Genomic DNA, 57671 nt, shown 5'->3' with positions numbered 1-57671 from the left:
GTATAAATACCGATAAACATAGCCAGAAACGCACAAGCGAACGATGCCCAGGATAAAAAAGAGAAAGCGGCCGTATTTCTTCTTCTAATCATACGAATACACCTCGATTTGTAGGAAGGGCGCCGGACATGAGTCATGAAACTTCCTGTCGTTCGTAGTCGCTGCTGTTGCATCACGTCCTAGCACCTGATCCTAATCTTAGACGGTGAAGCCGCAAGCGAGAAGTACTAACTTTCCATAGTACCGGGCTTCTGCCTGCGGCCGGAACGAAGCGTCGGGTGCCGGGCAAGCGAAGCAAAAGCAAATTCGGGAGAAGTGGGTACAATAAAAAAAAGACCGCTATACGAGCGTTAGCAAGGAAGGGAGTTCTTGCCGTGTCCATTTCGCACGAATCCGGAGTCATCGACGCCATCCGGCAGCAGCATCGGAGAAGCTCCAAGGCGCTGATCGCCAAAAGGGCGATCCTTATTTTTCTCGGCGCGGCGTCCGTATCGGTAGGGCTTGAAATTTTTCTCGTCCCGAACAACATTATCGACGGCGGGGTCGTCGGCATCTCGATTATAAGCAAATATTTGACGGGATTGCCGCTTGGCCTGTTTCTGACTTTGCTGAACTTGCCGTTTCTGTTTATCGGCTACAAATCGATCGGGAAAACGTTCGCTTTATCGACCTTGTACGGAGTTCTTGTCATGTCGGCAGGGACAACGCTGCTGCATCCGGTGGAGCCGCTGACGATGGACCCGCTGCTGGCGGCCGTGTTCGGAGGGATCATCGTCGGAATCGGCGTCGGTCTCGTCATCCGGGCCGGCGGGTCGCTGGACGGTACGGAGATCGTAGCGATATTGCTATACAAACGATCGCCGTTTTCCGTTGGGCAAATCGTGATGTTTTTTAACTTTTTCATACTGGGCAGCGCCGGATTCGTCTTTGGCTGGGACCGTGCGATGTATTCGCTGATCGCGTACTATATCGCCTTTAAGATGATCGACATTGTGATGGCCGGTTTCGACGAATCGAAGTCGGTCTGGATCATCAGCGAGAAGTACCGGGAGCTGGGGGATGCGCTGCTCGACCGGCTCGGCCGCGGCGTTACGTACTTAAGAGGAGAAGGCGCCTATACCGGCGACGACAAGCAGGTCATCTTCTGCGTCGTTACAAGGCTGGAAGAGGCCAAGCTGAAGGCGGTCGTCGAGGAGATCGATCCGGGGGCATTTCTAGCCGTAGGCAATATTCACGACGTCATGGGCGGGCAGTTCAAGAAGAAGGACATTCACTAGCACAGGGCGGCAAAACCGGCGAACCATTTGACAATCGAGGGGCGGGGCTATAAAATTAAGGGATGAATGCGTTTCAAAAAAACGGCATATCGCTTAACGCCATGACGAAACGAGTAAGCCATCGCCCTTGATCCAGAGAGAAAGCTCCGGGTCGGACGCTCCCATGTGTCCGGCAGCGCGCTGCAAGAGCTTTCATGAAGAAGGATGGCCGAACGCTACTTCGGAGCGTGGACGAACTCCACCGGTACGGAACCGTTATTTTCCGGCACAAGGCGATTGCGGGCTGTTTGCGCTGCGGCCGATTCGAGCGGTGTTTCCGGCAGGGAGGCGTTATCCGCGAAGGACGGTCAGAAGCGGGCACTTGCAATAACCAGGGTGGTACCGCGAGAGAAGACCTCGTCCCTGAATTTTCAGGGGCGATTTTTGTTTTTTTACCCCCACTATCGAATATGGAGGCATGGAACCCGATGAAAGCAAGTGAAATACGCCGGAAGTGGCTGGAGTTTTTTGCGGAGAAAGGACATAAGATTGAGCCGAGCGCCTCGCTTGTGCCCCACAACGACCCTTCTCTGCTCTGGATCAATGCGGGGATGGCGCCGCTGAAGCCGTATTTCGACGGCAGGGTCGTACCGGAAAATCCGCGGATCGCCAACTCGCAAAAATGTATCCGCACCAACGATATCGAAAATGTCGGCAAGACGCGCCGCCACCATACGATGTTCGAGATGCTCGGCAATTTCTCGATCGGGGACTATTTCAAAGAAGAGACGATCACCTGGGCGTGGGAGTTTCTGACCGACAAGAAATGGATCGGCTTCGATCCGGACCGGTTGTCCGTAACCGTATATCCGGAAGATACGGAAGCCTACGAGTTCTGGAACAAAAAAATCGGCATTCCGGAAAACCGCATCTACAAGCTGGAGGAAAACTTCTGGGATATCGGCGAAGGCCCGTGCGGTCCTTGTACGGAAATCTTCTATGACCGCGGCGACAAATACGGCGACCTGAACGATCCCGAATGCTGGCCGGGCGGGGAGAACGAGCGTTTCCTCGAAGTGTGGAACCTCGTATTCTCGCAGTTCAACCATAATAAGGACGGCAGCTACACGCCGCTGCCGAACAAAAATATCGATACCGGAGCGGGACTCGAGCGGTTCGCCTCGATTTTGCAGGACGTCGACTCGAACTTCGATACCGACTTGTTCCAGCCGATTATCCAGAAGACGAGCGCCATCGCCGGCGTGACTTATCATACGAATGAAGAGCATGACATAGCGCTGAAGGTCATCGCCGACCATATCCGTACCGTCGTATTCTCCGTAGGGGACGGCGTGCTTCCTTCCAACGAAGGCCGGGGTTACATTATCCGCCGCTTGCTTCGCCGCGCCGTGCGCTACGGGAAGTCGCTCGGCATCGACAAGCCGTTCCTGTATGAGCTGACGCCGGTCGTCGGCGAGATTATGGGCGCTTATTATCCCGAGGTGGTCGAGAAGCGGGAATTTATCGAGAAAGTGATCCGGAACGAGGAGGAGCGCTTCCACGAGACGTTGTCCGACGGTCTCGATATGCTATCGTCGATTATCGCCGGGCTGAAGAAGGAAGGCGGTACGGTAGTCGGCGGCGAGGACGCGTTCCGTCTGTACGACACATACGGCTTCCCGTTTGACCTGACCGAGGATTTCGCGGCGGAGAACGGCTTTACCGTCGACCGGGCCGGATTCGACAGCGAGATGGAGGCTCAGCGCAGTCGTGCGCGTTCGGCACGTCAGGAGACGGACAGCATGAAGGTGCAGGGCGGTCCGCTCACCGATTTTACGGTTAAAACCGAGTTTGTTGGATATACTGATCTGGTAACAAGTGCTAAAATTATTGCAATTGTAAGCGGCGATTCGTTCGTCGACATGGTCGGCAGCGGCGAAGTATGCCAAGTGCTGCTCGACCGCACCCCGTTTTATGCGGAGAGCGGCGGACAAGTCAGCGACCGCGGTACGATTACCGGCGCCCAGCTCGAGGCTTCCGTCGAGGACGTATGGAAAGCTCCGCACGGCCAGACCGTCCATACGGTGAAAGTCGCGAACGGGACGCTTCGCAAGGGAGACACGGTGCAGGCCGCAGTCGAATCCGGCAAGCGCGACGATATCGTCAAAAATCATACGGCGACGCATCTGCTGCACAAGGCGCTCAAGGAAATCCTCGGCGACCATGTCAATCAGGCGGGCTCGCTGGTCGAGCCGGACCGTCTGCGCTTCGACTTCTCCCATTTCGGCAGCATCAGCGCCGAAGAGCTCACCCGCATCGAAGAACGGGTGAACGAGCAGATCTGGAGACAAACGTCCGTCGTTATCGAGTCCAAGCCGATTGCCGAAGCGAAAGCGATGGGCGCGATGGCGCTGTTCGGCGAGAAATACGGCGACGTCGTCCGCGTCGTGCAAGTCGGCGAATACAGCATCGAGCTGTGCGGGGGCTGCCACGTGCGGAATACGGCCGAGATCGGCCTGTTCAAGATCGTCAGCGAAAGCGGCATTGGCTCGGGTGTGCGCCGGATCGAAGCGGTAACCGGACGGAGCGCTTATCTGTACCTGGACGGCCAGCTTCAGCTGCTGCGGGAAGCCGCGGCGCTGCTGAAGTCGAATGTGCCGGACGTGCCGAAGCGGGTCGAAGCGATGCTCGGCCAGATCAAGGAGCTGGGCCGCGAGAACGAGTCGCTGCGCGGCAAGCTGAGCGCGATCGAAGCCGGTTCTTTGACAGACAGCGCCAAGCAGGTCGGAGGCGTGACGCTGCTCGCCGCCAAGGTGGATGCAGGCGACATGGACTCCTTGCGCACGATCGTTGACCAGATGAAGGTAAAGCTCGGCTCTGCGGTTATCATCGTCGGCGCAGTCAGCGACGACAAGGTGAATCTCGTAGCGGCCGTTACCCCGGATCTGGTGCAGCAGGGCTTCCATGCCGGCAAGCTGGTGAAGGAAGCGGCTTCCCGCTGCGGAGGCGGCGGAGGCGGTCGTCCGGACATGGCCCAGGCTGGAGGCAAAGACCCTTCCAAGCTGGACGAGGCGCTGCAGGCGGTCGAATCGCTTGTTGCCGAGCAGGCGGCAAAGTAACGGACGTACGCCCACAGCCGGAGTCAGATGCGAACAAGCTGTGAATTTTTAGCCGGTCCGACAGGAATTTTAAGTACGGCGGCGAATAAATAGATGTAGAGCGCATACTAAATATTTACAATAGGTATCCGAGTGATGCGTTTCAGCAATAAGGGGGGGTGTTCTGGTAATGAATCCGATGGACAAAACGATGAAGTTCGATGTCAAAGCCGAAGGCGTGGAAACATCGCCGAAGGAGGTCCTTCTGGCCGTGTATGACGCCTTGCAGGAGAAAGGGTACAATCCGATCAATCAAATCGTCGGTTATTTGTTATCCGGCGACCCTGCGTTCATACCCCGGCACAACAACGCAAGAAGCCTGATCCGCAAAAGGGAACGGGACGAACTGATCGAGGAGCTGGTCCGTTTCTATTTGCAGCACCATAAATGACCGTCGGCCGGTGGACATTTTCCATCGGCTTCCGTGCATATGTGCGGTGCGCGGTGTGCCCGGCTTATAGCGGGGCGCGAAGCTGCGCATCCCGGCCCGGAAGCCGGAATCCGGCCGATGCGACCGACGGGAGTACAGTATGGGCCGAATTATGGGACTCGATTACGGCGACAAGACGATCGGCGTTGCGGTAAGCGACGAATTCGGCTGGACGGCGCAAGGCGTCGAGGTGATCCGGCGGAAGAAGCCGGAGGACGATCTGAACCGGCTGCGGCAGTTGGCGGACGAATACGCCGTCTCCGGGTTCGTCGTAGGTCTGCCGAAAAACATGAACAACACGATCGGGCCGCGCGGAGAGCTGTGCATCGCTTTCTCCGAGGTTTTACAGGAAGCGTTCGGGCTTCCCGTCACGATGTGGGACGAACGGTTATCAACCGTATCGGCGCAGCGGACTTTGATCGAAGCCGACGTCAGCCGCAAGAAGCGCAAGCAAGTCATCGACAAGATGGCGGCAGCTATCATTTTGCAAAACTATTTGGACTCCAATTCGAAAAGGTGAGGTGTGCGTTATGGCCAAGGAAGAGCTGAACATGGAAGAACCGGAGATCATCTACATCCCCGACGAGGAAGGCAACGAAGAAGAATTCGAGGTGATCATGAAATTTGAGGTCGAGTCCGGCCAATTCCAAGGCAACAAGTACATGATGGTTGTACCTGTCGAATCGGATGATTCCGGAGAAGAGACGGATGAGGTGTACGCCTTCCGTTATGAAGAAGACGGCGACGATCTCCAGCTATACACGATCGACAACGAGCAGGAGTGGGACGAAGTGGAAGAAACGTTCAACACGCTGGTCGCCGAGATGGAGCAAGAGGAGCAGTCATGAACGCAGCAGACTATGGACAGCCGGAACAGCTTCGGCTGCTTCGCGATACGTACGGGGATGAGATCGTCCTGTTCGACGAGCAGGACGAATCGGTCGCCCACCGGATTGTAGCGGAGTTTCGGTATAACGGGACGGTGTATGCGGTCCTGCAGTCGGATGAGCTCCGCAAAGAGAAGGAAGTAGCCATATTTAAAGTTTCCGTGCCCGACGAGGGCGAGCCCGAGCTGGAGACGATCGAGGATGACGACGAATGGGAAACCGTATCGGAGCTGTATGACGAGATGACTTTCCCAAGCGGAGAACGGCCCTGATTCGGGCAAGCGGAAGACTGGAGATCCGGGCGGGTGACACCGCTCTTTTTTTTCGCGTAAAACATCAAATAGCCTGAAACGGGAAGACATATGGGAGAGGAACCTATTGAAACGAATTGCACTAATCATACTGGGCAGTATGCTGCTTGTGCTTATCCTGGCCGGGGCGGGAACGGCGCTGTATGTGTCCAATGCGCTCAAGCCGGTCGAAGCCGGGGATGAGGAAGTACGCATTCAGGTGGAAGCGGGACTCGGCTCCGGGCAGATCGCCAATCTGCTGGAACGCAGCGGGCTGATTCGGGACGCCAAAGTGTTTCGCTATTACTTGATCTACAAAAAAGAAGGCGGCCGGTTCCAGGCGGGGGAGTACGACATGAAGCCGGGGATGGCGCTGGACGATATTATCGCCAAGCTGAACGCCGGCGATACGGTCAAGGAAGAGCTGGTGCGGGTTACGATTCCCGAAGGGCTGACGGTGCCGCAGATCGCGGACAAGCTGGCCGTGCATCCGGGCTTCGACCGCCAAGCGTTTCTCGACCTGATGAGCGGCGCAGAGCTGAGCGCGGTCAAGCGGATCGCGGATATTCCGGAGGACGCCCGGATTCGTTACCGGCTGGAAGGTTATTTGTTCCCGGAAACGTATGAACTGAAAAAGGAATTGACGACAAAAGATATCGTGATGCGGCTCACATCGGAGCTGGAACGCAAGCTCGGCGATTTGCCGCCGGACTGGCCGGACAAGCTGAAGGAGCGCGGACTTACGTTCCATCAGCTAATGACCGTCGCCTCGATGATCGAACGCGAAGTCGTGCTGGAACAGGAAAGACCGATCGTCGCCAGCGTCATCTACAACCGGATGAAGATCGGGATGAAGCTGCAGATCGATGCGACCGTGCAGTATGCGCTCGATAAGACGAAGGAACGGCTGTTCGAGAAAGATCTGCTCGTAGACAGTCCTTATAACACTTATAAAATAACCGCTTTGCCGCCGGGGCCGATCGCAAGTCCGAGCCTGAGCTCGATTCGTGCGGCGCTTTATCCGGCAGATACGAAATATATGTTTTATGTCACGAAGTATGACGGCGCACAGGAGCATAACTTCGCTGAGACTTACGATCAGCATCTGAAAAACATAGCGGAGAGCAGGAAGAGGTGACCCTGAAGGTATGAGCGGTGAAAGGACTCAACGCCCGGAAAGGCGGACGGAAGCGGGTTTCCGCAAGCCGGAGCTGCTGGTGAGCGCGGGCTCGCCGGAGGAAATTGCAGCATTGATTGAGGCGGGGGCCGATGCGGTTCACATCGGGGATATGCGGTTCGGCATGCGGCTGGCGGGAGACATTCCCGAAGAGCGGATCGCGGATGCGATCCGGCTCGCCCACGACAAGGGAGCGAAGGCTTATGTCGTCTGCAACGGCATTTTGCACAACGATGTGCTGCCGGAGCTGCCCGGCTTTTTGAAATGTATTGCCGATGCCGGGGCGGACGGTCTCGTATTCGGGGACCCGGCCGTGCTGATCGCGAGGAGACAGGCGGGAGTCGACATTCCGCTGCATTGGAGCACGGAAATGACGACGACAAATTATAAAACCGCCAACTACTGGGTAACCAAAGGGGCGAGACGCGTCTTTTTGGCCCGCGAGCTCAACATGGACGAAGTGGTCGAGATGGCGCAGAAGGTGCAGGCCGAGGTGCAGGTTCAAGTGCACGGCATGACGAATATTTATCATTCCAAACGGACGCTGCTATCCAACTACTGGGAGCATCAGGGACACAGTCCGGAGGGCGAAGTGCTGGATGCGGAGCGCAATCTGTTTCTGATCGAGCACGAGCGCAAGGAAGAGAAATTTCCGGTGTACGAGGACCGGAGCGGTACGCATGTGATGAGCTCGGACGACTTGTGCATGCTGGAGAGCTTGCACGAGCTTATGGAGGCCGGCATCGACAGCTTCCGGATCGAGGGGCTGCTGAAGCCGCTCCCGTATAACGAAGCGGTCGTCCGTGCTTACCGGAAGGCGATCGACGCTTATGCGGCCGGCCCTGAAGGTTACGTCTTCCAGGAAGAGTGGCTGGACGAGGTGCGCGCGCTGCAGCATCCCGACCGGGAGCTTTCGTTCGGATTTTTCTATAAGGAGCAAGTCTATTGATCGATCAGGCAAGCCGAAAGCCGGCACGATACAAAAACGAGGTGGACGTCCAATGGAAGTAGTGCTGGAACCGAATGTTATAACAAAGCTGAAGCCGGGGCAAAAGCCGGAGCTGCTCGCGCCCGGCGGCAGCCTCGAGAAGCTCAAGTTCGCGATCCACTACGGCGCGGACGCCGTGTATATCGGGGGACAAAAGTACGGTCTGCGGTCCAACGCAGACAATTTTACGTTCGAGGAAATGCGCGAAGCCGTCGAATTTGCCGACCGTTACGGAGCAAAAGTATTCGTCGCCGCCAACATCTATGCGCATAACGAGGATATTGCGGGGATCGAGGATTATTTGCGGAATTTGCAGGAGGCCGGCATTGCCGCGATCATCGTCGCAGACCCGGCGATTATCGAGACGTGCAAGCGCGTGGCGCCGAAGCTGGAGATCCATCTCAGCACGCAGCAGTCGACCGTGAACTGGCAGGCGGTGCAGTTCTGGGTGGAGGAAGGCGTCCACCGGGTCGTGCTGGCCCGGGAGACGACGTTTGAAGAAATTCACGAAATTAAGCGCAATGTGGACGTCGAGATCGAGACGTTTATCCACGGGGCGATGTGCAGCTCGTATTCCGGACGGTGCGTGTTGTCCAATCATTTTACCGACCGGGATTCGAACCGCGGCGGCTGCTGCCAATCGTGCCGGTGGAAGTACGATTTGTTCGAGGAAGGCGACACGGAGATCGGACAGCTCGTCTCCGAGGAAGAGGCGATCGGCCGGTTCAAGGAAGGGATGACCGGCACCCCGCTGTTCCGGGGCGAAGATCCGTTCATGATGAGCGCCAAAGATTTGTGCATGATCGAGCATATCCCGGATATGATCCGCTCCGGCGTCGAGAGCTTTAAGATCGAAGGACGGATGAAGAGCATCCATTACGTAGCGACGGTCGTGAATGCGTACCGGCAGGCGATCGATGCGTATTATGCCGATCCGGACAACTACAAACTTCAGGAGCAATGGCTGCAGGAAATTTACAAAGCGGCGAATCGCCCGCTGAACACGGGATTTTTCTACGACGCTCCGGGGCACGAGGATCATATTTTCGGACCGGAAGACAAGCGGATCGACTACGATTTTGCCGGTCTGGTCGTCGAGTACGACGAAACGTCCGGAGTGGCGACCGTGCAGCAGCGCAATCATTTCAAGCCGGGACAGGACGTCGAATTTTTTGGCCCCGGGGGGACATTTTTCAAGATGAAGGTCGGCACCTTGACCGACGAGGAAGGCCGGGAACTCGATGCGGCCCGTCATCCGCTGCAGCGGGTGAAGTTCCAAGTCGACCAGCCGGTCAAGCCGATGGATATGATGCGCAAGCAGGTAGGGAAGAAGAAGTAGCTTCGGACCGGCGGGGTCAGCTTGAACCTGTCGAGCCTTTCAGGTTCCCGGGCTTACCGGGTATCGCCGGGCTTTGCCGGGGCAGGCGGTTCGATCTGACGTGCGGGAACATTTCCACAGTGTGCGGTATCCGAGCGGTAGTTGGCCGAATCGTACAGGCGCAGGCGTATAAGCCCCTCCGTAACCACGAACCAAGTGGGGACGAAGGGGCTTTGTTAACGCCAGAATGTTAAGTTTACTAAAGCGCCAGCATCCGCACAGGGGCAAACCGCCTTAGCCGAGTTCGTGCAATCCATGTAACACAAATAAAGGGAGCTTTCGCTCTCCGGATTAACTGGCAAGTACCCGCTTGATCAACTTAATGTCCGCGTCGTGCTCCTGGATTTGTTTTTGCAGCTCGGTTAGCGGGGATTGCAGCTCCGATGTGCTCGCGGCCTGTTCTTCGATGAAGCCTAGCTTGCGTTTCACATCGGCGATTTCCCGCTCGTTCACGGCAAGCTTCGCTTCTACGATATCGAATCTGCTGTTCATCTCGCTCTTGACGGACTGCAGCTCACTCTTTACGGACTGTAGCTCACTCTTGACGGACTGCAGCTCACTCTTCACGGTCTGCAGCTCATCCTTAATCGACTTGACGTCGTCCTTCATAGACATCATCTCGGCTAAAATCTTCTGAAGTAATTGCTCGCTCATCACTATACCCCCTGATCTACTAATCGGAGTCCAATCTACTACTGCTATTATACCAGATTTCCAGACTTTGGGAAGAGAAAGAAGTGATTTCATCGAAGCGCGCCGGATGCCGTTTGTCCGCCCGCCTCTTTGTCGATACTTGATCGTAACGACGAAGAGAGCGAAAGAAGGCGGATGTCGGGATGCACAATATGCGGCAGCAGCGGAGGATATGGTTCGGATTGCTCGCGATCACAGTTGTGATGGCTGCTTTGATCGGCCGGCTTGGCTGGATTCAGGTGATCGATGCGGGCAGTTTCTCGCGGCGTGAAATCGATCTGATCGGCAATTCGGTAGCCCAGCGCGAGTATGGAATCGAGCTGGACAGCGGGCGCGGGCATTTTGTCGACCGCAGCGGCCGGCCGCTGACCGGGGAACAGGTGAAGGCGCTCGTCGTATTTCCGGTGAAACGGACGGAAGAGGAGAACGAGGCGGCCCTGAACGGAATTCCTTCGATACTGGGTGCGGATCGCGAGGTATGGCGGGAATTTTACAGCCGGCCGGCGGTGCCGAAAATGTGGAGCGATCCGGTCACGGGGCAGCCTGTGCCGCTGTCGGACGGGCAAATAAACCGGATCGCGAAGCTGCCCGTTCCGGGCCTCGAAGTGATGCACACGGTCCGGCGTTACCCGGCGGATGCGGTGGCGAAACATCTGATCGGCTTTATCGGCGAAAATCCGGAGCGGATCGGAGCGCTGTATGCGAAGCAGCTATCGCGCGGCAGCTTGTCCTTGTCGAGCCGGATCGGCGCAGCGGGGCTGGAGAAGACGATGGAGACGTATCTCCAAGGCGCCGGCAAAACGTCGGTCAGCTTGTTCACGGACGGTTTAAACCGTCCGCTGGCCGGGCTTGACGTCAGGCTCATCCGCCCGAATAACCCGTATTATCCGCTGCAGATCGGTACGACGATCGACCGGGACGTGCAGGAGGGCGTTGAGCGTATTTTGGAGAAAGCGGGGATCGCCTCCGGCAGCGCGGTCGTGCTCGATGCGGACAACGCCGACGTTATTGCGATGGCAAGCCGTCCGGATTTCGATCCGTACCGGATCGTCAGCGGGGACGCCAGTTGGGGGAACAAGGCGCTGAAGGCGGTCACACCGGGCTCGGTGTTCAAAACGGTAGTGGCTGCCGCCGCACTGGAGGAAGGAGTCGTCCAGCCCGGAGAAACGTTCGAATGCAGCGGCTCTTTCGGCAAATACGGCTTGAAATGCTGGCTGCACGGCGGCCATGGCACCCTCACGTTCGAGGAGGCTTATGCGCAGTCATGCAATGTCGTGTTCGCCAAGGTGATGCAGCGGCTCAGCGGTGCGAAGCTGCAGGAAACGGCGCAGCGGCTCGGGCTGGAACTCCAGGTCGGCTGGCATACGGAAGGGAAGGGAGCGTCCGGCTGGAGTCAGTTCGACGGAGAAGAACGGGGACAAATATTCGACGGGCGCAAGCCGTCGGAAGATGAAGGGATACGCGTCCAGACGGCGATCGGGCAAAGGGACGTGCTCGTGTCCCCGCTGCAGGCGGCGAATCTGGTGGTTACCTTGCTTCATGGCGGTGAAGTTCAAAGCCCGAGAGTCGTCCGGGACATCCGCTTTCGGACAGGGACGGTTGTGCAATCATTTCCGGAGCGGAATGCGGAGGTGCCGGCGGACGGCATCTCGAAGCGGACAGCGGATAAGGTAACGTCCTGGATGCGGCAGGTCGTTCTGAGCGGCACGGGCACGCCGCTGAAGCAGGCGAAATGGAACGTGGCCGGCAAGTCGGGTACAGCCCAGACGACGGCGGCGGGACAAGCCGCGGTCCATCAATGGTTTGTCGGCTACGGGCCGATCGAGCGCCCGAAATATGCGGTGGCGGTTGTCGCTTTGAACGAGCCGGAGAACGGCGCAAACCGCGCGACCCGGGCGTTCCGGGAAATCATGGATCTGCTGGAGCGGCAATGAGAATCGGCGCTTGCCCGGGGGCAAACGAACAGGAGGGGATTCGGGCACCGGCATACGATATAGCGATATCCGTACCGGTACTGCCTTTTGCAGATGAATTCCGCGGCATATCGGATAGGCTCGTCTTCCGCTAACGAAGGCTTCGACGACATCGGACGTGACGATGGCTTCGTCAGAAACTTTTAGAGGAGGGATCATGATGGAACGAACACAACAAGAGGAGGGAACTGAAGCGATCCTTGCGGCGCCGGCGCCGGCCGAGGAGAACGCTGCCGAGACGGAGAATACGGCGGCGGTCGTTGCGGCGGCAGTTCAGCCGGCATCCGCCAGTGAAGAGGAAAAGGCTGTCATCTCGCGGCAAATAGCCAGCAAATGGGTAAAAAACTCTGTCCTTCAGCAAGATCCGAGGGTTTCGCAGCATATCCCCGAAACCCGTTTTTTTTCGCCTGCCAACGTGTCTGCGATGTTGTCCCGGTACGGCAAGGTTGTGCTAAAGCCGGTCGTCGGCACAGGCGGAGTCGGTGTCATAATGGTGATCAGGACGGGAGCCGGCTACACGATCCGGCATAAACGGAAAGTGACGAGATGCCGGAACTTCCGCAGCATGATGGCCGCGATCGGAGCGATCCGCAGGCGGCGTTCTTATCTGGTGCAGCGCGGAATCAGTCTCGCCAGCATCCGGGGACGGCCGATCGATTACCGGGTCAAGGTGGTAAAGCAGAATCACGTATGGGTGACCCGGGCAATGGTGGGGCGGCTCGCGAACCCCGGATTTTTCGTCACCAACTTGTGCCGCGGCGGAACCATGCTTTCGTCGACGGAAGGCATCCGGCGTTCATTGCCGAAAGCGGCCGTCCGCCGCAAAAAGCAGGAGATGCGCAATGTGACTCGGATCAGCACGCAACTGCTCGAGCGGCATTTTCCCGGCGTGGGACAGCTCGGCTTCGATTACGGGTTCGACCGTTCCGGCAAGCTATGGATATTCGAAGTGAATACAAGGCCGCATTAAGACAACGTTGCATGGCGGAAAGCCGGCACGGTTCCGCCGGAGGGACACGATCTGTGGGAAAGCCCGGAGGGTATGGCGCTCCAAATAAGGCTGTCCTAATAGTGCCCGTATGGGGTGGCATAGAACGTCCCGGCTTCCAAACGAAAGGACCTCAACTTCTACGGCAACGTGGAGGCTGAGGTCCTTTTCTCGAGGAAACGGTTCCGGGTAGGTAAGCTCACAAAATCGAAAGATGACTTTGGAAACAGCCGCTTTGTCCGGAAGTCGGATCAACAGTATCACTCCGCATAGTAATAAAACCTTCCCGGGTCAGCAGGAAGGCTTATAGCGGGAGAGCGGAGCGTTCGTCGCCCGTCGCCGTCGCGGACAGAGCGAGCCGCCTTGCTTCCCGGAACGGCATCAGAAAGCATCTCCGGGCGGCTTCCTCGCCGTAGACCTGACGGATCACGGCTTTGCCCGGCTTAATATTTACTTCAAGCAGCCATAGGCAGCCTGAGCGGTCTATCGCAAAATCAAGCCCCAGATCGGCTAACCTTCTGCCGTAGCGTTCCTCCAGGTAAGGCGGAATATAAACCGACAGCTCGCACAGCTTCTCCATCAGGGCATCCGCCTTGTCCGACGGAAATAGCCGGTTCAAGTAAGCTGCAACTTCGTGGGCGCGCCCGCCGCTTTTGAGATTGGACGTAATGCTGTTGGCCGATCCTTCGCGTATGGCCATGCCGGACGTCTCCCAGTGTCCTGTCCCGTCTTTCTGCATGAGTACACGGACGTCGAATACCCGCCCCTCCGGATTGCGGATATCGATCCAGCGCTGGAGCAAATACCCTCCTTTGCGCCTGGCCCGGCGCAGGGCGGCACGGATCGTGCCCGGACCGCCGCTTAAGGCGGGTTTGCGGTTTTCATGCAGACGATAAGCGGACCCGGTGCAGCATAATTTGAGAATGCCGATTCCGCCTTTGCCGTTGATCGGCTTGATCATGATCGCTTCATGCTCGCGGGCATAGGCGATCGCGTCGTCGACCGAGTCCATCGGTTTCGTAGGCAGCAGATGAGAAGCGAGAAGCGGGGATGCGAGCAGATGATTCTGGATGGTCCATTTGTTGCCGAGTCCGTGGCCCGTAAATTGGATACGGGTACGGTTCTTGACGCGGAATACTTGCTGGTTGGTCAAGGGAGTCGTGTAATACCCCAGATCGATAGCCACAGGCGGATGCGCGGCTGACTGCTTTCGCCAGGGCGACCGGCCTTGCCGGACGTAACCGGTGACCGTACCGCGCTCCACATGCACCCCTGCGGGAGTAAACAGGATAACGCCGGAAAATCCGGCAGCGAGCGCAGCGTCGGCATGCCGGGAAAACCGGCCCGGCGATCCGATTTTGTGAGTCATAAGGCCGAGCAGATGTGGATTCATCGCGTATCACCCGCTAACGTTTGCTTGATCCCAATCAGCATATGCCGGCGGCGATCCAAGGTGCGAATAACGGGCGGTACGGAAGGCTTTGAATCCAGGCGGTTTAAGTCCGGGCGTATTCGTGAACAATGGATTACCGTAACACCATTTTGTTGCCACGTGGAGGAGTCGACAGATGAGGATAAATCAATGGGCGCTGCCGGCGCTCGGGCTGCTTCTGCTAGCCGCAGGGGCAGGCTGTGCAGCGAAGCAGGCGGCCGGGAGGACTGACTCCGGCGAACCGGACAACGCTGTTCGCGCTGTGATTATAAACACCAAAGGCAAAACGATCGGCTCCGCGCTGCTCACGCCGGAGAAAGAGGGCGTGCGCATCCGTCTCGAGGTGAAAGGACTTGCCCCCGGACCGCACGGCTATCATATTCACGAGACGGGGCGCTGCGAAGCTCCGGGTTTTACCACCGCGGGAGCCCACTTTAATCCCGGAGGCAAAAAGCACGGTCTGCAAAATCCGGAAGGGCCGCACGCCGGCGATTTGCCGAACTTAAACGTAGCTTCCGACGGGACGGCGAAGGCCGATTGGATTGCAGGCGGGGTAACGCTGACGAAGGGCGAGCCGAATTCGCTGCTCAAAGAGGGCGGCACCTCAATCGTTATCCACGAAGCGCCGGACGACGGGGTAACGGACCCGTCGGGAAACTCGGGCGCACGCGTCGCATGCGGGATCATCTCCTGATTGTGCGAACGATCGTCGCAAACGGCTTTGGCCAAGTAGACCGCATATCAGCCGCTATTCCACTGCGATTTTTGGGCACTTAAGTGGGAGGCGCTGCCGATGCGGTCTTTTTTTGTTACACTAGCAATAGAGGCAACGCTATCAGCGATAGATGGAGAGGAAGCGAACGATGCGTTTATTGGGCGGAGTGGACATAGGCGGAACGAAATGTGCGGTCAGTATCGGCAGGGAGACGGAGGCGGGGATCGATATTTTAGGGAAAATCGGCTTTCCGACCCCGGCTTCCCCGGGCGAGACGATGGAACGATTGGGGGAGGAGATGGCGGAGCTGATCGACCGGACGGGCGGAGAGGGCCCGGAAGCGATCGGCATCAGCTGCGGAGGTCCGCTGGACAGCCGGGCGGGGCTTATCTTGTCGCCGCCCAATCTGCCGGGATGGGACCGGATCGACTGCGTCACTCCGCTGAGGGAGAGGTTTGACGCGCCCGTAGCGCTGCAGAACGACGCCAACGCCTGCGCGCTGGCTGAATGGAAATGGGGCGCGGGGCGAGGGATGAATCATATGATCTTCCTGACGTTCGGTACGGGGCTGGGTGCCGGGCTTATTCTCAATGGCCGCTTGTATGCGGGGGCGAACGATATGGCGGGCGAAGCGGGACATATCCGGCTTGCCCCGGACGGTCCGGTCGGCTACGGCAAGGCCGGCTCGTTCGAAGGCTTCTGCAGCGGCGGCGGCATTGCCCGGCTGGCGCGGGCGGAAGCGGAATCCGCGATCTCGCGGGGGCAGCCTCCGGCCTTCTGCCCTACGCTTCGCGGCCTTGACGGCATAACAGCCAAATCGGTCGGCGAAGCGGCGGTGCAAGGAGACCCGCTCGCGCTCCGCTTGTTCGAGACCGTCGGACGCAAGCTCGGCCGGGGACTGGCGGTGCTGGTCGATCTGCTTAATCCCGAAGCGATCGTGATCGGCAGCATTTACGCGCGTCAGCGGGCTCTGCTGGAGCCGTACGCGCTGGAGGAGCTGCGCAAGGAGGCGCTGCCTCTATCGCTTGAGGCTTGCCGGATCGTTCCGGCCGCGCTGGGGGAATCGGTCGGCGATTATGCCGGCTTGTCGGTCGCGCTGAACGCCCTGGAATCGTGAGGGGCCGGCTTCACTTGACGGAAGGCGAAATAATCGCTTTAATTGAAGTAACCGATTTCCCCGATTATTCCGATTATCCGTAGAAATTGAGGCGTGAATATGAAAAAGTCGTTAACGATCCACGATATTGCGAAAATGGCGGAAGTTTCTTCTGCAACCGTATCGCGAGTGCTCAGCAACAGCAGCTACCCGGTCAGTCCCGAGCTTCGCTCCAAAATATTGCGTATCGCCAAAGAAGCGAACTACGTCCCGAATATGCTCGGCAAACAGCTCAAGACGAAGACGAGCATGACGATCGGGGTTATTATTCCGACGATTACCAACACCTTTTATTCGTCCGTCATCTTGGGGGTGGAGGAGATCGCCCGCAAAAATAATTATCAGGTGCTGCTCTGCAACTCGTTCCAGGACCCGGTTCTCGAGGACAAGTATATCCAGGCAATGTTCGAGAAGCAGGTCCGCGGCCTCGTCATTTCTTCGATATCGAGCGACAAGAAGCAGCTGAAGCATTTTATCGATATGGGCTTAAATGTCGTCGCCCTCGACCAGAAGGTGGAGATGGAGGAAGTGTGCCAGGTCGACTTCGACTACCGCAAAGGCGGAGTCATGGCTACCCGTCACCTGATCTCCAAAGGGCATAAAAAGATCGCTTACGTGACGGCTCCGCTCGACCGGCCGAGCCGGGTCAGCATCTATGACGGCTACGCGTCCGCGATGAAGGAAGCCGGTCTGGAGCCGGTAGTTGTCGAGGCCGGCAACGAGACGTACAGTGGCACCTACGAATTCGAGAACGGCAAGGCGCTTACGCGCAAATTGCTGGCCGGCGGCGAACGCCCTAGCGCGGTATTCGCCTGTAACGATATGACGGCCTTCGGCGTCGTTAACGAGCTGAACGGCCAAGGCTTCAAAGTTCCGGACGATGTGTCCGTCATGGGGTTCGACGGCATCGATTTCGGGCAAATGATTACGCCGCCGCTCTCCACGGTGCTGCAGCCGACTTACGAGATGGGCCGGCTCGCTTGCAACATGCTGCTGGATATGCTGATCGACGGGAAAAAGCCGGACATCGGCATTATGCTGCAGCCGAAGCTGCTTGAACGCGAATCGGTAGCCGACCTGCGCGGCTGATTCTCGGGCTGGACCGCTGGAGGCGTATGGCGCCTAGCCTGCCAGGCCGGAGGAAGACGCAGGCGGCGAAACCGGCGGCAAGCCGACGAGAGAAAGACCGTTTGTAGCGATATCGCTCCAAACGGTCTTTTGTTGCAGGAAGAGCGCCACCGGACGCCAAGGATCGATATGGCCGTTAGCTTAAATTAACTTAACTTAACTTAAATTAACTTAAATTAACCGGATCATGGCGGTCTTTTTTAAGAGTGTAGAAAAGAGAAGTTTCATTAAGCCGAACACCTGCTGTTCGGCTCGGAGCAACTCCTGCGCATACGCGCGTACGCAGGAATGTGCTTGCGCTTCATTAACCTGCCCCAAGGGCCAAAGCCTGCTCAGATGAAGGAACTTTCTCAATAATAGACCAAATGACGCCGCCAAATTGCTCCTTTTACAGCAGTTACGCAGGAATCCGCATCATCCCCTGCCCCAAGAGTAAACTTCTTCTGTCGGTAAGAGCGGTTTGTACCCCTTATTTTCGAATAAATCGGGTTATACGTGAAAATAAGAGCGGTTACCAGCTGCTAAACTCCTCCATATGGCGATTTTCCGTCAAATTGCTCGAATTAAGAGGTACAAATCGCTCTTATCCGAAATAACCGGACGACTCCGACCCAATAGCAGATGCAAAGCGCTCTTATTCGCACGCACTCAGTAACATGCGGTCACGCCCTTCAACAATATGCCGCACCGTACCCAGTAATATGTCGTCCCGCCTTTCAGCATCAGCAACATGCGTCTCGTACCCGTGATACTAATGCCCACAGTTAAGAAACTGCCCCAAAATTGTTCGCATGTTAAGGAACGTCCCCCTTTCCAGACGAAAGGACCTCAAATTCCACGGTAACGTGGAGGCTGAGGTCCTATTCGAAAGGAAAGGAAAACCGGTTCCAAGCGGGGCTCGAATAATCGCAAAATGATGACTAGTGAGAAAGTCCCGTTTCACACAATTGCCGGAGGGTCACGTGGCGGGACACCTTGCCGTCGTACCTCCGGGGAACAGCTCGAAATCAGTCAAACATTCATAAATCGGATCCGGCGCTTTCCGCTGAATGATCTCGATGAGGCGGATAGCCGGAATTTCTTTTTGATCGCCGCTTAAAATCATTGTTGTTAATTGGGGAATACTAAGTTTAACCAGTTCGGTATATCCGTGACCGATCAGGCTGATCTGCTCCGGTACGGCGATGCCGTGCCGTTTCAGCCCCTGAAGCACGCCGAATTGGATGACGGTGTTCGTACAATACGCTGCCGTGTAGTCGATATCCAGCTCATGGAGCCGGCTGCACAGCTCGTCGCCATCTTCTTCCGCGCCGGATTGGATCAGCGCCTTATCGACTTCGATGCCGGCTTCCTCAAGCGCTTTGCTGTAGCCGGCAAGCTCCCGCTTGTTGATAAGCAGCCGGAGACTTCCGGAGTAAAAGGCGATTCTCCGGTGCCCGAGCTCGATCAGGTGGCGTACCGCCTCATAGCATACTTTGGAGTAATCGGTCGTGACTACGTTAATGTCGGTCCGGTCCGTGCTTCCGTAATAAATGTGAGGGACTTTCGTTTCCTCGAGAATTTCAATAATCGTATCGTCCAGTAAGCCCGACACCAGAATGCCTGCCGTGTCCTGGCTTCTGGCCAGCTCCTTAAGCCGCTGGTGATCGTTCGGGTCCGGCTTGATGCTCATGAACAGCATGGAGTAACCGTAGCGTGCAGCCGCTTCCTCCGTCACCCGCAAATGCTGGAAATAACGGGGGTCGTTAGCGTCGCGGCTATAAAAAACATAACAGATTTTAGGCTTGACATCCGTATCTTTGTAGCCCAGCTCCTTGGCTGCCTTCAGGATAAGCTCCTTCGTCTTCTCGGAGACGGTACTGTTCGGCGCGTTGTTCAAAACGAGCGAAACGGCAGTCCGGGAAACGCCTACATAATCGGCGATGTCTTTTTGGGTAACCATGCAGAATCCTCATTCCGTTTAAAATTCCAGGCTTTGGGTAAATAAATGATGTTATGTTATTTCATATTATCGGTCAACCGGCGTCCATAGTCAATCAAAAGTCGATAAAACCTGCTCCTGCCAACGGGTTTCAGCATGTTCGGTGAAAATGACGGCATAGCGAAAGGAGTTTTCCCGACGATTTTTAAAGAAGCCCCCTTTTAAAGAAATATAACATATGTTATAATCTGCTCATGAGAAATCGATTTCTAGGATTTCCAAAATATTCGATATTCAGCGGTATATAAAGGGTTCCAATTAAAATTGCTTAATAACTATGGCGCTTCCTGCATAAACTATGTTATGTTTTATGCAGGAAGCGCACACACCTCAGTAACAGGAACAGTCCTATAAGGATAGAAGCAATACGGCTGTTCTTGATTATATGGCCGGCATTATTATGCAGGTCATGCAGTATACAACAACATTTGGAGGGGTTTGAAGTGAACAAAAAATCGTTCGTTGTTTTGTCTTCTGTGCTAGCGCTTTCAATTGCCGGTTGCTCGTCCTCAACAGAAAACCCGGATAACGGCGGAGGTACAAGTCCGGCCAAGACGGTTTCGCTCAAAATCGGACTTCCCGGTGCCTACGACGTAACGAAAAAAGAAATTATCGACGGCTTTATCGCCAAAAATCCTAATATTAAAGTAGAAGTTCAGGATGCCCCGTGGGGAGACTTTGTCGCCAAAATCGCTACGCAAATTGCCGGCAACACGACTCCGGACGTATGGCTTCAAGAAAACGCGGTTATTCTGGGCTACGGCAAACGCGGAGTCGCTCAAGATCTTTCGGCGTACATTCAGCGCGACCTGAAAGAGGCCGACTACATTCCGGGATTGTTCGCGGCCAAGACGCCGGAAGGGAAAGTATGGGGCGTTCCGCACGGGATTAACCCGATCGCGCTTGCGTATAACAAGAAAGCGTTTACGGATGCGGGCGTTCAGCTGCCGACCGACAACTGGACCTATAACGATCTGATCGAGGCTTCCAAAAAGCTGACCAAAGCAGGCAGCGACGGCAAACCGGCTTCCTTCGGATTCATCGGATCGTCGAGCATTACGCAAGGCTGGTTCCCGTGGATCAAGCAGGCGGGAGGCCAAGCGCTCGATTCGACGCTTACGAAATCGATGTTTAACGATCCGAAGACGATAACCGGGCTGAAGCAGCTTGCCGACGGCATTAAGGAAGGATACTTTACGAACAACGATTTCCTGAAAGCCAATGGCGGCGAGGTGCAGACGTTTGCCACCGGCAAAGCGGCCATGTACTTCCTGCAGTACAGCAACCAGGTGACGATGAACAAAAGCTTCCCGGACGCCGATTGGGACGTAGTCAAAATCCCAAAAGGGGTAGACGGCAAACGTTACGTGCCGATGGTAACGAACTCGTGGCTGATCTCCTCCAAGGCGAAGCAGGAAGTGAAGGATGCAGCGTGGGAGTTCCTCAAGTACTACCTGGGCGAGGAAGCGCAGACGATTCTCGCCAACAGCGGCGCATCACTTCCGGTTAAGAAAACGGCCCTGCAGGCAGTGGAGAAAATCACCGGCAAACCAGCGAACAAAAAAGCGTTCACTGACGGCATCGCCGAAGGCGGCGTAACGCTTGACGAGAACGCCAGCTGGAACGAATGGCGCGGAGCGGCTCAGCCGATCATCAACGACATCGTCCTGAACTTCAACATCAGCGCCGAGGAAGGCGCCAAGCAAATTCACGAAAAAGTGCAAACCGTACTGGACAACAACAAGTAACTCGCGGTTATTCCGGGTACCGGGCGGCCGGAGGAAAAAGCGGGGCGGTGAATCGCCGGTCCGCTTTCCCGGGTCGTTTCGGCAAATACCCCAAGAGCCGCATTTGGTAGAAAGGTGGTGTTCGGATGCACAAGCAAGGTCACTGGGGATATTTGTTCACGCTTCCCTTTACGATTAATATTCTCGTATTCGTAGCGTTTCCGGTCGTATTCTCGGCTTACGTCTCGTTCGTCAAATGGGACTTGTTCAACCCGCCGGAATGGGTCGGGCTGCTAAACTGGCAGCAGCTGTTCGAGCAAAAGGTGTTCTGGATCTCGGTCCGCAACGTGTTTTATTTCGCGCTCGTCTTCGTTCCGCTGCAAACGATCGCCGCACTTATTATCGCCCACTTGCTCAACCAGGCGATTCGCGGTCAGACGCTGCTGAGGCTGTTTTATTTCCTGCCGGTCGTAACGCCTTGGATCGCAGGCGGGGTGTTGTGGGCGTGGCTGTTCAATACGAAGTACGGCCTGATAAACTGGCTGCTGGAGACGATCAATCTACCTGCGGTCAAGTGGCTGGACAGCAAGCACTGGTGGGTCGTCATCGGCAGCGTCGCGCTTGTCAACGTCTGGAAAGGGGTAGGCTCATCGATGATTTTGCTGCTGGCCGGCATGCAGAACATATCGAAGGAGATGAAGGAGGCGTCGCAAATCGACGGAGCTTCGAACTGGATGTACTTCTCGCGGATCGTTTTCCCGCTCGTTTCTCCGATGATTTATATGGTCATGATTTTGTCTACGATCGCCGCGTTTCAGGCGTTCGACGTATTCCTCAGCATGTTCGGCTCGCAGATGAGCAACGTGCCGGAGCGGAATATGGTGACCAATATGCTCATCTACCGGGATGCGTTCCAGCTGTTCAAAATGGGACCGGCTTCGGCAGCCGCCTGGGCGCTCTTCGTAATCATATTGGGCATCACGCTTTTCCAAAGATATTTTGAGAAAAGGTGGGTGCACTATGATTAATTTCAGCTCAATCGGCAGAATGTTCACTTATATCGTACTCGTAGTCGGCGCCCTGACGATGCTGTTTCCGTTTATCTGGATGTTGTCCACCTCGCTGAAGACGACAGGCGCGGTAGGCCAGCTGCCGCCTCAGCTGATTCCGAATCCGATCAGCTGGGAAAATTACAAAATCGTCTGGGAGAAAGTAAACTTCGGCCGGTACACATTCAACAGCATGCTGCTTGTTACGATCGAGATGATCGGTTCGCTGCTGTCGTGCGCGCTGATCGCATTCGGCCTCGCGATGTTCGATTTCAAGCTGCGCAAACCGCTTTATATCGCCATGCTGGCGACCTTGATGATCCCGTTCCAGGTCACGCTCATTCCGAGCTACTTTATCTGGAAGACGTTCGGCATGCTAGACTCGTATTATCCGCTTATCATCCCGAGTTTTCTCGGAGGAGCGTTCGGCATCTTTTTGCTTCATCAGTTTATTAAAGGACTTCCGAAGGAACTGTACGAAGCGGCGGTCGTCGACGGCTACAACCCGTTAGGCATTTTCTGGCGGATCTACATTCCGCTGTGCAAACCGGCGCTTGCCGCACTGGGCGTGTTTACGTTTATGGGCGCCTGGAACAATACGCTCGGCCCGCTCATTTATTTGCAGGATAAGAAGCTGTATACGCTGCCGGTCGGACTGCTTTATCTCAAAAACGATACCGAGGTCAGCACGGCTCTGCTGATGGCCGGCGCTGTTATCGTTACGATCCCGGTAGTTATCGTTTATTTGATCGCCCAGAAGCAGTTCGTTCAAGGGATCGCTTCCACGGGGCTTAAAGGTTAGTTTGGTGCCAAGCAACCTAGACGCAAGCGGGATTGAATCGCCGCTGTCCTCAGGCAAGCGGATTCCCCTTATTCGGACAGGGCGGTTCAATCCTCGGACATCGCAGCGCCAGTATTAAATTGGAGGCGGGATCCGTAATTTTCCCCGTTGGCAAATCGCAAAAGGTATGGTAAACTGAGGCAGTAATCGATTTCTATAAAGTTGTTTTTTTTCTTTGCCTTTCATTGATTTTACAGGTGGGTATGTAAATCGATATCTGTTCAGCATACAGGGGAGAGCCAGCGGTGACAGACAATCGATATCGGTCGGAACCGGCACAGGAATCGAGTGCTATAGGCCGAATTTCCACAAGGGAGAGAACACTTATGAAAAAGTACGCCATCGTCGGCGCCGGGGGAAGGGCGCTCGGTATGTTTGCCAAGCCGCTTGCGACTGAACTGAAGGGTGCGGCGGAGCTCGTCGGGGTATGCGACATCAATCCGATCCGGGCGAACATTTTAAGCGAGCAATCGGGTAACATTCCGGTATTCAGCGATTTCGATACGATGATTCGGGAAGTGAAGCCCGATGCCGTTATCGTGACGACGCCGGACAATCTGCACGATCATTACATTATCCGGGCTCTGGAGGCCGGGTGCGATGCGATCTCCGAGAAACCGATGACGACGGATGCGGAGAAGACGAGAGCGATCTTCGAGGCGGAGAAGCGGACGGGCCGCAAGGTCATCGTTACGTTCAACTGCCGGTTCATGCCCTACGTCGTTCGGATCAAGGAGCTCATCAAGGAAGGAACGATAGGCGACATTCTTCACGTCTCGCTGAACTGGTCGCTCGATACGAGCCACGGCGCTGATTATTTCCGGCGTTGGCACCGCCAGATGAAGAACAGCGGCGGTCTGCTTATTCACAAATCGACTCATCATTTCGATATGGTCAACTGGTGGCTGGACGACGAGCCCGAGACGGTGTATGCGAACGGCTCCCGGTTGTTCTACGGAGCAACCCGTGAGCAGCGCGGCCGCACGTGCTCGACCTGCGACCATACGAAAAGCTGCGATTTTTATTACGACGTCACGGCCAACTCTTTCACGAACTCGTTCTATAAAGAAGCGGAGAAGCATGACGGATATTTCCGCGATCAATGCGTATTCGGAGAAGATATCGACATCTATGACACGATGTCGCTGAACGTCAAATACAAGAAAAACACGCTGCTTACGTATTCGCTTAACGCCTACAGCCCGTATGAAGGCTGGAAAGCGACCTTCGTCGGAACGAAAGGGCGGATCGAAGCGGAAGACAGCCACAGCGGTCCGGGACACGACGAGCCGAACAATACGATCCGGATCTACAATCGCCGCAACGAACTGATGACGCTTCAAAGCCGTAAGGCGGGAGGCGCCCACGGCGGAGGCGACGCGCGGCTTCGCCGGATGATTTTTGTCGGAGACGTGGCGGACCCGCTCGGTCAAATGGCAGGATCGAGAGCCGGAGCGATGTCGCTTCTGATCGGAGCGGCGGCCAACTTGTCGATCGCGAGCGGAGAGCGGATCGTCATCGAAGATTTACTGAAAGAGTCAGAGACCGTGCGGGGCTGAACCTTTAGTCCGGTACGACAACTATAGAATCATGAGGAGGATGACACAATGAACATTCATATTTCGGATACCCCGGAACAGCTGGGCGCGGCTGCGGCTGTGCAGGCTGCGGACGCCATACGGCGCGCGATCACGGCGAACGGGAAGGCGCGCATCGTTTTGTCCACCGGAGCGTCCCAGTTCGGATTTTTCCAAGCGTTTATTAAAGAACAGCTCGAGTGGGACAAAATCGAAATGTTCCACCTGGACGAATATGTAGCATTGCCGGAGAGCCACATCGCCAGCTTCCGCAAATATTTGAAGGAGCGGTTCGCCGATCTGATCCCGCTCGGCCGCGCTTATTACGTGAACGGCGAAGGCGACGTAGCGGCGAATATCGCGGCGCTTACCGAAGAGATCCGCAAACAGCCGATCGACGTAGCGCTGATCGGGATCGGCGAGAACAGCCATATCGCCTTCAACGATCCTCCGGCCGATTTCGATACGAAGGAAGCGTACATGGTCGTCGACCTTGATGAAGCGTGCAAGCGGCAGCAGGTCGGAGAAGGCTGGTTCGCGACGGTGGATGACGTGCCGAAGCAGGCGATCACGATGACCGTGTATCAGATCATGCAGGCTAAAACGATTATTTCCTGTGTTCCGCACAAGGTGAAAGCCAATGCGATCAAGATGACGATGGACAACAACGTGACGAATACCGTCCCTTCCACGATGCTGAAGACACATGCCGACTGGACGTTGTATCTCGACAGCGAGTCGGCCTCGATGATTGATGCGGCGGCACTGAAAGCGTAAATAAAGCTCTACTTTTTACTTCTTAACTTATGGTATGACGAGCGGCGCCTTCGGGCGCCGTTTTCCGTGTGCGCCGAGCGGTCCGGACGCGGGCTGGCCTTGAGCGGTCCCGTTATGGATGGGAGAGCCGGCGGAAAATGGCCGGCGCAGCAACATTTAATGTTGACGCAAGCCGGCTTAAGAGCGTATGATGCGGGTGCAGAGCAACGTACAACCAACACGTGCACATACACCGAATATCGTCAGAGGGTGGGAATTAAAAATGAAACTTGCCGCATTTGGGGACAGCATAACTGCAGGACAATATGTAGCGGAGCAGGAGACGTACTTATATAAGCTGCAAGTCCGCTTCGGGTGCGAGACGATCAATGCGGGCGTACCCGGTAATACGACGGCGCAAGGGCTGGCCCGGTTCGAGCGGGACGTCTTGGCGCACCAGCATGACGTATGCATCGTGGCGTTCGGCATGAACGACCATGTTCACACGGCGCCGGGCACGGCGAAAGTTCCGCCCGAAGCGTATCGGGACAATCTGATTACGATCATCGAGCGGTTAAGATCGCATCGTGTGATCCCTGTTTTATGTACGATGAACCCGATTATCGAAGGAGACGCGGGGCGTTATTATTACCGGCGTCACCCGCAGGAATGGTACCGGAACCCGGAAGGGGCGCAGGCCTGGATCGATTCGTACAATCGGATTGTCCGCGAAGTCGCCGCTTCGCTGGAGGTGCCGCTCGCCGATGTCGCCGGACGCTGGGAACGTTATCTGGCGCAGGGCGGTTCATTGGGTGATCTGCTCCGCACGGAAGAGAACAGCGGGACGGACGACGGCGTTCATCCGACGCCGGCCGGGCTGGATCTGTTCGCCGAATGCATCGGCGAAGTGCTGGAGCCCTTGCATCTACGCTTAGGCGGCGACGCCTGATTATAGGAATCGCGGCCGGAAGCCCTTATCCCGCAGAAAATCGAACCCGCCTTGGACGGATACGGCCTGCGAATAACCGGAGGAGGGAATCGGATGGCGACGATCGTCGTTCATAAAAGAAGCGGCATCAGATATGTTCTGATCGGAACCGGATACGGAGCCTACAAATCACAGCTGCCCAGCGTATTTGGAGGAAGCGTGTTTCCCCGTGAGGAAACGGGCGAGATTCCGCTTGCCGCCGTAAGCGACAAGGCAGGGAACATCGAGTGGATTTTAACCGACGAACTGGTTGTTGCGGAAGTGGATGGACAGCCGCCTCATGTCTGGCTGGAGCAAGAGGCTGAACCGGTCACGGAACGGGAATCGGACGAAGGAGGCTTGCCCTCTCCTCCAAGCCGCGGTCAGACAGCGGGCGGGGAAGACCAGGCGCAGTCGTATGAGCTGTGTCCCGGCTGCGAACACCGGGTCGTATCGGATGCGAGGGAGTGCCCGTCGTGCGGGCTCGTCCTGATCGTTAGCGTGGATGAGAGTGAAGGCTCAACATAATAAGAGTCTCTGGTGAAGCTGTCGATTCATTGTGGACAACCTATTTGAGCAGAAGAAGGTAACTTTTCACTTGGAACGGCCTGCTAACACTTCTACACATTGAATCGACAGCCTCCCAAACCGCTCTTATTCGGTTCGGTTCTTCTCCAGCTAGATCGATCAAATGAAAAGACCGGACAGGGACAACGAAAGTCCCTTTCCGGTCTTTTACTGCGTTACTGCACGTTGATGAACGGTGTCGCGCCTCCGGTTACGTTCGGCAGCTTGCCGTCCCACTTTTCGATTGCTTTCAACTGGGCTTCGATCTGCCGCAATTCGATCAGCTCCTGAGTGACTTCCTGCTTCTGCAGACGCAGCGCTTCCGCTTGCGCCTGAGCGCGGGTAATCTCCTGCTCCTTCTCGATCTTGATCCGGTCGAGGTCCAACTTCGACTTGAGCGCCTGCTGCTCGGCGATCTGTTTCTGCTCGATCGCGCGGTTGAACTCTTCGGAGAACTTGAATTCGGTAATATTGATATCGTCGAGAACGACATTGTACAAGCTCAGCTTGGTCGCCAAAACTTCCTTCACCTTGGCGCTGACTTCCGAGCGTTTGGAGATCAGCTCTTCGGCTGTATATTGGGCGGTGACCGCCTTGAGCGATTCTCCGATCGCCGGGTCGACGATCCGGGCTCTGTACTCCATCCCTACATTTTGATACAAGTTATTAATTGTCGCCCCGTCCAGATGATAGTTCACGGCAAGCGTAGTCGTAACGGTCTGCAAGTCGCGGCTGGCCGATACTTGACTGGACTCGGCTTTCTGAACGCGAACCTCGATCGGCAGGACGGTCTGGATGAACGGAATTTTAAAATGCAACCCCTCTTCCAGCACTTTCGGCTGGACGGCACCCAACTGCAGCACGACGCCGCGATGTCCCGCTTGAACGATCGTGAAGGACTGGATGGCGAGAACGGCTACAAGGACTACAATAACAAGTCCGATAATCCCTTTCGATACGGTACTTGGATTCGGCGGACGGACAGCTCTCGGTTCTGACAATGTTTGGACCCCTTTCTGTATAAGAAGAATGGCATACCCTTTTCATACGAAAAAAAACGTTTTTGGTTTCAAGAAATATCGGTTTTTTAATAAAACTAAAAAGCACCGGCGGCTGTTGCCCGATGCTTGATTGCTGCAGCGATTGCAGCGTACGTTAGCTAGAGATTGTGAGCTTCCATCCAAGCCCGGAGAAATTTCAGCTTCCGGTCGAAATAGGAGTCGTCCTGCCAAGCACCCCATACCGCACTGTTCCCCGTATGAAGTCCCAGAAGCCAGATATGCCGGATCGCAACAAAAGCAGGGATCGCTTCGAGATCTTGCCGGTTCAAGGTCCGGCTGCTCAAGTAGGCGTTCAGAAAAGTGTTCCACTGCTTGTTGTTAAAGCTGTCGAGCTCGGCGGACTGAACCCTATCCCACCAAAAAACCGCCAGATCGTAGGAGCGCCAGCCCATACCGCAGCAGTCGAAATCAAAGTGCGTCAGTTCACCGTCCCCGGTTAAATGAACGTTGGAGCCGTGCAGGTCCCCGTGGCAAACTCCCCAGTCCAGCCCCTCGTCCTGCAGGCTGGCAACCCGCCGTTTGAGCTTGTCGGCCGCATCCAGAACAAACCGGCGGTCTTCCGGTCGGTGTGAAAGAAACGGCAGGAGCTGCTGAAGCGGTTCGTCGAGCAAATGGTGCAAATCCAGCTCGAATCTGCCGCTGCGTGGAGCAAAAAAACCGGCCGCCCGGTGCAGTTCCGCTATGGCGGCTCCGTACGCCACGCTCGCTTCTACATCCCGCTTTTCCTTGCCGGCGGCTTCGGTAAACAACGCCATGTAGCGTTTGCCTTCGGGCGCATCCAACCCGGTCAGCCATTCCCCGTCCCGTCTCGGCAGCGGTATGGAAACGGGAATGCCGAACCGGTGAAGATGGAGCAGCAATTCGAGCTCATAACGAATGTCGGATTCGGAGCGCCAGTTGATTTTGTAGATTCGCACATAGTAGGTGCCGGTATTTGTCGTGATCGAGTATGTATCGTTTAGTCCGTTGCTGACAAACCGGCCGAAATGTACTCGATAGATTGGATATAGTTAAGATTTCCCAGCATACCCTCCCATTGCATATCGGGATACTCATCGAACGTGTGCTGTAAAAAAGAGAATGCCTGCGGGTACGCAGGCATTGGGCATGGTTGCCGAAAACCGGCAACCGGCATCCCGGCATAAGGCCGGGGACGAGGGATGGCTCGACTCGGAGGCGAAGGGACAGTCCTCTCAGCAGGCGGACGCTTCGATCGAATGGAGATCGACGGAAAATCTCATCCATCTGCCGCCCATCCAGCGCCAGCCGGAAATCGAGGTACGGCCGACGAACGTAATAAACATCCAGTATTCGGCTCCGTTCCTTTGCCAGATGTAAGTGAACTTAAATCGGCAATGCGCAATAGCGCCGGGGTCTAAGGCAAAGGTTCCGGCCGACAGCGGTTTTTGCGGAATTTGTGCAGGGGGAGCCGAAGTTGGGGCCGGATCGTTCTCGCCTAATGGGGAACCTTCGCCGCCACCCGGCCACCCTCCGCTGCTTCCGCCGCTGCCGCCGGGCCACCCGCCACCGCCGCCAGGCCACATGCCACCGCCACCGGGCCATCCGCCGCCACCGCCAGGCCACGTGCCACCGCCACCGGGCCATCCGCCGCCACTGCCAGGCCACGCGCCACCGCCGCCAGGCCACCCGCCGCCACTGCCGGGCCACGCGCTACCGCCGCCACCCGGCCACATGCCGCCGCCTTGCGTACCTCCGGGTCCCCATGGACCTGAAGGAGGAAATCCGAGAGAACGCTCATCATCGTCAGGAACTTGCACGTATTGTGCCGGTATATACACCCACATGATTGTACCGACTTCCTTTCACACTGGATAAATGCACATTTCCAATGTATGTAAGCGGAAGCCTATTGACACTTTCGCAGCCCGTCTGGACAAGCCCAATTCGGCGGAGTCATTCCCGAGCCGAGCACTTACTCGATTTTATTCATGATTTCTCCTGTTCCGTGTCTATGGCCAGTTGGTCCTTCTATTTACTCCGATTACATGGGAAACGGTTTGTTTAGCAGGATTGGTAAACCAAAAAAGCGTCCAGGCGCGGTTATCGGACGCTTTTGTTAGCCGATTCATGAACGTACATATACTACGAAATGGGGGACATTCAAACGAAAATATCGCATCTGATTTGGCGGCAAGCTACTTTTTCTGTTGTTCCATGATCAGCTTGTTGGCCTCTTCATCCGCCGCTCTCAATGCCGTATTGGCATCCGGGTATTGTCCTTCGGACAAACGATCCAACGCGTTCGATAATTGACTTCGGGCGATGCCGTCATACTTTGTTACGGTTATCGGTTTACCGACCGTGTCCTTAAAGAAGGATGCCACGTTTTTCCCTTTCAAGATCGGAAGCTCGGCGCCGAATTCTTTTACGACTTGCTCGCTTGTTACGACAGGTACTCTGCCTTTTTTAGCGTTTGAAGCTTGGATCTCATCCGATAGCAGATAAGCAATGACGCGGAACGCCTCGTCTTTGTTGGAGCTTGATGGAGGGATAGCGTAGAAGGGAGCATTCATTTGCGAACCTACGGCGCTTCCATCTTTGAATCGGGGCAGTGTTGCCAGATCGAACTCCAGTCCTTTCTCAACTGCAGCCGGAAGCTGGTCGAGCAGGCTCGGCCCTGTGTACATTGCTAACTCCTGTCTTCGAATAAAGACACCATCACCCGGGCCAATAATTTGGTTCCCATCGATTTTGTAAAAACGGGTCATCTGCTCGAGCCAGTTTTTCCATTCGTTCGTATGAAAAGCGGCTTTATTCGTCTTCGGATCGGTGAACGGGAGAGCCAGCTGGTTTTTATATACGAGATTCAGGTGGCTAAACTGAAATCCTTTATATTGAACTCCGTTGTCCATTCGCGTCACTTTTTTTGCGAGTTCGTAAGTCTCATCCCAGGTCATGCCATCCGTCGGATATGAAACTCCGAATTTGTCGAATATGTTTTTGTTGTACCACAGCACATTGTTGTTTAGTTCATAAGGCATAATCATCAATCTATTGCCCCCGTAGTAGGAGCGAATCGTCTCGAGTACGGACGGAGACAGCCGGTTCCAGTCGAATTGATGTTTTTTGGCCAGCTCCGTCAGATCGGTAGCCAGCTCCAGGTCGATCACAGTAAATAATCCTCCGGCGGAAAAAGCAACGATATCCAAAGTCGTACCTGCGCCGAGTACGTCGTTAATCGTGCTGCCGGTACCGTGTAAAATCATATTTAACGATAAATGCGGAAACTTAGTTTCTATTTTACGCTCCAGCTCTTCCACGAGCTGTTTGGAGTAACCGTTGTAGAAGAAATTCAAGGAAGCCGGCTTAGGGGATTCCTGCTTAGTTTCGTCAAGTGATTTCCCCTCATCCCTGCTCGACGATGAGTTTTCGTTTCCGCATGCGCCCAGAAAAATGGAGCTCGCGAGAAGAAAAAAACACGAATTCCGGTAAAACGGTTTCAACATCGTTATCCCCGCCTTTTTAAGCTTTTTCTGTTCCTGATTCCAGTATAGGGAACGGCAGGAAGCGTTAACAGGATAATGAGATGACATTTATCGTGTACTTTGATGACTATCTTCTTTTGTGCTCGAAGAGGCAAAAATAGAGTTGTCATTTCAGAATCCGAACGTGTAAGATACAGGATGAATCTGGATGAATACAGGGGGAGGAGCGATGTTGAAGCCGGACGCCTTAAGAAGGCCGAACTTACACGTTTGGCTTGGTCTCTTTGTATGCGTTGCTATGGCGGGTTGCTCGTACATGCGGGTTGAACGACTGGAACGATCGGTTGCGGGCGAGGCGGTGGCCCAAATTGAAATCGTTATCAACGGGCAATCCAGCAACTTTCCGCCGGGTATGGATGAAACCAGCAATCCGTATCTCGACTACATCCGTGGCGAAGTCGGATTGGATATCCGGGTCATTGCCCCGCCGCCGAACAGTTATGACGATGCGTTGAACCTGATCATGTCGTCTGGAAAAGGGCCGGATATGATCAACTCGGCCAGCTCAGCGTTTTTCTCCGATCATGTCAAGCGGGGACTGCTCAAACCATTGAATGATGCAATCGACCGGAATGGACAAGATTTGAAGCGTCTGATTCCACAAGAAGCGTGGGACCAAGTAACATATGACGGTCGGATCTATGCGATCCCAAGCTTGAATGAAGTACGCGGGACGGAAATTCTGTATATCCGCAAAGACTGGTTGGACAACGTCGGGCTGAAGCTGCCGACAACTTTGGTCCAGCTTGAAAAAGTGATGCGTGCCTTTAAACACGGCGACCCGGATAAGAACGGGCAGGACGATACGATTGGCTGGGTAATTGCGGAGCAGCTCGGAAGAACCGCACCGATCTTCGGGGCGTTCGGCACTCAGCAGCAGTCATGGCTGGAGCAAGAGGGGAAGCTGGTGTATTCCGGGATTTTGCCGCAAACCAAAGAAACGCTGGCCGTAATGAACAAGTGGTATAAAGAAGGGCTTATCGATCCGGACTTTTTGTTGAATAAACCGGATAACTTGCGGGACAAAGTAGCCAGCGGCAAGGCCGGGCTGTTTTCCGCTGCATGGTTCGACACCCGCGGTCCGATCGAAGAAAGCATAAAAAACGATCCGAATGCGCAATGGGTTCCGCTCGATTACCCGACGGGTCCGAGAGGAGAAAGCGGAACGTACAGCCTGCCTGTCGTCCGTTCTTATAATGTGGTGCCAGCAGACAGCGATCACGCCAGCGAAGTCGTACGGCTGCTGAATTTTATCGTTGGTGAAGGAAGCGAAGTGTTGAAGCTTGGGTTCAAGAATGAGGTATGGACCGAGCGGGACGACAGGCTAGCGATCGACTTCGAGAAACATAATCTTCACCTCTATCGGGGCATATACAGCTCCCTTTGCGATGCCGCGCACCCGGAGGCTACACGCAAAAGGCTGGACTTGCTGGGGGAGCGATTCCGCTTGTGGGACAATGTGCGGCGGATTCACGAGAATTTGATAGAGTCGGCATACGGCGGTCCGCCGACTCCTTCCATGGGTCGTCACAATATCAGTCTGCTGAAGCTGCAACACGAAACGTATATGAAGCTCGTCACCGGTCTTCTGCCGATCGATGCTTTCGATGAATTCGTATATGAATGGAAGCGGCGAGGCGGAGACTCCATCACGGAAGAAGTAAACGTATGGTATCAGCGACCATTTCATCCTGCTGTAACTCCCTAAGACACAGAAATCACTTGAAAAGGCTGAATCGGAAATGAACAAAGCGATTTTACTGTTGCGTCGCCAGTTCGAACAACGAATTCGGTGGAGACTGACCAGTTATTTTTTGTTGATTCTCCTTCCTCTTGTTGCAGTCAGTTTATTTGCAAACGCCAAATCCCAAACCGTTTTGACGCGAAAAACGAGCGAACGGACCCAGGCCGGGTTATCTTCGTCTATGGAATATATCGATCTCGTTTTGAGAAATGCGGACAACGTGTCCAGTTCGGTCGCGACGAATCCGCATCTGATCGATTTGCTCCATCAAATCGGCACAAATCCGGATGTAGATTCGCTGCTTCGTTTCCGGCAAGTGGCCGAGGAAATAACGGACATATCATCCATCCATCAAACACTGGATTCCATTTCCATCATCCATGTCCCTTCCAATTACGCAGTGGTAGCGAATTATGGGGGGAAGAGGCTGCAAGCCGCCGAAAAGCATGAAGCGGTTCAAAGAACTTTATCGGCAAGAGGGGCGGCAGTCTTATATGTTCCAGACGGCTATGGCGATTCGTTGAACGGGATGTTCAGCGCCGATCGGATTTATTTTCTAAGAATGATGGACACGTATAACCGGGACCAGCAAACAAGCTTGCTGCTATGGTCGATTCGAAAGGAAACGTTCGCCTCGTGGATCAAGCCGCTGCTTCCTTCCGAACGATCCCAAATGGAGTTATATCCGGACGGCCCGATCCCGGTCATCGAATGGGGGGATAAGACGGTTTCGCCCGCTGAACGAATGATCGAATGGGAAGCGAAAGGACGCTATTCCAAATGGTCGCTCAAAATGGCCCAGCCCATACGGGAGCTTCAAGGGGAAACGGGTCAGCTTCGGCTATTTACCTATTTCATTGCCGGGATCAGCATTTTGTTAGCGTTATGGATCGCCTGGATCGTTTACCACAGCATTTCATCACCGTTGAATCGACTCGTTCAGGCGATGAAGGAGGTTCAATCCGGCGATCTGAACGTTCGGATCGCTGCTCTCCGACAAGATGAGCTTGGATTTGTCGCATCTTCATTCAACCGGATGGTCGAAGAACAGCAACAGTGGATTCAAGGCTATTATGAACAGGAGCTCCGCCTGTCGAAAGCAGAACTGAAATTTTTGCAGTCGCAAATGAATCCCCATTTTTTATACAATACGCTGGACTCGATTTATTGGATGGCGCATCGATATGACGCGGAGGAGATTAAGGAGATGGTGCTTCATCTGTCGAGTTTTTTCCGGCTCAGCCTGAATAAGGGATCTGAAACTTACTCGCTAAAGGAAACGATCGATCATCTGCACGATTACGTACGGATCCAGCAAATCCGGTTTTCGGGACGGTTTACCGTCAGTTACGACATCCCGGACGATGCGGCCGATTTTCCGGTGCTGAAGCTTCTGCTTCAGCCATTGGTAGAAAATGCGTTGCTGCATGGTTTGGAGAGCCGCGAGCAACACGGGCTCTTAAACATATCGGGCAGACTTGAAGACGGGATGCTTGTACTGCGTGTGCAAGATAACGGCGCCGGACTTACCCCGGAACGTCTGAACTATATCCGGGCGGAACTAAACGAGATCAGCCGTTCATCCTCGAAGCTTTCGATGTTTGAAGGGCGTGGATTTCACGATCTGTTCGGATTGCGTAATACGCTTGCCAGAATCAAGCTGTATTACGGACCTGCCGCCGAGCTGGGTATAACGAGTGCTGTAGGCGAAGGCACCGAGGCAGTGCTAAGACTTCCTCTTCCGACTGGCGAGGTGGCGGTATGAAACTATTGATTGTTGAAGACGAACAGTTACTGCGTGAAAGCTTATCGCAAGATATTCCTTGGGAAGATCATGGCATTGAAGTGGCCGGTTTAGCTGCCAACGGTTTGGCAGGGCTCGGGATGGTTCGCCGCAGGCGGCCGGATATCGTGCTGCTGGATGTTCGGATGCCGCATATGAACGGGTTGGAGCTAATCGCTGAGATTAGAAGCTGCGATCCCGAAATAGAGACGATTATTTTGAGCGGCTATGACAATTTCGAATTTGCCCAGAAAGCTGTAGAACTAGGCGTAAGCAGGTACTTGCTGAAGCCTGCAGGAGAAAAACAAATTTTGCAAGCTGTATTGGATGCGGCTGGGCAAATAAGTGCTCGGCAAGAAGATAAGCTGAACCGGCTGGCGCTGCAAGAACATTGGAGGGAACACTTGCCCCAACTGCAGGAGCAGTTTTTGCAGCATTGTTTTTCCGGAATGTATGGCTCAGAAGAGATGGCCCGGCGAGCCAGGGAACTGGGGATGGAATTTCCAGCCGACGGCGCCTTTGCGGCTGCTGTCCTGGATGTTGACTTCTTGTCCGAGAGCGAGATGCCTATCTCGACAGCCGGTATGTCGAAGCTTCATTTTTCGCTGTATGCCGTCATTCGCGATGCGATTATAACTGCGAGCGTCCCTGCGCATGGCGGGGGAGAGGACGGTTTCAACACCCCAATTGCATACAGACTATGTTCGGATGCGGCCGGGAAGACGATCGTGTTGTTTATCGGGTCTGGGGAAGATGAGCGAAACGAGGTCCAGAACCATGCCCACACCATGCTGGTGAAATGGCTCAGCCTGGTGAAGGCCAGCCTGAAGCTGACGGCAAGCGCCGGGGTGAGCGGCACGGCGAATACTCCGGAAGCACTTCCGAGGCTGTACAGACAAGCTTGTGATTCGTTGCAGGAACGTTTCGTACACGGGAGCGATATCGTCATCCCGTATCGTGGGGAGCATGACTTGGAAGAGTATGTACCTTCCTTGCCGCTCGATCTGGAGCGGGAGCTTGAGATTAGTCTGGAAACGGCTGCCGTAACGAAGGCGCTTACGGCCGTGCAAAAGCTTTGGGGGCTCCTGGCCGATTCCGCCCGGACCGCAGATGAACTGCACGAACATCTGTTGTATATGAGCGGTTTGTTCGTCCGGCTCATTCACCGGCAAGGGTGGTCGCCAAAGCAAGTGTTGCAGGACGATTACCGGTATATTCGCCGGTTGGGCAGACTGGCTGCGAAAGACCAGGTGAGCGATTGGCTGCAGCGCGTTACAAGGCGATATGTCGAATACTCGCTCCTGAAACGAAACAGCACAATGAATCGCACGGTGCAACTGCTATTAGAAATCATCGAGCAGGAGATCGATAAAGAGCTCAGCTTGTCCTTACTGGCGAACCGCCTGTTTATGAACGGGTCTTATCTCAGCCGATTGTTTAAACAACACGTCGGCAAGCCCTTCTCCGATTACGTGCTCGAACGGCGGATGGAGCGTTCCAAACAGCTTTTGCACGACGGATGCAAAGTATATGACACCGCTTCGCTCGTCGGATTTAAAGACGATCGTTACTTTTCCAAGGTATTTCGCAAATATTGGGGAATCAGTCCGAGCGAGATCAAGTCAACGAGGTAATGTCTCCCCGATGAAGTAATCAAATTACACGGAAGAAGTCATCGTATCCCACTTATGGCCCCTAACTTTGTTTTGTATAATGAACACGTTTCCAAATACAAAAAGGTTAGGGAGGGATTTACGATGAAACGTTCAGTTCTATCATTACCGCTTGCCCTACTAATGAGTTTGGCGCCGATAACCGGATTTGCCTATTCGCCAGGTGAGGAAGTGCCGATCTCCTATCCGGCCGAAATTTTGAAGTACGATTCGGCAAGCGTTCGCTATTCCAAGACGGGAGGACAGGTATTCGTCTCGAACGCCCCCGAGTCGATTTACGACGACGGTGCACAACGAGCAGACGGCAGTATCATTACAGGCCAAGTCAATTCCACCTTATACCGGGATACCGTACTGGGCTCGTTTCGATTATGGGCGTCGCATTATAACAAATCTTCGCAAACATTAAAGTTTTGGCTCCACGTAGAAAATCGTTCCGAGCAGGATATTTCGCTGTACAAGACCATGCAAGGATATTCCGACACCAGTGTGACGACGGCGGCAAGCCGAGCGACCGTGCAGTTTATGGACAGCGTCCCGGAATCGGCTTTAATTGCCATGATTCCTGCCGGACAGTCGGTCTATTTCGCTTATTCCGATGAGGATAACGTTCGACCCGGAAATGCAATGATATATATTGCCGAGTTTCGGGCGGAGTTCGCGGATCGTTCCGACGCGGAAGTGCGAGTATCGAATGTCGTTACGAACGATCAGGTAACCGATCCGACGCCGTATGCGACTACGGGGACGATTGCGCGAACGAATGCAACCGCAACGACATCGGACGATTATCGGGGACTCCTCGCTCATTGGGGGCGCGAAGGGACAATAGATGTGACCTTAACCGACGAGAACCCGGCGATCGGAATTAAGGTGGCCGATCTGGGCTATGCCGGAGAACAGGAAAGCTTGATGGCGCGGTGGGATGTGCACGGAAACCCGGTGGAGCAGCGGGAAGTCCGGTTTATTATCCCGGGACAACTAAACAAGTTGAGGCTGGCGTACTGGTATACGGATTATCAGATCGGCATCCGGATTACGAACCGCTCATCCTTCCCGGTTGCGCATACCTTATACGGCAGTAACGGGTCGAACCCCGGGTTTATTAATTACCAAATAAACGGCTCCCGGACAGTAAACACTCATTTTAGCAGAAATACGGCGGTTCCGATACATACGGAAAATGATTTTGAGCTTAGAACGATGGTCATGCCTTCTGCCTATCTTCCGTTCGGTCTGTACATCGCGGCGGGGAATCAAAAGGAAGTCCCCCTTGACCTTGCTGTTGTCAAAGCGGAGCATACGTTGTTTCCGGCGGATGTTGCAACCGCCACAAAGTTAATTAACACCCATGTGCCCGAATCCGAACGAGCCCCGCTGCTTGACCGGTTATCGGCCGTTGTGCAGGCGCAGGAAGCTTCCGAACGAGTCGAACGATTGGAGCGCGAGACGAGAGAAGCGGAACAACTGCTGCTCGTCAGCGACTTTTCTGTAAAAGGGAAGCAACGAACCGAGTTGCTCCAAACGCTTCAACAATCCGTACAAGCGGCGGATGAAAATAGCAAAGAAGTGAAAGAGTTGTTATCTGCTATCCATACCGAACAGCCGGTTCTGGCTTCTCGAAAACAAAGCTGGATGGACGCCCTAAACGGGATGCAAGGCCGGCTCCGCTCCATGTCGCAACTGATTGAGGACGCCGGTGATCCGCCTCTAAAAGGAAACGGAAAGGCCGATATCAGAATGAAGCTCGGCACCGGCTCCGTTATCTCGCTGCTGTCTGAACAAGAAGAGAAGATTGTTGACGCATTAGGCTCCCTCGATCGTATAAGCTGGCTGTCCCACGATCGCTCCATAGCCGAAGTTACCCAAGACGGACATGTGAGGACGCTGCGGAACGGAGTTGTCAAACTTACGGGATTTAACGATAAAGGAGTCGTTCACATCTATTTGATTCTTTCCGGGAACGAGAGATGAGCCATAAGCCGCACCTGGGGAAAATCGGGGAAGAAGTAACTATACCTTCCCCGATCGGTTCTCTCGATTATGACAGCGATCAGATTTTGTATCAAATGGCTGGCGGACAAGTATTGGTGTCCAATGCTCCGGAATCGATTTACGACGATGGAGCCCGGCGGGCCGACGGAACTTGCATTACCGGACAAATCAACAGCACGCTGTACCGGGATGAGGTAGAAGGGTCGTTCCGGTTCTGGGCGTTCCATCATAACAAGTCTTCACAAAAGCTCAAATTCTGGATTCATATCTGCAACATAACGGACCATACTGTATCCTTATTTAAGACAATGGACGGATATGGTGACGGCTCAGCCACAAGCGCCGCCTGCACAGCGACGACACGATTTATGAATGCCGTGCCGGAACGGCAATTATTGGCCGTTATTCCCCCTCGCGACTCGTTTTATTTTGCCTATACCGGAAGAGGGATTGAACCGTTGTGCAGTGTTGTATACGTTGCGGAATTTCGTGTGGTAAGTCTGCTTTCCGGTGAGGTTGCGAAAGTATTGGTATCCCATGTAGTGACTCGCTCAGAAGTGGAGGATCCAACCCCGTATGCGATCGCCGGCAGAATCGCGCGTACCAATGCGACAGCTACAACCTCGGATGATTATAGAGGCATTCTACAACATTGGGGTCGCAAGGGCGAGATCCGGATCACGCTGACGGAGGATTGTCCGGTGCAGTGTGTCAAGCTTGCGGGAATCGGTTATGCGGGGGAGCAAGAAAATTTATTATCCCGCTGGGACGTTCTGGGGAACCCAAGAGAGCGGGGAGAGGTACGGTTCATAATTCCGGGTAAGCTGAACAAGCTGAGGCAAGCTTACTGGTACACGGAATATACGATAGATATCCATATCGCGAACAATACTCGACAATCAATCGTTCAAACGTTGTACGGGAGCATCGGAGTCAACCCGGGGTTTGTGCATTATCAATTGAATCATGGGAAAACACAAAGCTATCATTACAACCTGAAAACGGCCGTACGGATCAGCGCGGACCGCGATTTTCGCCTGAGAACGATGGTCATGCCTTCATCGTGGCTTCCCTTAGGTCTGTTCTTCTTGACGGGAGATGGCGTGTGATTCATAAAATTTCCTATGCCGGAAGACTTACATGATTGGGGCTTATTATGACAAGAAAAAGAAAGAGGGCAAGCCCTACAAGGAGGCCGTGATCGCTTGCGCCAACAAGCTTCTCCATCACGTCTATGCCATCCTCACCCGAGGCGAGCCCTATCGCACATAACCAATTTATTCTATAAACTTCCACGCCAATGGAGGTTTATTTGTCATATCCAGTAACATTATAACAAAAAATCTTTTGGGTACCAAGACATGATGCTTGACAAACATTAGCTGGTTACATATCGTCAGGGATGATGAAGGACAGGCCACAGGTTCGTTTCGCGAAGCCGGGCGGTTACCGCATCCCCATGCCGCTGTTGCGCAGCTTCACGTCATAAAACACCCGGATGTCCGCTTCGGGATACTGTTTACTCCAGTCCATATTTTTCCATTGCTTGTTGTGATGCGCCTTAATATAGCTGCCGATGCCGAATGCATCAGTTTGATACTGATGCTGCAATTTGTGAACGAGTTCGGCCGTATATTTCTCCAAATAGGCGGTGGCGTCCTGTTCCAGTTGTTTAATCGTCTCCGGGTTGAACAAATCGATCTCAAACGTCTTTTCCAGCAAATTGCTTTCGATCGAGACATAAATCCGTACGATGACTTGATCGCCGTTAAATGTAACTTTCTTTTTGCTGTTGACAAATTCGGTATTAATCGTCGCAAGCTGTTTCGGATTCCCTTCAAAAGGAAAAACGATATTGCCTCCGTCTCTTCGCTCCCGGATCCGCATCATCCGCCACGTTTCCCGTTCGCTCAGCTTGCCGACCATCCGGTCGCCGCGGAATATGGCGACGCCGCTCCACTTGATATCGTTGCCGTTAACCTCGACATAGTTCATATACGGCTCCCTCGACGCGGAAGAAAGATCAACGAAAAACGTACCCAGATTCACTTCGGGAATACGTCCGTTCCGGGTCCCGTTCTCGATCATCGTCATAATAAATACAGTCGGAATTTGCTCGAGCGTAGGTTTGGCGGCCAGCAGCTCTCTGCCTTCTCCTTTTACGACGATCGGCCACAAAAGCCGGCGTATTTGCGGATCGCGCCGGAACGGGTCCAGAATCTGGGAGAGCCCTGATCTTGCAACTTCCTCTCCGATTGCGATAACGCGGGTATGTCCATAAAACAACTCCTGGTTTAACCGTTTTTGCAAATTTTCAAAGGCGTCGACGACCGTGCGGCCCATTGCGGACATGACTTCCACCGAGTGTTTGCCGTCAGCCCCGCCGCCCCCCGTACTTGAACCGGCGATGCGGATCGGGATCGGGATTTGCACGGTCAGCAATACCATATCCGGATGTTCTTTGGGCTTATCGATCGCGATTGCGACGACGGAAGTGCGCTCCTCGATCTCGCGGCGATCCCAGCATCCGGACGTCAGAAAGGCCGCGATGAGAAGCACGGTCAGCAGCTTCAGCGAAAATCGGCATGATGTGTTCACGTCGACGTCTCCTTTTGTTCTGTGGCGGATTGATTACGGTCCCGGTCGTCCCGATTTTGCTTGCCTCTAGCCAAAGACAGCAGCAGCAGCAAGAGGGGGACGATATAGGCGATAATCATCCCGCTGTTACTGATGAACTTCGAATACTCCAACAGCTTCTCGCCGTTTGGGGGAACCAGGGAGAACCAGTAAAAAGCCGGAAGCAAACAGACGGCTACCCACCGGTGGCTTTTCAGCTTAAACGTGCGCCTGGCGATGGCCGCCGTAGCATAATACATGTTGCCTACCGACGTGAACACGGCCGCCACCCATACTCCGAGAAACGCCGATTCCAGCCGTTCCAGGATGAGGCCGGGAACCTCGCTTGTTTTAACCAGCTCCAGAGTCGGCCAAGCCAGAAGGCGAAGTTCCCCCACTCCGAATACGGAGATACCGGATATGACGATCAGAACATAGATCAGACCGGGGATCGCGATGCCGATCATGCCGCCGGACATCCGTTTGCCGCCTTGCTCCGTGTCGGCAAAAAAAATCATCATCATCTCGAAGCCGAGATAAGAGCTTGCCGTATAAACGATACCCTTAAGCAAACCCGTCCAGTTTCCGTTAAAAATCGGCAATAGGTTGTCGATCTTCGCGCTTTGGAACGACGACAAGGCAATGACAAGCACCGGTATGACGATGATAGGCAGTAAAATCTCATTGACGCGGGCCACTACTTCCTCGTCATACATGACGAAGATGAAACCCGTGATGAGCATCGTGGCGATCACTACTTCCAGAGGCGTCTTGGGCAAAACCGTCGTAACGACGACATCTCCGAACGTTCGGGCGACTAAAGCTGTCGAAGCTGCCCAAAACAAGAAGTAGGCCAAAAAAATCGGGAATCCGGCAATACGTCCGATCCACGGATAACGGCTCGGCCCGAGCATGCGGGCCGTGAATTCGACGATCGTCTGTCCCGGGTGCCGGTTGGAAAGCTTCACGATAACGGTCATTGCAAGCATGGCCAGCAGCGCTCCTCCGATCGCTACGATCCAGCCGCTTTCTCCGGATGTTTCAGCCGTTCGGCGGGGCAAAGTCAACACCCCGATCCCAATCAGGCTGCTGGCGATAATGGCGCTGGATTGCCGGATCGTAATCTGAAAAGGCTCATCCGCTTGGTTCCGGTCCGCTGCCGTCTCCGGTCCGCTGTTCGTTCTGCTGTCTGTTGTCCGATCCATGTTGTCCGCCTCCCGTCTGCCCGGCTTTGTGCGAAGCGCGCCGTTTATCAAGCGGTTTGAAAAAAGTCGGCCTTTTCGTCATCCACTGAAGCGGTGCCCGCAGAAAGGTGTCTTTCAAATCCCCGAACCGGCTGGGGGTTAAAGGAGCCAAATACGGGACGCCGAACGATTTCAGCGAGCACAGGTGAATGATGATCAGGATAAGCAGCAGCATGATGCCGTATAATCCGAAAAGCGCCGCTGCGACCATCATCGGAAACCGGAGCATCCGCAGTGCGATTGCCGCACTGTAGCTCGGAGCCGCGAACGAGCCGATCGTCGTCAACGCAACGATGATGACCATGATCGGGCTCACGATACCGGCTTGAACGGCCGCTTGTCCGACAACGAGCGCCCCCACGATTCCGATGGTCGGACCGATCGGTCCGGGGAGCCGGACGCTCGCTTCCCGCAATATCTCCATCGTAACCTCCATCAGGAATGCTTCCACGATCGAAGGGAAAGGGACCGTCGATCTTCCCGCCGCCATCGCGATAACGAGCCGGGATGGGATCATTTCCGGATGGAACGAGCTGAAGGCGATGTAGAGCGAAGGCAGCAGCAGCGCCATCGCCATGCTGACCACGCGGATCAGCCGGATTAACGTGCCGATCAGAAACCGCTCATAATAGTCTTCCGGACTGTGATAAAATTGCGAGAATACGGCCGGCGCGATCAGAACGAAGGGGGTTCCGTCGCAGATGACGATCACTTTGCCTTCGAGCAGATTGGCCGTCGCTTTGTCCGGTCTTTCCGTATTTTGAATGAGAGGGAAAGGGGTCCAGTGGCTGTCTTCGATCACCTGCTCCAAATATCCGCTCTCCAGCGCGGCATCGATGTCGATGGACCGGATCCGGGCGACCACTTCTTCGAGTATTTTCGGATTCGTTAGTCCTTCCACATGGACGACGGCTACATCGGTGTTCGACCGACGGCCCACCGTAATATACTGGATGCGAAGATTCGGATCTTTCAATCTCCGGCGGATCTGCGCCGTGTTGATGCATAACGTCTCCGTAAATCCGTCCCTTGGGCCGCGTACGACCGATTCGGTGCGGGGTTCGTCGATCCCGCGCCTTTCCCAGCCTTTGGAATTAAGCAGGATCGCCGTCTCCGAGCCTTCCAGCAGCAGAACCGAATCGCCGGACAAAATGGTGCGGATCACACTGTTCAGCCGGTCCGTATGATGGATTTCGCCGATGGGGATTCCGGTCTTATACAGCCAATCGGCCGAGGACGGAGACTGGCCATCCGAATCGGGCAGACTGCCCGCAGACATAAGCGGCAAAATAATGTTTTCGTTAACGGTTTCCGTATTGGTCAACCCGTCGAAGAAAATAACAGCCGCCTGCAGCTTTCCTTTTGCGACTAGAAAACGGCGAATGACCAAATCGCTGCTGTTTCCAAAAATCGAACGGACCGCCTCCACATTCGTGTCCAGATCGGCGGTCAGAGGAATATGATCATAGGCGGATACGCTTTTCTCGTACCGGTTGTCCAACTCGGCCTGAAATCGTTTGGTACGGCGCTTCAATAAGTCCGACAATGCAATCGGTTGGCGAAACTTGTAGCTCATCCTGCGGTCACCTCGTTCCATTAGGTTTCCCATAGGAGGAAAAATATACGACGTATACGATTTTGCTTTTGACAAAACCGGGAAATGACAAAAAAACCTTCAATTCCACAATTAAAGCGGATTGAAGGTTTCGATATCTTGGACCAGCTTTCCCGGTTGTTCATCCGTCAGCCCGGATCGCGGCCGTTTTCTAGTAACGATTCGTTAGCGCAGCTGCCCGCGGTCTTCTCCTGTTCGTCCAGCATCGCCCTAACCCGCTCTTCCAGATTGGATTTAATCCGTGATAACAGCTGGATTTGCTCTTCCAGCTCGGCGATTTTCGTTTCGTATACGGGCAGGACGTCCCGGCAGAACGCTTCTTTATTTTGCATCACACTGTGAAGAAATCCGGCGATTTGCTCGGTTGTGAAGCCGAGGTTGATATAAAACCGGATCGTCTCGACCTGTTCGACGGCGAAAGGGCTGTACTCCCGGTATCCGTTGTCTGCACGGAACGGACTTATCAGCTTTTGCTGCTCGTAATAACGCAGCGAGCGAAGACTGGCTCCGGTTTTGGCGGCAAGTTCCCCGATTCTCATCATTGCACCTCCGTTGGTATAAACCTTGACATCAATGTTAAGGTCAAGAGCGAGTGCCTGTTTTAACGTTAAAGGCTGGTTCACTCTATCAAAGGGGTAAAGCAAACGAAAGTCTAGAAGCCTTTCTAATTGTAACCGATCCGGGAGCGCCGGGGGAGGGCGAGAAGTCCGAATACACTAAAAAGCTTGACGGCAGGGCAGCGGACATATATAATCGGGTTATCTTTGAACTGGGAGAGATTTTGATGTCGGTGTGCGTTCTTAACTAATCCAATTCCATAATGAGGCAGATGGGGTACGAGGAATACGAACTGTCCGTAACAGGACGTTTATTTTTCTATGCCCGTCAGCGAGCCTCGGAATTTAGTTAAGAACAGCGGATATCATCATTGCCCTAGATATCTTTATCTACGAGCCAATCCGTGCTGTCTTTGAGCACGTTTTTTTAGTTGTATTTGGCATGCGCGGATAAGGACTGAGGAAGGCAAGAATGACTAAGCTCATTCTTTGCCTTCCTTTTTTTTGTTTTCTATACAAAAGAACCAGAGGAGCGGATCCAACATGAATCATTACGCCTTACAAAGACTGGAATACGAGAAGGTTACGAACCGGGTAGCGGATTATGCGGTATCGTATTTGGGGAAGCGCCATGTGGAAGCGCTGCGCCCGATGACGGAGCTTAAAACGGTGAGAACGGCTCTGGATGAGACGGCGGAAGCGCTGACCGTCCTGAACAACGGAGCCAGCGTGCCGATCCCGTCGCTGAGCGGTATTGAAACCGTTCTTCAGCTGTCGGGGACAGGGTATGTGTTCAGCGAACAGGACTTTACCAATATCAGGCTGTTTTTGCAGGGATGCGAACAGCTTCAAACGTATATGGCGGCCAAATCGTCCGTCGCTCCGCGCATCGCCGGTTATGCGGAATCGATGCACGAGCTGTCCGGGCTGAAGCGGGAGATCGACCGCTGCATCCGGAACGGGCAAGTAGATGACGGGGCGAGCCGGGATCTGCTGAAAGCTCGCCGAAAAATTGCCGCCGTGTCGGAAAAAATTAAAACACGGATGGACGCGCTGATGAGCAGGCATCGTTCCATCATGCAGGAAAATTTGTTCAGCGTCCGTTCGGGCCGGTATGTGCTGCCGATTAAGAAAGAACACCGGAAGCTCGTATCCGGATCCGTGCTGGACGAGTCGTCCAGCGGTCAGACCGTCTATATCGAGCCCCAGGAGATCGCCCACCTGCAGCACGAGCTGGCCGGTTTGCGCGCCGAAGAGGCGAAGGAGGAGGAAAAGGTGCTCGCCCATTTGACCGGACTGGTGGAAGAAGCCGATTACGAGCTGAAGCTGAATGTGGAGACGATCGGAACGTACGATTTCTTGTTCGCCAAAGCGAAGTTTGCGCTGTCAGTTAACGGCAGAAACGTCGGGCTGAACGACAGCGGCGTCATCCGTTTGCGCAACGCGGTTCATCCGCTGCTTGGAGGCGGCACGGTTCCGCTTAACTTTACAATCGGAAGATCGCATTCGTCGCTGGTTATAACCGGTCCGAACACCGGGGGCAAAACGATCGCATTAAAAACGGTGGGGCTGCTCACCTTGATGGCTCAATCGGGCCTGCTCGTGCCGGCCGACGAGGGGAGCGAGCTTGCGGTCTTCCGTCATGTGGCGGCAGATATCGGAGACGGCCAAAGCATCGAGCAATCGCTCAGCACGTTTTCAGCGCATATCCGGAATATGGTCGGGATTTTGGATATTGCGGACGGCTCGACGCTCGTTTTGCTCGACGAGCTGGCTTCCGGAACGGACCCCGGAGAAGGAGTAGGTCTCTCGATCGCCATCTTGGAGGCACTGCACGAAAGGGGCGCCACGGTTGTCGCTACGACCCACTTCAACGAAATCAAACATTTTGCCTCACGGACCCGGGGATTTCAGAACGCCCGCATGGAATTCGACGCCGAAACGCTGCAGCCGCTGTACCGTCTGCGCATCGGAGAGGCGGGGCAGAGCTACGCATTTTTGATCGCCAAGAAGCTGGGAATCTCTGCGGACATTATCTCGCGCTCGGAACAGTTAACCCAGGCACGAGGGGGCGGCGGCGCGGACTTTGCTGAAGGTGACGGACACGCGGAGCCGGATTGTCCGCATAGTCCGGAGCTAGAGCAGGTGCTAAACCCGGAATCGGCACAGGTTCGGCCGGAAGAGCCGCAGGAACCGTCTCGGGAAGAGCGGCGGGATAGACGGATGACATCGGGTGAACGGCAAGAAGTGTCTGGAGCGGGACAGCCTTCCGGGGAAGCGGAACGGAGCGAAGCGGCCGACGCAGACAAAAAGCTGGAGATCGGCGACTGTGTGTTCATCTCCTATCTGGGCAAAACCGGAATCGTCTGCGAAGCGGAGGATGCGAGAGGGAATGTCGGCGTGATGATCCAGAAGCAGCGGTTTAAAATTAACCGGAAGCGGCTAGCGCTGCATATCGCCAAAAGCGAGCTGTACCCGGACAATTACGACATGGACATCGTTTTCGAATCGAAGGAGGACCGAAAGAAGCGAAAGCTGATGAGCCGCAAACATGTGGAAGGATTAACGATCGTCAAGAAGCCGGAATCGGACGGGTAAATCCGATACAGCCGGAAAACGAGCGGTAGCCGATGCCCGAAGCGTTCGAACGATAAGCGGGCTTGCGGCTGCGCCGTGGACCGGATGAAGCGGTCGGGTATACTGGGGAACCAAAATACGGCTCAAGCCTGCCCGAACCGCCGGGAAGCTTGAGCCTTTTTGGTTTAACGGAGCAATTGGGAGGTTTTGACCGCCCATTCCTCCACATAGTGATCGGTTGCCCACTGCGCCATAACGACGGTTTCCTTTGGCTTCAGCTTGATCGTAAGCGCAGGCTCCCCGGACAGCTGATCCGGACTGCCGAATACGAGCAGCAGCCCGTCGGACGATACGACAGTCATATCTTTGGCCGGCGAAGAGAACGAGTCGGATGCGCCGGGAAACCGGGTGCCGAGCTCGCTCCAGGCGCAGCACGGCTCGTCGTGATTGACGACCGTTTTGGGGAGCTGCGCGTTAATTTGCCGGTACGTTTCGAGCAGGGCGGGTTTGGAGGAGGCCGACTCGGCCGCCTTCTCGGCGGTCATCGGAACCCAGCGGCCCTGGCTGCGGGCTACGAACCATTCGCGCGTCGTATAATCGGGCGCCGTCGTATTCACTTGCAGCACCTCGCTCAGCGAGACCGGCTCGCGTTTGCCCGCCAAGCTTGGGATCGTCGTGGTCCACATTTTGCTGCTGGGGCTGGAAACGTTTCCGGCGATCGTTTCGTTCGTCTCGCCGATCGAGACGTATTCGTTGCCGGCGAACAAAATTCGTTCGGCATGTACGACCTTTTCGTTCGGATTGTCCCGGAACAGTGTCGGAGCGATGCTCCGCGGTTCCGCTGCGCGCTGGGAAGCCGGACGCGCCGCAAAAAACTCGAAGCGGTCCGTCACGGTCTCGTAACGAAGCTGATCGATTTTCCAGAAATCGCGCTTATAAGGTACCAATATGCCGCTGCCTTGAGCGACTACAGCCGGACGGTCGTTTTTGGGTGCGATATACAACGTCCGGTAAGTCACGTCCCGGTCGTCGTTGCGCAGGCCGATCAGCAGCCCGGACTTGAACGATTCCTGCAAATCGTAGCCGGCGCTGAACATAGAGAGCTCTTGCTGCTGCGGCTGCTGAATTTCGACTGTATTCGGTATTGCGATTTCCGCCGTTTTGTCGCTGTACAGAACGACAGAGGTGAAGACGGCGAGCATAACGATAATCGAGCATACGTAACCGGCCATCGCAAACCACGACCTGGAACTTTTTTCTTTCTCGTCCACGCGCTCTTCGATCCTCATGCGAAGCTGGTCCGTAAATCCTTTGCGGGGCAAAGGGCCGGATGACAGCTCTCGTTCTAGTTCGGCTTCCATATCGGCGTCAATCTGTTTCATGTATTCCGCGCTCCTTCGCCTTCAAAATGTTAAGCCGCGCATGGTGCAGCCTCGATTTGACCGTTCCGACGCTGATTCCAAGCACGTCGGCGATCTCTTTCATCGATAATTGATGGTGGGCGAATAAAATGAGTACTTCTCTATATTTAGGCGGTAACTGCAACACTTGGGCCCAAATGCCGTTAACCGACATATTTTCCATCGCTTCATTCTCCGCCGAACGGTGAGAGCCGTGGGGGGAGATGACGTCCATTAACGTCACCCTGCGCCAAAACGCGGATCGTTTATAATCAAGCGCTGTATTGCGCGTTATCGTAAGCAGCCATGTTTTGACGGACGATTCTCCGCGAAACGAGGTCAGTCTCCGGTATACTTTCAAGAAGACGTCCTGTGTAATATCGTCGGCCAAATCGGTTTTGCGGCATATGCTGAATGCATAATTCCATACATCGTCGCCGTAGGCGGTCATCAGTTCGCGCAAGATCGCCTTCTGATCAGTCGTCTCGGCTATGTATCTCAAATAATCGAAATTTTCGCTGGCGCCGGTTTCCACTTGCTTCACCTCTTTCATTAGACGGTGCCTCCCCTTGACCGGTTCAAAATCCGGCCCTTGCCAAATTTATGCACTTTCCTAAGTATAACAGGGAGACGCGCGAGCCGCATCGGAAAATGTTGGGGCGGCCCGAATTATCCCGAAATCGCGCGAATATCGAGGCTGTCGATTCATTGAGAGCTCAAACAGGTTGTCCGGAATCCCTTGATTGAATAAGGATTGTAAGGTAGGGGATTCCAGACAAAACTCGCCAGTGCCAAGGACGCCGGCAGACGTTTACCTTTGTGCTGCGTTAAAGCTTCCCAGCAGTCTATTGCGTAAATCGTCTGAATCTTCTATAATCTGGTTTAACATTCCAAGACGATGACGGAGACAAGTAAGCCGATCACGGTTCTTACCAGGGACGGAGCGCCGACAGACTGAGAGCGCCCGAATGGACCGGACGGCCGAAATTCACTCCCGAGTCGGGCCTTGAACGAGGAAACTGCGCTTGATTCCGATCGAGCGGTTGCCCCAGTAGAGACGCCCCGGACGCACGCCGTTAACGTGCATCGAGTGAGAACTACGCATGGCTACGCCGGCAGCCGTCGTTTTTCTAATAAGGGTGGTACCGCGGTTCCCCGTCCCTTTTGGACGTGGGGCTTTTTTGCGTTCACAGAAACAAACGGGCTCCGAACAGCGCCCGTTCACCAAAATAAAATAGATGTAGGAGAGAACCCGATGAAAACTACGGAACTGCATGAACTTAGAGGCCGCTTGGACGGCATTAACGAGCAACTGCTGGAGCTGCTAAACGAAAGAGCGCGGATCGGCGTGTTAATCGGCGAAATCAAACAAAGTCTGGGTGTGCCGGTTCACGACCCGCAGCGGGAGAAGCAGATGCTCGACCGGCTTGCGGCAAGCAACGAAGGGCCGTTCGACGATCAGACGATCCGTCATCTGTTCAAAGAAATATTCAAAGCTACGCTTCAGCTGCAGCAGCCCGAGCGCAAGAAGCAGCCGCTGCTTGTCAGCCGCAGGAAGGAGCAGGCGGATACGGTGATCCGGCTCCGGGGTACGGCGATCGGAGGTGCCAATTCGGTGCTCGTCGCAGGACCTTGCTCGGTGGAAAGCCGGGAGCAGGTGATGGAGGTCGCCGCCAGCCTGAAGCGTGCGGGGGTGCCGGTTATGCGCGGCGGGGCGTTTAAGCCGCGTACGTCGCCTTACGATTTTCAGGGGCTCGGCTTCGAAGGGCTGCGTCTGCTGAAGGAAGCGGCCGACGAGTACGGTCTGCTGACGATCAGCGAGATTGTCGATCCGAGACATCTGGAGCAAGCGGCCGAGTACATCGATATTGTGCAGATCGGGGCGCGCAACATGCATAATTTCGAGCTGCTGAAAGCGGCGGGCGAATTGCGCAAGCCGGTGCTGCTGAAGCGGGGGCTCGCCGCGACGTTGGACGAATTTCTGCATGCGGCCGAATACATCGTATCCAGAGGGAATACGCAGGTTATGCTGATTGAACGGGGAATTCGCACTTACGAGAAATGGACCCGCAACACGCTCGATATTTCGGCCGTGCCGATTCTGAAGAAAGAAAGCCATCTGCCTGTACTTGTCGATGTGAGCCATTCGACCGGCCGCAAAGATATTATGATCCCGTGCGCCAAGGCGGCGCTCGCAGCCGGAGCGGACGGCATCATGGCGGAGGTGCATCCGAATCCGCCGGCGGCGCTGTCCGACGCGGACCAGCAGCTCGATATCGAGGAATTCGAGGAGTTCGTCCGCGAGGTGAAGGCGTCGGGTTTGTACCGGGAATCCGCAGGCGCGAGTCTCAAGCTCGGGTTGTAATCGTACTGTGAAATAAGTCACATCCGAATCGTCCGGACGGCTGTTATTCTGTATATAGTGAATAACTGCCAAGTAAGGCACCGGAAGGTCGGATGCGTATGCCTTATCACAAGCCACCCCACATTGCGGCGATCGCCGTGGAGTCGGGCGTATATAAGACGTCGCTCGGCTGGGCCCGCTCATCCGCGTTAGGCGTGATGGCCGGAGCTTTTATCGCACTAGGTTTTTTGCTCCATATCCGCATCGCGGCGGTATTCCCGGACGCATGGTCCGGCGTCGGCACCCTGGCGGGGGCGGCGGTGTTTCCGCTCGGTCTCATTCTGACTTTGCTGGCGGGCGGCGAACTGCTCACCGGGAATATGATGGCCGTTCCCGTCGCCAGACTGGCCGGGAAAATCTCGACACGGCAGCTGCTCGTGAATTGGGCGTGCGTCACGGCCGGCAATTTTCTCGGCGCGATGCTGGTCGCATACTTATTCGGCCATGTGGCGGGTCTGACCGCGGCCGAACCTTATATGAGCCAGACGGCGGCGATCGCGCTGCATAAGCTGGAGGATACGTTCCTGCAGGCGTTCGTCTCCGGCATCGGCTGCAACTGGCTGGTCGCGTTGGCGGTATGGCTCGCGTACGGAGCTGACGATATCGCCGGCAAAATCGCCGGCATCTGGTTCCCTACGATGGCGTTCGTGGCGATCGGTTTTCAGCACGTGGTTGCGAATATGTTCGTCATCCCGGCCGCCATCTTTGAAGGATACGCGACCTGGGGCGACTACATCCGCAATTTCATTCCGGTATATCTCGGAAACGCGGTCGGCGGCTCGTTGTTCGTAGGGACGGTGTACTGGTTCGTCTACTTGCGGAAGCCGGGCTCCCGGTCCGCCGCGCCGGGCCGGCGTTCCGCGTAAGCCGCGGAGCTGACGGGCATGACGGAAATGGTCGGCTACAAGGAGATCCGGTCCTTGGAGAAAAAGGCGGATATCGCATCATATGCGCTGCCCAGCACGGTAGAATGCGTATCTAATGAAGCGAAGCGGATCTGCGCCTGCTTCCGGTGGAACGGCAGCGAGCGGGACGTGACGACGCGTTCGATCGAACTGCGGATCCACGGCTCGGCGCGGGTCATCTGGTTGCCGATCAGAATCAGATCGGGATTCAGCGTATTGACGATATTGGCGATGCCGAGCCCGAGGCTCTCGCCGACCTCGTGGAACAGCCGGATCGCTTCCGTAGAGCCGCTTTCCGCGAGTTCCACAAGTTTACCCAGCCGCTCGACGCCGAGCGGCTTTGCCGCTTCCAGCAGCGCTTTCTCGGAAGCGTACTGCTCCCAGCAGCCTTTATTGCCGCAGCTGCATTTCCTGCCGTTCTGCTCGATCGTCGTATGACCGATCTCGCCGGCGAATCCGCCGGTTCCCGGCAAGATCCGGCCGCCGACGACGATGCCCGCTCCGATGCCGGTGCCGACGCTTAAGTAGACGAGATCGGACGCTTCTTGGCCCGCCCCGTATTGCATCTCGCCGAGCGCTCCGGCGTTCGCCTCGTTGCCGATCGTTACGGGCAGCCCGAGCTCTTCCGCGAGCAGCCGCTGTAGCTCGACCTGCCGCCACTCCAGATTCGGCGCGAACAGCACGGTCCCTTTATCGTCGACGATGCCGGCGACTCCGATCCCGACGCCGACGACGCCGTAAGGGCTGTCCGGAGCGGCATCAGCCAGCGAGCGGACGGTATCCGCAAGAACGGGCAGCACATAGCCGGCCTCGCGCCGCTCCAGCTCGACCTGGCGCTCGCTGACGATTTTTCCGTCCAGATCGGTTAGCACGGCAAGCAGATAACGGACGCCGAGATCGACGCCGATTGCGTATCCCGCCGTTTTGTTGAACAGCAGCATGACCGGCTTGCGGCCGCCGCTCGAGCGACCGAGTCCGATCTCATAGACGAGCTTTTCTTCGATCAGCTCGCTCACGAGGGTCGATACGGTTCCTTTGTTAAGGCCCGTCATCTCCGACAACTGCGCCCGCGACAGCGGGCTTTCTTTTTTGATCGCTTCCAGGACGATCGTTTTATTTATTTTTTTGACTAAATGCTGATCTCCGGTTGTTTGCAATGGATCTCCCTCGTTTGTACAAGCGTTAAACTAATGAATCCAGTTTATTTTAGTTTGTCTGAAAACACAACCGGTTGGTACTCAAAAACTTTGTTTAATCGATGTACAAAGTTTGGATTGTTTGCTATGATGGTTTTGAAATGATGAATGGTTTTGGTTTGTTCCGGTAATTGGACGTTAGCCGTTTTATGTGTAATGAAAAACATCCGAGTATGGAGGGATCGGTCTTGTCTTATTTTTCCGGCATCGAGCGGATCGGGTATGAAGGCGCTTCGTCAGGCAACCCGCTCGCATTTAAGCATTACAATCCCGGTGAGGTCGTAGCGGGCAAGCCGATGCGCGATCATCTGCGATTTGCGGTAGCGTACTGGCATGCGTTGACGGGCACGGGAAGCGACCCGTTCGGAGCGGGTACGGCGGAGCGTCCGTGGGACCGGTACACCGGCATGGATTTGGCGAAAGCCCGGGTGGAGGCTGCCTTCGAGCTGATCGTGAAGCTGAACGTTCCTTATTTTTGCTTCCATGACCGCGATATCGCTCCGGAAGGGGATACGCTGCGGGAGACGAACCGCAACCTCGACACGATCGTCGCAATCATTCAGGAGTCTATGAAGTCTACCGGAGTCAAGCTGCTGTGGAATACGGCCAATATGTTCACGCATCCGCGGTTCGTCCATGGAGCGGGAACGACGAGCAACGCCGATGTATACGCTTACGCAGCGGCCCAGGTCAAGAAAGGGCTGGAAGTCGGCAAAGCGCTCGGCGCGGAAAATTACGTGTTCTGGGGCGGACGGGAAGGCTACGAGACGCTGCTGAATACGGATATGCAGCTGGAGCTGGACAATCTCGCGCGGCTGTACCGGATGGCGATCGATTATGCGTCCGAGATCGGATTCGACGCCCAGTTTCTGATCGAGCCGAAGCCGAAGGAGCCGACCAAGCACCAATACGATTTCGATGCGGCGACGACGGTCTCGTTTCTCCAGCATTACGGGCTGAAGGATCATTTTAAGCTGAACCTCGAAGCGAATCATGCGACGCTTGCGGGTCATACGTTCGAGCACGAGTTGCGCGTTGCCCGGATGCACGGCATGCTCGGCTCGCTCGATGCGAATCAGGGCGATCTGCTGCTCGGCTGGGATACCGACGAGTTCCCGACCGATCTGTATGCGGCGACGCTGACGATGTACGAGGTGCTGCAAAACGGCGGCATCGGCCGGGGCGGGATTAATTTCGACGCAAAAGTGCGGCGCGGCTCGTTTGAGCCGGACGATTTGTTCCACGCTCATATCGCCGGGATGGACGCGTATGCGAAAGGGCTTAAGGTGGCGGCGCGGCTGCTGGAGGACCGGGTGTTCGAGGATGCGATCGACCGGCGGTACGCTACATTTAAAGAAGGCATCGGGCTCGACATTGTCTCCGGCAAAGCCACGCTGGCCAGTCTCGAGGCGTATGCGCTGCAAAACGATACGATCCGCAACCGCTCCGGCCGTCAGGAAAGGCTGAAGGCGGTTCTGAACCAATATTTGCTGGCGGAGCAATAAATTCGGGTAGAAATGTAGTGGAGAAAGGAGTGCTGCCAGTGGGATATGTCATTGGGGTTGATCTCGGTACAAGCGCGGTTAAGGCGCTGCTGATCGACAAGGAAGGCCGCGTATGCGGGGAGGCGTCGCGAGCCTATCCGCTTATTCAGGAGAAGCCCGGCTATAACGAGCAGGACCCTGAACTGTGGGTGGACGGAACGGTCGGCGCCTTGCGGGAACTCGTAACTGTGTCGGGCATCGATCCGGCGGACGTGGAAGGACTGAGCTTCTCCGGGCAGATGCACGGACTCGTTCTGCTGGATGCGGACCGGCGGGTGCTCCGTCATGCGATCTTGTGGAACGATACGCGCACGACGAAGGAATGCCGGGAGATTGAAGCCGTACTCGGCGATCGGCTGCTGACTGTCGCCAAAAACAAGGCGCTGGAAGGTTTCACGCTGCCGAAGCTGCTATGGGTGAAGCGGCATGAACCGGTGCTGTATGCGCAAGCCGCCCTGTTCCTGCTGCCCAAAGATTATTTGCGCTACCGGCTGACCGGGCAGATCGCCGCCGAATATTCCGACGCGGCGGGCACGCTGCTGCTCGATGTGGCGGGCAAGCGGTGGAGCTCCGAGATCGCTTCCGCCTGCGGAATCGATTTGTCGCTGTGCGCCCCGCTGGTCGAATCTCACGCGAACACCGGCGCCCTGCTGCCGGACATTGCCGCCGAGACCGGCTTGCCGGTTACGGTGAACGTTTATGCAGGCGGCGCGGACAACGCTTGCGGGGCGATCGGCGCAGGGATTATATCCGAAGGCGAGACGCTTTGCAGCATCGGGACATCCGGAGTCGTCCTGTCTTATGCCGGAGACGGCGGGGCGGACTATAAAGGGAAGCTGCACTTTTTCAATCACGGCAAAGCGGACAGCTTTTATGCGATGGGCGTTACGCTCGCGGCCGGCTACAGCCTGCAATGGTTCAAGGACACGTTTGCGCCGGACGTCCCGTTCGGAGAGCTGCTGAAGGGGCTGGACGAGACCGCTCCCGGAGCGGGCGGGCTGCTCTTCACGCCGTATCTCGTCGGGGAGCGGACGCCGCATGCGGATGCGCTGATTCGGGCGAGCTTCATCGGGATGGACGCCTCCCATACGCTTGCGCACTTCACGAGGGCGGTCGTCGAAGGGATCACGTTTTCCTTGAAGGAGTCGCTGGAGCTGCTTCGCGAATCGGGCCAGCGTATCGACTCGCTCGTCTCGATCGGCGGAGGGGCCAAAAACGACAGCTGGCTGCAGCTGCAGGCGGACCTGTTCGAAGCTGATATTCATAAGCTGGAAAGCGAGCAAGGGCCGGCGCTCGGAGCCGCGATGCTGGCGGCGTACGGCTGCGGCTGGTTCGGTTCGCTCGCAAAATGCGCCTCGGTATTCATCAAGCGGAGCAGGAAGTACCGGCCGCGCGCGGCGGAGGCGGCGAAATACGCGGAGCTGTATCCGCTATATAAGCGGGTGTATGCGGATACGCGCGAGCTTCAAGCGGCTTTGAGCGCGTTCCGTATGTCATAATCGGCAGGATCGGCTATATTATCCGAGGGTAAGGGGGAAGTAGACGATGGAGCAGGTTCGGATCGGCATGATCGGTTATAAGTTTATGGGGAAAGCGCACAGTCACGCTTACCGGGATCTCCCGATGTTTTTCCCGGATACGGCGAAGCCCGTCATGAAGGTGATCGGCGGGCGGAACGAGGAAGCGGTGCGCCGGGCGGCCGCGCAGTTCGGCTGGGAGGAATTTTCGACCGATTGGCGGGAGATCGTCGGGAGAGACGATATCGACCTGATCGACATCAATGCGCCGAGCGATGCGCACAAGGAGATCGCCCTCGCGGCGGCAAAGGCCGGCAAGCATCTGTTCTGCGAGAAGCCGCTGGCGCTGACGCTTGCGGATGCGAGAGAGATGCTGCAGGCGGCCGAGGAAGCCGGCGTCAAGCATATGGTCGGCTTTAATTACCGGTTCGCGCCTGCCGTAAGGCTGGCGAAGAAGCTGATCGAGGAAGGGCGGCTCGGCCGGGTTTACCACTTCCGCGCCGTCTTTTTGCAGGACTGGATTCTCGATCCGGATTTCCCTCTCGTCTGGCGGCTGGATAAACGGGTGGCGGGTTCGGGCGCGCATGGGGATCTCGGGGCGCATCTGATCGATATGGCGCGGTATTTGGTAGGCGAGATGACCGAGGTCGTCGGCATGAGCGAGACGTTCGTCAAGGAACGTCCGATGCCGAGCGAGATGACCGGACTGAGCGCTCAAGGGAGCAAGGACGCTCCAAAAGGCGAGGTTACGGTCGACGATGCGACGTTGTTTCTGGCCCGCTTCGGAAGCGGCGCGCTCGGCAGCTTTGAGGCGACCCGGTTTGCCGCGGGGCACCGCTGTACGAACGGCTTCGAAATAAACGGCAGTCTCGGCAGCGTCAAGTTCGATTTTGAACGGATGAACGAGCTGCAGGTGTATTTCAAGGACGATCCGGCCGACGTGCAAGGATTCCGCCGCGTGCTCGCGACCGATCCCGCTCATGCTTATTCCGAAGCATGGTGGCCTCCGGGACATACGATCGGCTATGAACATACGTTCATCCATGAAATGGTAGAAATGATGCAAGCGTTGCAGGAAAACCGCCAACCCGTGCCGAACTTTCATGACGGAGTGTCGTGCCAGGCGGTTCTCGAAGCGGTGGAGCGGTCGATCGGCGAAAAACGCTGGATCTCGATCGCCGACATGTGAAGGAGGCGCCGGTACATATGAGCAGCAAGCA

At 55.3% G+C, this 57671-nt stretch carries 47 protein-coding genes and 2 pseudogenes (2 of these 49 cut by a window edge); 34 read left to right on the top strand and 15 right to left on the bottom strand.

Annotated features, from left to right (window positions below; genetic code table 11):
* Positions 1-89: pseudogene (locus PV433_RS31995) on the bottom strand (YiaA/YiaB family inner membrane protein); its annotated part reaches 106 nt to the left of the window's first position; the annotation flags it as partial.
* A 354-nt stretch (positions 90-443) separates the two neighbouring features.
* Between PV433_RS31995 and PV433_RS31990 the strand changes: the two are divergent.
* From PV433_RS31990 to PV433_RS31950, 9 genes are all read left to right on the top strand, one after another.
* Entirely contained in the window at positions 444-1277 is an 834-nt protein-coding gene (locus PV433_RS31990; protein ID WP_442951601.1) for a YitT family protein, read from the top strand.
* 467 nt (positions 1278-1744) lie between these two features.
* On the top strand, positions 1745-4375 hold the full coding sequence (gene alaS, locus PV433_RS31985) for an alanine--tRNA ligase (protein ID WP_332076020.1): 2631 nt from the start codon (positions 1745-1747) through the stop codon (positions 4373-4375).
* A 169-nt stretch (positions 4376-4544) separates the two neighbouring features.
* The gene (locus PV433_RS31980; RefSeq protein WP_110841271.1) at positions 4545-4805 is read left to right on the top strand and encodes an IreB family regulatory phosphoprotein; all 261 of its coding nucleotides are present in this window, start codon (positions 4545-4547) and stop codon (positions 4803-4805) included.
* Positions 4806-4944: 139 nt separating this feature from the next.
* Positions 4945-5364, top strand: coding sequence for a Holliday junction resolvase RuvX (gene ruvX, locus PV433_RS31975; RefSeq protein ID WP_190930896.1), 420 nt, complete (start codon positions 4945-4947; stop codon positions 5362-5364).
* A gap of 10 nt (positions 5365-5374) precedes the next feature.
* Entirely contained in the window at positions 5375-5692 is a 318-nt protein-coding gene (locus PV433_RS31970) for a DUF1292 domain-containing protein (RefSeq protein ID WP_190930895.1), read from the top strand.
* Entirely contained in the window at positions 5689-6003 is a 315-nt protein-coding gene (locus PV433_RS31965) for a DUF1292 domain-containing protein (protein WP_332076019.1), read from the top strand. Before PV433_RS31970 ends, PV433_RS31965 begins: the two co-directional genes overlap by 4 nt.
* A gap of 106 nt (positions 6004-6109) precedes the next feature.
* Positions 6110-7159 carry an endolytic transglycosylase MltG gene (gene mltG / locus PV433_RS31960; protein WP_332076018.1) on the top strand — a complete coding sequence of 350 codons (1050 nt, stop codon included), beginning with the start codon at positions 6110-6112 and terminating at the stop codon, positions 7157-7159.
* A 10-nt stretch (positions 7160-7169) separates the two neighbouring features.
* On the top strand, positions 7170-8147 hold the full coding sequence (locus PV433_RS31955) for a peptidase U32 family protein (RefSeq protein ID WP_332076017.1): 978 nt from the start codon (positions 7170-7172) through the stop codon (positions 8145-8147).
* A 52-nt stretch (positions 8148-8199) separates the two neighbouring features.
* Positions 8200-9525, top strand: coding sequence for a peptidase U32 family protein (locus PV433_RS31950; RefSeq protein WP_332076016.1), 1326 nt, complete (start codon positions 8200-8202; stop codon positions 9523-9525).
* Positions 9526-9855: 330 nt separating this feature from the next.
* On the opposite strand, the gene PV433_RS31945 is transcribed toward PV433_RS31950, so the two are convergent.
* A complete protein-coding gene (locus tag PV433_RS31945; protein ID WP_332076015.1) occupies positions 9856-10218 on the bottom strand; it encodes a hypothetical protein in 363 nt (120 codons plus the stop codon).
* Between the two features lie 182 nt (positions 10219-10400).
* Between PV433_RS31945 and PV433_RS31940 the strand changes: the two genes are divergently transcribed.
* The gene (locus PV433_RS31940) at positions 10401-12191 is read left to right on the top strand and encodes a peptidoglycan D,D-transpeptidase FtsI family protein (RefSeq protein ID WP_332076014.1); all 1791 of its coding nucleotides are present in this window, start codon (positions 10401-10403) and stop codon (positions 12189-12191) included.
* Between the two features lie 199 nt (positions 12192-12390).
* Entirely contained in the window at positions 12391-13200 is an 810-nt protein-coding gene (locus tag PV433_RS31935) for a YheC/YheD family protein (RefSeq protein ID WP_332076013.1), read from the top strand.
* Positions 13201-13522: 322 nt separating this feature from the next.
* On the opposite strand, the gene PV433_RS31930 is transcribed toward PV433_RS31935, so the two are convergent.
* Complete coding sequence (locus PV433_RS31930) at positions 13523-14611, bottom strand: YheC/YheD family endospore coat-associated protein (protein ID WP_332076012.1); 1089 nt, start codon at positions 14609-14611, stop codon at positions 13523-13525.
* Positions 14612-14786: 175 nt separating this feature from the next.
* Here PV433_RS31930 and PV433_RS31925 point away from each other — a divergent pair, with 175 nt between their 5' ends.
* From PV433_RS31925 to PV433_RS31915, 3 genes are all read left to right on the top strand, one after another.
* Positions 14787-15344 (top strand): superoxide dismutase family protein, encoded by a 558-nt coding sequence (locus PV433_RS31925; protein ID WP_332076011.1) that lies wholly within the window; start codon positions 14787-14789, stop codon positions 15342-15344.
* 169 nt (positions 15345-15513) lie between these two features.
* A complete protein-coding gene (locus PV433_RS31920; protein WP_332076010.1) occupies positions 15514-16482 on the top strand; it encodes an ROK family protein in 969 nt (322 codons plus the stop codon).
* A gap of 99 nt (positions 16483-16581) precedes the next feature.
* Positions 16582-17610: a LacI family DNA-binding transcriptional regulator gene (locus PV433_RS31915; RefSeq protein ID WP_190930884.1), complete on the top strand. Its 1029-nt coding sequence runs from the start codon at positions 16582-16584 to the stop codon at positions 17608-17610.
* Positions 17611-18607: 997 nt separating this feature from the next.
* Here PV433_RS31915 and PV433_RS31910 read toward each other — a convergent pair.
* Positions 18608-19591 (bottom strand): LacI family DNA-binding transcriptional regulator, encoded by a 984-nt coding sequence (locus tag PV433_RS31910; protein ID WP_332076009.1) that lies wholly within the window; start codon positions 19589-19591, stop codon positions 18608-18610.
* Between the two features lie 482 nt (positions 19592-20073).
* Between PV433_RS31910 and PV433_RS31905 the strand changes: the two genes are divergently transcribed.
* The 7 genes from PV433_RS31905 (at position 20074) to PV433_RS31875 (ending at position 27075) form a co-directional block, all read left to right on the top strand.
* Complete coding sequence (locus PV433_RS31905; protein ID WP_332076008.1) at positions 20074-21378, top strand: ABC transporter substrate-binding protein; 1305 nt, start codon at positions 20074-20076, stop codon at positions 21376-21378.
* 125 nt (positions 21379-21503) lie between these two features.
* Complete coding sequence (locus tag PV433_RS31900) at positions 21504-22385, top strand: carbohydrate ABC transporter permease (protein ID WP_332076007.1); 882 nt, start codon at positions 21504-21506, stop codon at positions 22383-22385.
* Positions 22378-23208: a carbohydrate ABC transporter permease gene (locus PV433_RS31895; RefSeq protein ID WP_190930880.1), complete on the top strand. Its 831-nt coding sequence runs from the start codon at positions 22378-22380 to the stop codon at positions 23206-23208. Before PV433_RS31900 ends, PV433_RS31895 begins: the two co-directional genes overlap by 8 nt.
* A gap of 365 nt (positions 23209-23573) precedes the next feature.
* Positions 23574-24806, top strand: coding sequence for a Gfo/Idh/MocA family protein (locus PV433_RS31890; protein WP_332076006.1), 1233 nt, complete (start codon positions 23574-23576; stop codon positions 24804-24806).
* Between the two features lie 48 nt (positions 24807-24854).
* Positions 24855-25601 (top strand): 6-phosphogluconolactonase, encoded by a 747-nt coding sequence (locus tag PV433_RS31885; protein WP_332076005.1) that lies wholly within the window; start codon positions 24855-24857, stop codon positions 25599-25601.
* A 262-nt stretch (positions 25602-25863) separates the two neighbouring features.
* Positions 25864-26529, top strand: a complete 666-nt coding sequence (locus tag PV433_RS31880; protein ID WP_332076004.1) for an SGNH/GDSL hydrolase family protein — start codon at positions 25864-25866, stop codon at positions 26527-26529.
* Positions 26530-26622: 93 nt separating this feature from the next.
* The gene (locus PV433_RS31875; protein ID WP_332076003.1) at positions 26623-27075 is read left to right on the top strand and encodes a hypothetical protein; all 453 of its coding nucleotides are present in this window, start codon (positions 26623-26625) and stop codon (positions 27073-27075) included.
* Positions 27076-27290: 215 nt separating this feature from the next.
* Here PV433_RS31875 and PV433_RS31870 read toward each other — a convergent pair whose 3' ends face one another.
* The 4 genes from PV433_RS31870 to PV433_RS31855 form a co-directional block, all read right to left on the bottom strand.
* The gene (locus PV433_RS31870) at positions 27291-28061 is read right to left on the bottom strand and encodes a prohibitin family protein (protein WP_317891286.1); all 771 of its coding nucleotides are present in this window, start codon (positions 28059-28061) and stop codon (positions 27291-27293) included.
* Between the two features lie 212 nt (positions 28062-28273).
* On the bottom strand, positions 28274-29176 hold the full coding sequence (locus PV433_RS31865; RefSeq protein ID WP_332076029.1) for a phosphotransferase enzyme family protein: 903 nt from the start codon (positions 29174-29176) through the stop codon (positions 28274-28276).
* 192 nt (positions 29177-29368) lie between these two features.
* A complete protein-coding gene (locus PV433_RS31860; protein ID WP_332076002.1) occupies positions 29369-29980 on the bottom strand; it encodes a hypothetical protein in 612 nt (203 codons plus the stop codon).
* A 351-nt stretch (positions 29981-30331) separates the two neighbouring features.
* Complete coding sequence (locus tag PV433_RS31855) at positions 30332-31642, bottom strand: ABC transporter substrate-binding protein (RefSeq protein ID WP_332076001.1); 1311 nt, start codon at positions 31640-31642, stop codon at positions 30332-30334.
* Between the two features lie 295 nt (positions 31643-31937).
* On the opposite strand from PV433_RS31855, the gene PV433_RS31850 reads away from it, so the two are divergent.
* The 6 genes and pseudogenes from PV433_RS31850 to PV433_RS31825 all read left to right on the top strand — a co-directional run.
* A complete protein-coding gene (locus tag PV433_RS31850) occupies positions 31938-33389 on the top strand; it encodes an extracellular solute-binding protein (RefSeq protein ID WP_332076000.1) in 1452 nt (483 codons plus the stop codon).
* Between the two features lie 34 nt (positions 33390-33423).
* The gene (locus PV433_RS31845; RefSeq protein WP_332075999.1) at positions 33424-35190 is read left to right on the top strand and encodes a sensor histidine kinase; all 1767 of its coding nucleotides are present in this window, start codon (positions 33424-33426) and stop codon (positions 35188-35190) included.
* Complete coding sequence (locus PV433_RS31840) at positions 35187-36842, top strand: response regulator (RefSeq protein ID WP_332075998.1); 1656 nt, start codon at positions 35187-35189, stop codon at positions 36840-36842. Before PV433_RS31845 ends, PV433_RS31840 begins: the two co-directional genes overlap by 4 nt.
* Before the next feature lie 123 nt (positions 36843-36965).
* A complete protein-coding gene (locus PV433_RS31835) occupies positions 36966-38855 on the top strand; it encodes a hypothetical protein (protein WP_332075997.1) in 1890 nt (629 codons plus the stop codon).
* Positions 38852-39985, top strand: a complete 1134-nt coding sequence (locus tag PV433_RS31830) for a hypothetical protein (RefSeq protein ID WP_332075996.1) — start codon at positions 38852-38854, stop codon at positions 39983-39985. Before PV433_RS31835 ends, PV433_RS31830 begins: the two co-directional genes overlap by 4 nt.
* A 40-nt stretch (positions 39986-40025) precedes the next feature.
* Positions 40026-40148: pseudogene (locus PV433_RS31825) on the top strand (IS110 family transposase); the annotation flags it as partial.
* Between the two features lie 174 nt (positions 40149-40322).
* On the opposite strand, the gene PV433_RS31820 reads toward PV433_RS31825, so the two are convergent.
* The 4 genes from PV433_RS31820 to PV433_RS31805 form a co-directional block, all read right to left on the bottom strand.
* Complete coding sequence (locus PV433_RS31820) at positions 40323-41474, bottom strand: Ger(x)C family spore germination protein (protein ID WP_332075995.1); 1152 nt, start codon at positions 41472-41474, stop codon at positions 40323-40325.
* Positions 41471-42697, bottom strand: a complete 1227-nt coding sequence (locus PV433_RS31815) for a GerAB/ArcD/ProY family transporter (RefSeq protein ID WP_332075994.1) — start codon at positions 42695-42697, stop codon at positions 41471-41473. The genes PV433_RS31820 and PV433_RS31815 overlap by 4 nt, the downstream gene beginning before the upstream one ends.
* Positions 42627-44312, bottom strand: coding sequence for a spore germination protein (locus PV433_RS31810; RefSeq protein ID WP_332075993.1), 1686 nt, complete (start codon positions 44310-44312; stop codon positions 42627-42629). The genes PV433_RS31815 and PV433_RS31810 overlap by 71 nt, the downstream gene beginning before the upstream one ends.
* Positions 44313-44479: 167 nt before the next feature.
* On the bottom strand, positions 44480-44890 hold the full coding sequence (locus PV433_RS31805; protein ID WP_332075992.1) for a MerR family transcriptional regulator: 411 nt from the start codon (positions 44888-44890) through the stop codon (positions 44480-44482).
* 561 nt (positions 44891-45451) lie between these two features.
* On the opposite strand from PV433_RS31805, the gene PV433_RS31800 reads away from it, so the two are divergent.
* Positions 45452-47506 carry an endonuclease MutS2 gene (locus PV433_RS31800; protein ID WP_332075991.1) on the top strand — a complete coding sequence of 685 codons (2055 nt, stop codon included), beginning with the start codon at positions 45452-45454 and terminating at the stop codon, positions 47504-47506.
* Positions 47507-47670: 164 nt separating this feature from the next.
* Here PV433_RS31800 and PV433_RS31795 read toward each other — a convergent pair whose 3' ends face one another.
* A complete protein-coding gene (locus tag PV433_RS31795; protein WP_332075990.1) occupies positions 47671-48867 on the bottom strand; it encodes a hypothetical protein in 1197 nt (398 codons plus the stop codon).
* Positions 48854-49438: an RNA polymerase sigma factor gene (locus PV433_RS31790; RefSeq protein ID WP_190930866.1), complete on the bottom strand. Its 585-nt coding sequence runs from the start codon at positions 49436-49438 to the stop codon at positions 48854-48856. Before PV433_RS31790 ends, PV433_RS31795 begins: the two co-directional genes overlap by 14 nt.
* Positions 49439-50140: 702 nt before the next feature.
* Between PV433_RS31790 and PV433_RS31785 the strand changes: the two genes are divergently transcribed.
* On the top strand, positions 50141-51250 hold the full coding sequence (locus PV433_RS31785) for a bifunctional 3-deoxy-7-phosphoheptulonate synthase/chorismate mutase (protein WP_332075989.1): 1110 nt from the start codon (positions 50141-50143) through the stop codon (positions 51248-51250).
* 98 nt (positions 51251-51348) lie between these two features.
* The gene (locus PV433_RS31780) at positions 51349-52155 is read left to right on the top strand and encodes a formate/nitrite transporter family protein (RefSeq protein ID WP_332075988.1); all 807 of its coding nucleotides are present in this window, start codon (positions 51349-51351) and stop codon (positions 52153-52155) included.
* 35 nt (positions 52156-52190) lie between these two features.
* On the opposite strand, the gene PV433_RS31775 is transcribed toward PV433_RS31780, so the two are convergent.
* Positions 52191-53351 carry an ROK family transcriptional regulator gene (locus PV433_RS31775; protein ID WP_332075987.1) on the bottom strand — a complete coding sequence of 387 codons (1161 nt, stop codon included), beginning with the start codon at positions 53349-53351 and terminating at the stop codon, positions 52191-52193.
* A gap of 227 nt (positions 53352-53578) precedes the next feature.
* On the opposite strand from PV433_RS31775, the gene xylA reads away from it, so the two are divergent.
* The 4 genes in view from xylA to PV433_RS31755 are tightly spaced (at most 46 nt apart) and all read left to right on the top strand, a layout consistent with a single transcriptional unit that may run on beyond the window.
* On the top strand, positions 53579-54895 hold the full coding sequence (gene xylA / locus PV433_RS31770) for a xylose isomerase (RefSeq protein WP_332075986.1): 1317 nt from the start codon (positions 53579-53581) through the stop codon (positions 54893-54895).
* A 38-nt stretch (positions 54896-54933) separates the two neighbouring features.
* Positions 54934-56433 (top strand): xylulokinase, encoded by a 1500-nt coding sequence (gene xylB, locus PV433_RS31765; RefSeq protein WP_332075985.1) that lies wholly within the window; start codon positions 54934-54936, stop codon positions 56431-56433.
* Between the two features lie 46 nt (positions 56434-56479).
* Complete coding sequence (locus PV433_RS31760; RefSeq protein ID WP_332075984.1) at positions 56480-57640, top strand: Gfo/Idh/MocA family protein; 1161 nt, start codon at positions 56480-56482, stop codon at positions 57638-57640.
* Between the two features lie 17 nt (positions 57641-57657).
* Positions 57658-57671, top strand: the start of a protein-coding gene (locus PV433_RS31755; protein WP_332075983.1) for a ThuA domain-containing protein. The gene runs 742 nt beyond the window's last position; only the first 14 of its 756 coding nucleotides appear in the window; the start codon lies at positions 57658-57660; its stop codon lies beyond the right edge, outside the window.

Origin of the sequence: Paenibacillus sp. GYB004, assembly GCF_036577605.1 — a bacterium.
Lineage (GTDB): Bacteria > Bacillota > Bacilli > Paenibacillales > NBRC-103111 > Paenibacillus_AB > Paenibacillus_AB oceani.
This window is presented reverse-complemented; position numbering and strand designations above follow the sequence as displayed.

Bases quoted from the DNA above. Each gene is read 5' to 3' on its own strand.
- PV433_RS31880 (WP_332076004.1), top strand. From the start codon at position 25,864: ATGAAACTTGCCGCATTTGGGGACAGCATAACTGCAGGACAATATGTA.
- PV433_RS31845 (WP_332075999.1), top strand. From the start codon at position 33,424: ATGAACAAAGCGATTTTACTGTTGCGTCGCCAGTTCGAACAACGAATT.
- PV433_RS31805 (WP_332075992.1), bottom strand. From the start codon at position 44,890: ATGAGAATCGGGGAACTTGCCGCCAAAACCGGAGCCAGTCTTCGCTCG.
- PV433_RS31965 (WP_332076019.1), top strand. From the start codon at position 5,689: ATGAACGCAGCAGACTATGGACAGCCGGAACAGCTTCGGCTGCTTCGC.
- PV433_RS31815 (WP_332075994.1), bottom strand. From the start codon at position 42,697: ATGGATCGGACAACAGACAGCAGAACGAACAGCGGACCGGAGACGGCA.
- PV433_RS31785 (WP_332075989.1), top strand. From the start codon at position 50,141: ATGAAAACTACGGAACTGCATGAACTTAGAGGCCGCTTGGACGGCATT.
- alaS (WP_332076020.1), top strand. From the start codon at position 1,745: ATGAAAGCAAGTGAAATACGCCGGAAGTGGCTGGAGTTTTTTGCGGAG.
- PV433_RS31940 (WP_332076014.1), top strand. From the start codon at position 10,401: ATGCACAATATGCGGCAGCAGCGGAGGATATGGTTCGGATTGCTCGCG.
- PV433_RS31970 (WP_190930895.1), top strand. From the start codon at position 5,375: ATGGCCAAGGAAGAGCTGAACATGGAAGAACCGGAGATCATCTACATC.
- PV433_RS31855 (WP_332076001.1), bottom strand. From the start codon at position 31,642: ATGTTGAAACCGTTTTACCGGAATTCGTGTTTTTTTCTTCTCGCGAGC.
- PV433_RS31875 (WP_332076003.1), top strand. From the start codon at position 26,623: ATGGCGACGATCGTCGTTCATAAAAGAAGCGGCATCAGATATGTTCTG.
- PV433_RS31885 (WP_332076005.1), top strand. From the start codon at position 24,855: ATGAACATTCATATTTCGGATACCCCGGAACAGCTGGGCGCGGCTGCG.
- PV433_RS31895 (WP_190930880.1), top strand. From the start codon at position 22,378: ATGATTAATTTCAGCTCAATCGGCAGAATGTTCACTTATATCGTACTC.
- PV433_RS31915 (WP_190930884.1), top strand. From the start codon at position 16,582: ATGAAAAAGTCGTTAACGATCCACGATATTGCGAAAATGGCGGAAGTT.
- PV433_RS31835 (WP_332075997.1), top strand. From the start codon at position 36,966: ATGAAACGTTCAGTTCTATCATTACCGCTTGCCCTACTAATGAGTTTG.
- PV433_RS31760 (WP_332075984.1), top strand. From the start codon at position 56,480: ATGGAGCAGGTTCGGATCGGCATGATCGGTTATAAGTTTATGGGGAAA.
- ruvX (WP_190930896.1), top strand. From the start codon at position 4,945: ATGGGCCGAATTATGGGACTCGATTACGGCGACAAGACGATCGGCGTT.
- PV433_RS31925 (WP_332076011.1), top strand. From the start codon at position 14,787: ATGAGGATAAATCAATGGGCGCTGCCGGCGCTCGGGCTGCTTCTGCTA.
- PV433_RS31840 (WP_332075998.1), top strand. From the start codon at position 35,187: ATGAAACTATTGATTGTTGAAGACGAACAGTTACTGCGTGAAAGCTTA.
- PV433_RS31980 (WP_110841271.1), top strand. From the start codon at position 4,545: ATGAATCCGATGGACAAAACGATGAAGTTCGATGTCAAAGCCGAAGGC.
- PV433_RS31850 (WP_332076000.1), top strand. From the start codon at position 31,938: ATGCGGGTTGAACGACTGGAACGATCGGTTGCGGGCGAGGCGGTGGCC.
- PV433_RS31900 (WP_332076007.1), top strand. From the start codon at position 21,504: ATGCACAAGCAAGGTCACTGGGGATATTTGTTCACGCTTCCCTTTACG.
- PV433_RS31890 (WP_332076006.1), top strand. From the start codon at position 23,574: ATGAAAAAGTACGCCATCGTCGGCGCCGGGGGAAGGGCGCTCGGTATG.
- PV433_RS31950 (WP_332076016.1), top strand. From the start codon at position 8,200: ATGGAAGTAGTGCTGGAACCGAATGTTATAACAAAGCTGAAGCCGGGG.
- PV433_RS31795 (WP_332075990.1), bottom strand. From the start codon at position 48,867: ATGAAACAGATTGACGCCGATATGGAAGCCGAACTAGAACGAGAGCTG.
- PV433_RS31910 (WP_332076009.1), bottom strand. From the start codon at position 19,591: ATGGTTACCCAAAAAGACATCGCCGATTATGTAGGCGTTTCCCGGACT.
- PV433_RS31830 (WP_332075996.1), top strand. From the start codon at position 38,852: ATGAGCCATAAGCCGCACCTGGGGAAAATCGGGGAAGAAGTAACTATA.
- PV433_RS31955 (WP_332076017.1), top strand. From the start codon at position 7,170: ATGAGCGGTGAAAGGACTCAACGCCCGGAAAGGCGGACGGAAGCGGGT.
- PV433_RS31930 (WP_332076012.1), bottom strand. From the start codon at position 14,611: ATGAATCCACATCTGCTCGGCCTTATGACTCACAAAATCGGATCGCCG.
- PV433_RS31810 (WP_332075993.1), bottom strand. From the start codon at position 44,312: ATGAGCTACAAGTTTCGCCAACCGATTGCATTGTCGGACTTATTGAAG.
- PV433_RS31800 (WP_332075991.1), top strand. From the start codon at position 45,452: ATGAATCATTACGCCTTACAAAGACTGGAATACGAGAAGGTTACGAAC.
- PV433_RS31790 (WP_190930866.1), bottom strand. From the start codon at position 49,438: ATGAAAGAGGTGAAGCAAGTGGAAACCGGCGCCAGCGAAAATTTCGAT.
- PV433_RS31780 (WP_332075988.1), top strand. From the start codon at position 51,349: ATGCCTTATCACAAGCCACCCCACATTGCGGCGATCGCCGTGGAGTCG.
- PV433_RS31920 (WP_332076010.1), top strand. From the start codon at position 15,514: ATGCGTTTATTGGGCGGAGTGGACATAGGCGGAACGAAATGTGCGGTC.
- PV433_RS31945 (WP_332076015.1), bottom strand. From the start codon at position 10,218: ATGAGCGAGCAATTACTTCAGAAGATTTTAGCCGAGATGATGTCTATG.
- PV433_RS31860 (WP_332076002.1), bottom strand. From the start codon at position 29,980: ATGTGGGTGTATATACCGGCACAATACGTGCAAGTTCCTGACGATGAT.
- PV433_RS31935 (WP_332076013.1), top strand. From the start codon at position 12,391: ATGGAACGAACACAACAAGAGGAGGGAACTGAAGCGATCCTTGCGGCG.